The organism is Methylobacterium sp. AC315, from assembly GCF_979253755.1.
Map to the genome: position 1 here is coordinate 1 of NZ_CEEDEA010000030.1, position 40,920 is coordinate 40,920.

Sequence of the window (40,920 nt, forward strand, 5' to 3'; positions counted from 1 at the left end):
CCGGCGGAGTGAAGGGTCGGGACATGACCGTGGGCGCCATCGGCCGCCGCGCAGTCCCTCCCCCCTCGGCGGGGGAGGGTGGGCCGGCCGTCAGGCCGGGTCGGGAGAGGGGAGCGCAGTATCCGCAGAAGTCGCGCCGGGAGTCCCATACTCGACCGTCGCGCTGCCCCTCTCCCCCCCTGCTGCGCAGGGTACCCTCCCCCGCAGAGGGGGGAGGGAGGGCGCGTGTTCGTGCCTGTTTGGCTTTTGCGCTGCTTGTTACGTTCGCCGTCCCGGCCCATGCGGTCCAGCCCGACGAGGTGCTGAAGGATCCGGTGCTGGAGCATCGCGCCCGGGAGATCTCGTCCGAGCTGCGCTGCCTGGTCTGCCAGAACCAGTCGATCGACGATTCCGACGCGCCGCTCGCCAAGGATCTGCGCGTGATCGTGCGCGAGCGCCTGCAGAAGGGCGACAGCGATCCGGCGGTGCTGCGCTACGTCGTGGACCGCTACGGCGAGTTCGTGCTGCTGCGGCCGGTCTTTGCCCTGCACACCCTGCTGCTGTGGCTGACCCCGATCCTGGCGGTCCTGCTCGGCGCTTTCGGGATTTGGCGCCTCGCCCGCCGGCGGCCGGCCGCGCCGGTCCGGACCCTGTCGGCAGCCGAGCAGGCGGAGGTCGCCGCGCTGCTTCGTCGGGAGTAGTCTTCGGCGCGTTGCGATTCGCCCGGATCGAGTCGGCAAGATTCGCTGCTCCGGCACGAGTCTCTGCTCCGGCACGAGTTTTGGATCCGGCAATGCAGATCGCATGATCGGCGACTCGCCCGGGGTGAAGACGATGACCGCCACCACGCTCACCATCTCCAGTCGCAACTACTCCTCCTGGTCCCTGCGGGGCTGGCTGATCTGCCGGATGGCGGGTCTCGCGTTCGACACGGAAGTCCTGTCGGGCACGGACGTCACCAGCCGTGCGGAACTGCTGCACCTGTCCCCATCCTTCCTGGTGCCGCGCCTGCGGCATGGCGACGTGGTGGTCTGGGACATCCTCGCGATCGCCGAATACCTGAGCGAGACCTTTCCCGACGCCGGCCTTCTCCCGCGCGAGGTGGCCGAGCGTGCCCATTGTCGCTCCATCTCCGGGGAGATGCACTCGGGCTTCGTCAACCTGCGCTCGGCCCTGCCGATGAACCTGCGGGCGTTCCATCCGGGCTTTCGGGTGTTCAACGGCGCCAAGGCCGATATCGAGCGCATCGTCACGATCTTCGACGATTGCCTGGACCGGTACGAAGGACCGTTCCTCTTCGGTGACCGGCCGGGCCTCGCCGATGCGCTTTACGCCCCGGTCTGCACCCGCTTCCGTACCTACGACGTCGCGCTGCCGCCCCGGGCCGCAGCCTACCGGGACGCCATTCTGCACTGGCCGTTGATGATCGAATGGGCCGAGGCCGCCGCCGACGAGCCGGATGAGATCGAAGAGCTCGACATGGAGTTCTGACCGTCCAGACCGCGCGGCAGATGAAATTTCTTGCAGGGCACAAGATGATGTTGCGTCGCACGCGGGTTGGTTCGACGGTTTCTAGGCGGTAGAAACCGATGCGTTGAGAAAGGCTTACCGTATGGATGGGCCGCCGGCCCGCGACGGGTGACAGTCTGACAGGGATCCTTTGTCAGGCGACCGGACTGCGCGATTGATGGTGTTCGGCATTTCTGTTCCACTTCGCTTTAGAAAAGGAACAGACTGGGCTGGAAACCATGGCGCGTCACGAGCCCTGGAGCGCGGAACGCGCCACCGGGATCATTGCAGAGCATACCCATCTCGAAGGCGCGACGCTGCCGATCCTGCACGCGTTGCAGGCGACCTTCGGCTACGTCGATGGCGGCGCCGTGCCGCTCATCGCCGACGCGCTGAACCTGTCGCGTGCCGAAGTGCATGGCTGCATCACGTTCTACCACGACTTCCGCGCCCATCCGGCCGGCCGCCACGAGGTGAAGCTGTGTCGGGCCGAGGCCTGTCAGGCCATGGGCTCGGACAAGATCCACCGCGAGATCCTCGGCCGCCTCGGCTGTGACTGGCACGAGACCACCGCCGACGGCAGCGCCACGGTGGAGCCGGTCTACTGCCTCGGCCTCTGCGCCAACGGTCCCGCGGCCCTGATCGACGGCGAGCCGGTGGCTCACCTGACTGCCGACGGCCTCGACGAGGCGCTGGCCGAAACCAAGCGGGAGACCCGCCAGTGAGCGTCACCCTTTACGTCCCCCGGGACGCCGTGGCTCTGGGCCTCGGAGCCAACAAGGTCGCCCGGGCCCTGTTCGCGGGCGCCGAGCGCCGCGGCCTCGACGTGACCATCGTGCGCACCGGCTCGCGCGGCCTGTTCTGGCTGGAGCCGATGGTGGAAGTCGCCACGCCGGAAGGCCGGGTCGCCTACGGTCCCGTCAAGGTCTCGGATGTCGACGCCCTGCTGGATGCCGGGCTCGCCACCGGCGGCGAGCATGCCCTGCGCCTCGGCGACCCCGAAAAGATCCCGTTCCTCGCCCGTCAGCAGCGCCTGACCTTCCACCGCTGCGGCGTTGTCGATCCGGTCTCGGTGGCCGATTACCGGGCCCATGGCGGCTATCGCGGGCTCGAGGCGGCGCTGAAGCTCGACGCCGAGGGCATCGTCGCGGCGGTGCGCGATTCCGGCCTGCGCGGCCGCGGTGGCGCCGGCTTCCCGGCCGGCATCAAGTGGAACACCGTGATGCTCGCCAAGGGCGAGCAGAAATACGTCGTCTGCAACGCCGACGAGGGCGATTCCGGTACCTTCGCCGACCGGATGATGATGGAGGGCGACCCCTTCAACCTCATCGAGGGCATGACCATCGCGGCGATCGCGACGGGTGCGACCCGCGGCTACATCTACTTGCGCTCCGAATACCCGCAGGCCTTCGCCACCCTGAAGGAAGCCATCGTCAACGGCATCGAGGCCGGCGTGCTTGGTGCCGATATCCTGGGTTCGGGCAAGGCCTTCCACCTGGAGGTCCGGCTGGGCGCGGGTGCTTATATCTGCGGCGAGGAGACCTCGCTGCTGGAGAGCCTGGAGGGCAAGCGCGGCATCGTGCGGGCCAAGCCCCCGATCCCGGCGCTCAAGGGCTTCCTCGGCAAGCCGACGCTGGTCAACAACGTCATGACCTTCACGGCCGTGCCGTGGATCCTCGAGAACGGCGCCGGGGCCTACGCCGATTACGGCATGGGCCGCTCGCTCGGCACGCTGCCGATCCAGCTCGCCGGCAACATCAAGCACGGTGGCCTGATCGAGCTCGCCTTCGGGGTGACCCTGCGCGAGGTGATCGAGGATTACGGCGGCGGCACCCGCTCCGGCCGGCCGGTCCGGGCCGTACAGGTCGGCGGGCCGCTCGGGGCCTACTTCCCCGACCGCCTGCTCGACACGCCCCTCGACTACGAGGCGATGGCCGCCGCGAAGGGCCTCGTCGGCCATGGCGGCATCGTGGTGTTCGACGACACCGTCGACATGGCCTCCCAAGCCCGCTTCGCCTTCGAGTTCTGCGCCACCGAATCCTGCGGCAAGTGCACTCCCTGCCGGATCGGCGCGACCCGTGGCGTCGAGACCATGGACAAGGTCATCGCCGGCATCCGGCCGGAGACGAACCTGAAGCTGATCGAGGACCTCTGTGAGGTCATGACCGACGGGTCGCTCTGCGCCATGGGCGGGCTCACGCCGATGCCCGTGATGAGCGCGATCACCCACTTCCCTGAAGATTTCAGGCGCGCCGGCGATCTGCCGGTCGCGGCCGAGTGAAGGAGACGTCGATGGGCCTGATCAAGGAGATCGACTACGGCACGCCGATCCGCGTGGCGGAGCAGACCGTCACCCTGACGATCGACGGCATGGACGTGACGGTGCCGGCCGGCACCTCGGTGATGGCGGCGGCGATGCATGCCGGCACGCAGATCCCGAAGCTGTGCGCCACCGACAGCCTGGAGCCGTTCGGCTCCTGCCGGCTCTGCCTCGTCGAGATCGAGGGGCGGCGCGGGACGCCGGCCTCCTGCACCACGCCGGCCGAGAACGGCATGGTCGTGCGCACGCAGACCGACAAGCTGGCCAAGCTCCGCAAGGGCGTGATGGAGCTCTACATCTCCGATCACCCGCTGACCTGCCTGACCTGCGCGGCCAACGGCGATTGCGAGTTGCAGGACATGGCCGGCGTCGTCGGCCTGCGCGACGTCCGCTACGGCTACGAGGGCGACAACCACGTCGTGCCGAGTGCCGAGAAGTACCTGCCCAAGGACGAGTCGAACCCGTACTTCACGTACGATCCGTCGAAGTGCATCGTCTGCAACCGGTGCGTCCGCGCCTGCGAGGAGGTGCAGGGCACCTTCGCGCTGACCATCGCGGGCCGCGGCTTCGACAGCCGCGTGGCGGCGGGCCCGACCAACTTCATGGAATCGGAGTGCGTCTCCTGCGGCGCCTGCGTGCAGGCCTGTCCCACGGCCACGTTGCAGGAAAAATCGATCCACGAGTTCGGCCAGCCCGAGCACGCGGAGGTGACGACCTGTGCGTATTGCGGCGTCGGCTGCTCGTTCAAGGCCGAGATGCAGGGCACCCGCGTCGTCCGCATGGTGCCGTACAAGGCCGGCAAGGCCAACGAGGGCCATAGCTGCGTCAAGGGTCGCTTCGCCTACGGCTACGCCACCCACAAGGACCGCATCACCAAGCCGATGATCCGCGCGAAGATCACGGATCCGTGGCGCGAGGTCTCCTGGGACGAGGCCATCTCGCACGCGGCCAGCGAATTCAAGCGGATCCAGTCGACATACGGCAAGGATTCGGTCGGCGGCATCACCTCGTCGCGCTGCACCAACGAGGAGGCCTACCTCGTCCAGAAGCTCGTGCGCGCCGCCTTCGGCAACAACAACGTCGATACCTGCGCCCGCGTCTGCCACTCGCCCACCGGCTACGGGCTGATGTCGACGCTCGGCACCTCGGCCGGCACCCAGGACTTCAAGTCGGTCGAGCAGTCCGACGTGATCCTGGTGATCGGTGCCAACCCGACCGACGGGCATCCGGTCTTCGGCTCGCGCATGAAGAAGCGCCTGCGGGAGGGCGCCAAGCTGATCGTGGCCGATCCGCGCAAGATCGACTTGGTGAAGTCGCCCCACATCAAGGCCGACTATCACCTGCCCCTGAAGCCGGGCTCCAACGTCGCCTTCATCAATTCGCTGGCGCACGTCATCGTCACCGAGGGGCTGATCGACGAAGCGTATGTCCGCGAGCGCTGCGACCTCGCCGAGTTCGAGTCCTGGGCCCGGTTCATCGCCGAGGAGCGGCATTCGCCCGAGAACCAGCAATCGTTCACCGGCCTCGACCCGGCTGAGGTGCGTGCGGCGGCCCGGCTCTACGCCACGGGCGGCGCGGCCGGCATCTATTACGGCCTCGGCGTCACCGAGCACAGCCAGGGCTCGACCATGGTGATGGGCATGGCCAACATCGCCATGGCCACCGGCAACATCGGCAAGCTCGGTGCCGGCGTGAACCCGCTGCGCGGCCAGAACAACGTCCAGGGCTCCTGCGACATGGGCTCGTTCCCGCACGAGTTCACCGGCTACCGCCACGTCTCGGACGACGCCACCCGTGAGAGCTTCGAGGCGCTCTGGGGCGCCAAGCTCGACGGTGCGCCGGGCCTGCGCATCACCAACATGCTCGACGAGGCCGTCGATGGCAGCTTCAAGGGCCTCTACATCCAGGGCGAGGACATCGCGCAGTCGGATCCCGACACGCACCATGTCACGTCCGGCCTCAAGGCGATGGAATGCATCGTCATCCAGGACCTGTTCCTGAACGAGACCGCGAAATACGCCCACGTCTTTCTGCCGGGCGCCTCGTTCCTCGAGAAGGACGGCACCTTCACCAACGCCGAGCGGCGCATCTCCCGCGTCCGCAAGGTGATGCCTCCGATGGGCGGCTTCGGTGACTGGGAGGGCACGGTGCTGCTCTCCAACGCGCTGGGCTACAAGATGGAGTATAGCCACCCGTCCGAGATCATGGACGAGATCGCCGGCCTGACCCCGAGCTTCACCGGCGTGTCCTACGCCAAGCTCGACGAGCTGGGCTCGGTGCAGTGGCCCTGCAACGAGAAGGCGCCGCTCGGCACGCCGATGATGCACGTGGACCGCTTCGTCCGCGGCAAGGGCCGGTTCATGATCACCGAGTTCGTGGCCACCGAGGAGCGGACGGGGGCGAAGTTCCCGCTGATCCTGACCACGGGCCGGATCCTGTCCCAGTACAATGTCGGCGCGCAGACCCGGCGCACCGAGAACTCGCGCTGGCACGAGGAGGACGTGCTGGAAATCCACCCGTTCGACGCGGAACTGCGCGGCATCGTCGACGGCGACCTGGTCTCCCTGGAGAGCCGGTCCGGCGACATCGCCCTGAAGGCCAAGGTCTCGGAGCGGATGCAGCCTGGCGTGGTCTACACCACGTTCCACCACGCCAAGACCGGCGCCAACGTGATCACCACCGACTACTCGGATTGGGCGACCAACTGTCCCGAGTACAAGGTCACGGCGGTGCAGATCCGGCGGACCAACCGGCCCTCGGATTGGCAGGCGAAGTTCTACGAGGAGGATTTCTCGTTGACCCGGATCGCCCAGCGCCTCGACGCGGCGGAGTGACTCGATGAGCGCACAGACCCAGGAGGACAAGCTCCTCCGGATGGCGAACCAGATCGCCACCTTCTTCCGGTCCTACCCGGAGGACGAGGCGGTGGCCGGGGTGCACAAGCACATCACGGCCTTCTGGACGCCCAAGATGGTTTCGAAGCTCGAGGCCGCCCTGCCGGGGATGGGCGACCGGGCCGACAGCCTGGTGCAGCAGGCCCTGCGCGGGGCCGAGCCCCAGGCCGAGAGCCCGGTGCGCTCCGCCACCCGCGACCCGCAGAAGCTCGGCGAGGGTGCCAGCGACGCCGGCTGATCGGCCTTCGTCGCGTTCGATCGGTCCATCGCGGCGCCGGTCGAACGCGGCCGCCCTGAGCAGGGCGGCGACGGCCCGAGGAGTGCCTGGAGGTTTACGCGCCGACCCTCCGAATGAATGCAGGATGCGCCGATTTCGGTATCCGCGTATACGTCGCCCCTGAATTGTAGGCTAAACCGGTACCGATGACGGGTCGAACCCCGTCCGCGCGCTGGCACCCGCCAAGCTCAACGACTAAGCTTCCTCGGCAGCACGGCTCACGCAACGAAGTCGTGCCTGGAGGAAGCCTCTATGCGTTCAGACCTGGCGGGCGCAGTCGCGCCCGGGAGCGATCACGGCTGGTTGTCCCGTGAGCGCATCGTCGCCAAACCGGGCTTCAACCGCTGGCTGGTTCCGCCGGCGGCCCTGGCGATCCATCTCTGCATCGGCATGGCCTACGGGCTGTCGGTGTTCTGGCTGCCGTTGAGCCGGGCCCTCTCGGTCGGCCAGCCCGCCCCCGCCGCCTGCCCCGACATGGGCGTGATGACGGCGCTGTTCACCACCACGTGCGACTGGCGCGTCAGCGACCTGGTCACGGTCTTCTCCATCGGCATCGTCATGCTCGGCCTGTCGGCCGCCCTGTTCGGCGGCTGGCTGGAGCGGGCGGGCCCGCGCAAGGCCGGCATCGTGGCCGCCCTGTGCTGGGGCGGCGGCTTCCTGATCGGCGCGCTGGGCGTCTACCTCCACCAGCTCTGGCTGGTCTGGCTCGGCATGGGCCTGATCGGCGGCATCGGGCTGGGCCTCGGCTACATCTCCCCGGTCTCGACCCTGATCAAGTGGTTTCCGGACCGGCGCGGCATGGCCACCGGCATGGCCATCATGGGCTTCGGCGGCGGCGCGATGATCGGCTCTCCCCTGGCCGACGGCCTGATCAAGACCTTCCGCAGCCCCGATTCCGTCGGCGTCTGGCAGACGCTCGCCCTGATGGGGCTGGGCTATTGCGTGTTCATGCTGGGCGGAGCCTTCGGCTACCGGGTCCCGCCGGCCGGCTGGCAGCCGGACGGGTGGACGCCGCCTGCCGCCAAGAACGCGATGATCGCCTCGGGCCACGTCCACCTGCGGGACGCGCACAAGACCTTTCAGTTCTGGATGATCTGGCTGGTGCTCTGCCTCAACGTCTCGGCCGGGATCGGCGTGCTGGCGCTCGCCTCGCCGATGCTCCAAGAGATCTTCGGCGGCTCCCTGATCGGGCTGCCCGGCACCGGCTTCGCTGCGCTCGACGCCGGCCAGAAGGCCCAGATCGCCGCGATCGCGGCCGGCTTCGTCGGATTGCTGTCGCTGTTCAACATCCTGGGCCGGTTCTTCTGGGCCTCGATGTCGGACCGGATCGGCCGCAAGCTCACCTACGCGATCTTCTTCGCCCTGGGCGGCGTGCTCTACGCCGCCGCTCCCTGGGCCGCCGGGATCGGCTCGCAAGCTCTGTTCGTCGCGTTCTTCTGCGTGATCCTGTCCATGTATGGCGGCGGCTTCGCGACGATCCCGGCTTACCTCGCCGACGTGTTCGGCACGCAGTTCGTCGGCGCGATCCACGGCCGCCTGCTCACCGCGTGGTCGACCGCCGGCATCGTCGGTCCGTTCGTGGTCACCAAGATCCGGGAGGCGCAGGCCGCCGCCGGTGTCCAGGGCGCGGACCTCTATGGGCGGACCATGTACGTGCTGGCCGCGTTCCTGGCCGCCGGGTTCGTCTGCAACCTGTTGATCCGGCCGCTCGCCGGGCGGTGGTTCATGTCCGATTCCGATCGCGCCGCCCTCGACGTCCGCGGCGCCGCCGCTGCCGTCCGGTCGTCGGGCTCGTTCGGCATCGGCCGGGGCGGGTTCAGCGCCGCGGCGGCACTGGCCTGGGCGGTCGTGGGCATCCCGATCCTCTGGGGGATCGGCATCACCCTGTCGAAGGCGTTCATCCTGTTCCGCTGAGCGTGCGCCCGCCGCCGGTTGTGGCCGGACGGGCGGGCCACTAGGTTTCGGCATCCCAACCTGCGGGGTGCGCGCCGCTCGGAATGCCTCCGTGATCGACAAGCTCGACTTCCTGCTCGCGCTCGCCCGCGAGCAGCATTTCGGCCATGCGGCCGAGACCTGCGGGGTGACGCAGCAGACCCTCTCGGCCGGCGTGAAGCAGCTGGAGAACCGCTTCGGCGTGCAGCTGGTACTGCGCGGTTCGCGCTTCCAGGGCTTCACCCCGGAGGGCGAGCGGGTGCTCGAATGGGCACGCCGCATCGTGGCCGACGCGCGGGCGATGCACGAGGAGGTCACGGGCCTGCGCCGCGGCCTGACCGGGCACCTGCGCATCGCCGCGATCCCCACGGCCCTGCCGATGATCGTGAGCCTGACCACCCCCTACGGCGAGCGCCACCCGGGCGTCCGGCTCACGGTCGAATCCGCTGCCTCCGCCGACATCTTCTCGCTGATCGAGAACCTGGAGGCCGATGCCGGGCTGACCTACCTCGACAACGAGCCGCTCGGCCGGGTCGTGTCGGTGCCGCTCTACCGGGAGCGCTACCGTCTGGTCACGGCCGACGGCGGCCCGTTCGACGGCCGCGCCAGCGTCACCTGGGCGGAGACCGGCCGCCTGCCGCTCTGCCTGCTGACCCCGAACATGCAGAACCGCCGGATCATCGATCAGCAGATCCGGGACGCCGGCGCCGATCCGGCCGCGACGCTGGAATCGAACTCGATGATCGTGCTGATGACCCACGTGCGCACCCTGCGCTGGGCCTCGATCATGCCGGAGATCCTGGTCGATGCCCTCGGGCCCATGGCGGGCGTGCGGGCGATCCCGATCACCGCCCCGGACCTGGAGCACACGATCGGCCTCGTCGCCCCGCGCCGCGAGCCCTCGACCCCGATGGTGACGGCCCTGGTCGCCATCGCCCGGACCCTGGCGCGGACGCTCGATCCGGAGCTGTACGGCTTTTCCAGCGCCGTGACGGATGCGTGAGAGGGTGCGCGTTCAGGCCGGCGCGAACAGGCCTCGCACCAACCCGCGGACGGCCCGATAGGGAATCAGCGGCAGCTTGAGGACGAGGCGGGCCGTGAGCACCGCCAGGACCGTCAGGATCGTCAGCAGAACTCTGAACACTGTGCGCGCTCCCTTGGCCGGTCCGGCCAGTGCGGAGGGAGACGGATCCCGGCGCCGGGTCAGGCAGCGCCCGGAACGCGGCGAGACTATGGTCGGGCGTCGCCCCGGCCCCGTCCGCGGCGCCGGGCAGGATCGTTCGTCACCCTGTCCCGGCAGGGCACGAAAAAAGCCGCCCCGTCTCCGGAGCGGCCTCGAGGTCGCGGCTGGACCGGGATGGGTCCCGCGAGCTTACTTGATCTTGGTTTCCTTGAAGTCGACGTGCTTGCGCGCGACCGGATCGTACTTGCGCATCGTCAGCTTCTCGGTCTGCGTGCGGGAGTTCTTCTTGGTGACGTAGAAATAGCCCGTGTCGGCGGTGGAGACGAGCTTGATCTTGACGGTGACGGCCTTAGCCATGGCGCGGCGCTCCTGCAGGGTGCGGCATTCCGCGTGAGCGAAACGCAAATGGCCGGGAAGGCCCGGCCGAATACGGGCCGGTCAATGCCCGATCGGACCCCGCAGGTCAAGACCGCGCGGCGGATCGCTCCATCATGGCAAGGCTCGACGAGAAGACCAGGAACAGTGCCAGCAGCGCCCACGCGAAGCCGTGCGGCGGCACGAGGTCGAGCCCCCCGCCGATCAGCGGCGGCCCGAGCATCAGGCCGACATTGTACAGCACCACGAAGGCCGCGTTGGCGCCCGCGAGGTCGGAGGCCGGGACCCGGTCGCCCAGCGTGGTCAGGCCGACCGTGTAGAGCGTCCCGGCGATGCCGCCCCAGGCGAACAGGACCAGGCCGAGCGCCAGCGGCGACCCGGAGGCCAGCGGGATCAGGGCCGAGCCCGCCGCCCCGGCCAGGCCCGCGCCGAGGAGCACCGCGCCCCGGTCGACGCGGTCGGCAAGCCAGCCGAACGGGATCTGGAACAGCACGTTGCCGAGCGCGATCAGGCTGACGAGGCCGGCCGCGCCCTGTGCGTCGTAGCCCAGGCGCAGGCCGTAGAGCGGCAGGATCGCGAAGATCCCGGTCTCCACCGCCCCGTACGCGAGGGCGGCGAGCAGCGCCCCGGGGGCGAAGCGCAGATAGGCGAGGAGGCTGCGGCCGGAACCGTGCTCGATGGTCGGCGAAAGGCCCCGGGCGAGGACGATCGGCAGGCCGCCGGCCAGCATCAGGGCGGCACCGGTCAGGTAGGGGGGCAAGCCCTCGGTTCCGACGAGGGCCAGGAGCGCCGGCCCGACCGCGAAGCCCGCTGCCAGCACGGTGGCGTAGATGCCCATCACCAGGCCCCGGCGCTCCGGCGGGGCGGCGGCGTTGATCCAGTACTCGGACAGCACGAACAGTGCGCCGAGCGTCGCCGAGAACACGAAGCGCAGCGGGAACCACAGGGCGATGCCCGGCACCATCGGAAAGGCGGCGAGGCTCACCGCCCCCACGACCAGGGCGAGACACAGGAGCGGCGCGACGCCGATCCGCGCGGCCAGTCGCGGGACGAACGGGACCGTGCAGATGCTGGCGATGCCGGCGACCGCGGTGTTGAGCCCGATCAGCGTGCTCGACGCGCCGCGCCGCTCCAGCTCGATCGACAGGAGCGGGATCGACAGGCTGAGGCCGATGCCGACCACGGTGACGCAGGCGATGGCGGCGGTGATCGCCGCCACGGTGTCCGGTCCGATCCCGCGTCCCGCGACGATCCGGTCCGGCCTGTCCGAAACATTCACAACGCGACTCGTTCCCGGCGCCCGTAGCGCTCGTAGTGGAAGGGGATCATCCGGTGCGGCGCGAAATCGGCCGCGATCTGCGCCTCCAGATCGTCCAGGATGGCGCGGGTGATGAACGGCAGGTCGAGCTTGCGCGCCGCGTCCAGGCGGACCCAGGCGAGCTCGGTGAACTCGGCCTCGGGGCTCACCCGGCCGGCCTCCTCGGCCACGACCATGCGGCGATCGACGGCGAAGAACCGCGTGTCGAACCGGCGGACGCGCTTGGGCGGGGTGATCGCCCGGGCCACGAGGTGCAGCGCCTCCAGGTCCGGCAGGATCCCGTGCCGGGCGAAGGCCTCCCAGCCCGCGGGGGCGGTCTCGGGGGCGCCGTGCTCGTTCGTGCCGAGCAGCAGGCCGGTCTCCTCGTAGGTCTCCCGGATGGCGGCCAGCGCCAGCGCCCGGCCGAGATGGTGCGGCGGCCGGGAGACCTGACGGGTCAGCGCGGCCTCGGCGTAGTCGGGCAGTGCGCCGGCCACCGGCATGTGGCGGTCGCCGAGTTCGATACGGCCCCCGGGGAACACGAACTGCCCGGGCATGAAGGCGAGGCGCGGGTTGCGGCGGCCCATCAGGACCTTCGGGCCGCCCTTCCCGCGCCGGTCCAGCACGATCAGGGTGGCGGCGTCCCGCGGGCGCAGGCGCGCCGGGGACGGCGTCCGCTCAGGGCTGGTCGCGATCTCGGATTCCTGCTGCGGCTCCGGCTGCGGCAAGGCGTGTCTCCTTCAACCCCGAAACGGGGCGGCCCCGCGGTAACGTGGCGAAGCCGTGCATGCCAAGGGCGTATTGCAACCCGACGACGGCACCCTTGACCGGCTGGAGCAACGCGAGGGCGAACAGGAGCGTGAAGACCGGCCAGACGCCCATCTCGACCCACAACGGGACATCGTAGGCGGTCTCGGTCTCCAGGATCAGGTAGCCGACGATGTGGGCGACGATGAAGATCACCACGTAGGGCGGCAGATCGTCTGCGCGGTGATGGTGCAGTTCCAGCCCGCAGGCGTCGCATTCCGGGCGCACCTTCAGGAAGCGTCCGAAGATCCGGCCCTGCCCACAATGGGGACAGCGGCCGATGAAGCCCCGCGCCATCGCGGGGATCAGGCGGGTGCGCACGGGAATCGCGTCGGTGGCCATGACCAAAGCCTACACCGGCCGGGTCACCGGCGCGAGCCGCGATGGCGCGTGCCGGAGTTGCGGATGCCGGGCGGGCGGCCGGAGGGGGCGGCCTTGAACGGCCGCCCGCCGGGCTTCCGGCCGGCGCCGTCCTTGCTGGACCCGGAGCGGGTCTGGCCCGCGCTCAGCAGCTCGAAGCGGAGCGCCCCCGCCACCGGCGCGGCCTCGACCAGGCGGACCTCGACGCGGTCGCCGAGCCGGAAAGTCTCGCCGCTGCGCTCACCCACGAGGGCGTGACGGGCCTCCTCGTGGCGGAAATAGTCGGCGCCGAGCTGCGAGATCGGCACGAACCCGTCCGCGCCGGTCTCGTCGAGCTTGATGAACAGGCCCGACCGCGTGACGCCCGCGATCTGTCCCGCGAAGGTCGCCCCGATCCGGTCGACGAGATGGTGCGCGATCAGCCGGTCGATGGTCTCGCGCTCCGCCGCCATGGCGCGGCGTTCGGCCGCCGAGATCTGCTCGCCGATCTGCGCGAGCTCGCCCACCGACACCTCCGCGGGCAGGCCGTCGGCGCCGAGCCGGCAGGCGGCGATCAGCGCTCGGTGGACGATCAGGTCGGCGTAGCGGCGGATCGGCGAGGTGAAATGCGCGTAGCGGCGCAGGTTCAGCCCGAAATGGCCCAGGTTCTCAGAGGCGTAGACGGCCTGGGCCTGGGAGCGCAGCACCACCTCGTTGATGAAGGTCGCGTGCTCGCTGCCGGCCACCGATCCGAGGATGCGGTTGAACAAGGCGGGGCGCAGCGCCCCCTCCTTGGGCAGCTTGATCCCGACCGAGGCCAGGACCTCGCCGAGCGCCTGCATCTTCTCCTGCGCCGGCTCGTCGTGCACCCGGTAGATCAGCGTCTGCTTGGCCGCCTCCAAGGTCTCGGCGGCGGCGACGTTGGCCTGGATCATGAACTCCTCGATCAGCCGGTGCGCATCGAGGCGCTCCGGCACGATCACCCGGTCGACCGCGCCCTCGGGCGAGAGCAGCACCTTGCGCTCGGGCAGGTCGAGCGCGAGCGGCCCGCGGCTGTCCCGGGCCTCGCGCAGGGCCGCGTAGGCCGCCCAGAGCGGGCGCAGCACCGTCTCCAACAGCGGCTCCGTTGCGGCATCCGCCTGCCCGTCGATGGCGGCTTGCGCCTGCGCGTAGGCGAGCTTGGCCCGGGAGCGCATCATCACCCGGTGGAACGTGTGGCGGCGCTTCACCCCGTCCGCGGCGATCACCATCCGGACCGCGATGGCCGGGCGGTCCTCGCCCTCGCGCAGGGAGCAGAGATCGTTGGAGATCCGCTCCGGCAGCATCGGCACGACGCGGTCGGGGAAATAGACCGAGTTGCCCCGCTCCAGCGCCTCGCGGTCGAGGCTCGAGCCGGGGCGGACATAGGCCGCGACATCCGCGATCGCCACCGTGACGAGGAAGCCGCCCGGATTGGCCGGGTCGTGATCAGGCTCCGCCATCACGGCGTCGTCGTGGTCCTTGGCGTCCGGCGGATCAATGGTCAGCAGCGGGCGGTCGCGCCAATCCTCGCGACCTTTGAGCGGGGCGGGGGCCGCTGCATCGGCCTCGGCCAGGGTCGCGTCCGAGAATACGTGCGGGATGTTGTGCAGGTGGATCGCGATCAGACTCACGGCCTTCTCGGAGCCGAGCGAGCCGAGCCGTTCCCGGACCCGGCCCCGCGGCAGGCCGAAGCGCGTCTCCCGCTCCAGCGATACGCTGACGAGGTCGCCGTCCCGGGCCTGACCCTCCTCGCCGGGCGGGATCAGGATCTCGCGGCCCTGCGAGCGCTTCTCGACCGGCACGATCCGGCCGCCCTGCGCCCCGGCGCGGTAGACGCCGATGATCTCGGCCTTGTTCTTTCCGATGACCTTGATGACCCGGCCGGTATAGCCGCCCTCGGCGTCGCGCTCGACCCGGACGAGGGCGCGGTCGCCGATCCCGGCGGCCGGGCGGTTGCCCTTGCGCGGTCCGCGGCTTTGCGTGAGCACGATGGATGGCGGCTTGCCGGTGCCGGTCCACTCGACCGGAACCGCCAGGAAGTCGCCGTGCCGGTCGCGCGAGCGGATGTCGCTCAGAACCACCGGCGGCAGGCGACCGGCAGCTGCGAGGCCGCCGCGCCCGCGATCGAGGCCGCCATCCTCCTCGATCTCCTTGAGGATGCGCTTCAGGTCGATCTTGGCGGCGCCCTTGATGCCGAACGCCTTGGCGATCTCCCGCTTGCCGACGGGTTCGGTCGCCTCCGCCACGAAGGCGAGGATCTGCTCGCGGGTGGGGAAGGGCGGGGGAGCGGCGGGTTCTGCCGCCTCTGCGCTGATGCGTGGTGCCAAAAGGTGGTGCCGGACGGTTCTCGAAAAAGGCGTGCGCCCGCGATCGGGCGCCGGACCGCTGATTCGGTCGCGTCACCGCAAGATGGGGTTCCGGCCGGTCCGCGGCAACGGTGGCCGTCGCGTCCTCAACAGGCGCGATCAGCCCGTGGAGGCCGATTTGCGGATGCGGTCGACCGCGAGATCGACGTCGAAGCCCGGTCCCAGGATCTCGTCGAGGCCGAACGGGCAGGCGCGCGGCAGGGTCAGGTTCACCTGGCCTTCTCCGGGCGCCAGCTCCGGCGTCTCCGCCTGCTGGATCGCCAGCGTCCAGGCCCCGTCCATGCGCAGGCTCCCGGCCTGCGGCGGGTCGGCGCCCAGGGCGGCGAGCTTGGTCCGGCCGGCCTCGCGGCAGGCGAGGCTCGTGGCGTCGTCGGAGATGAGGGCCGCCTTGATCAGCTCGGCCAGGGCATCCCTGACCCGTTCGACGCTCGCGTTCATGGGCATCCGCTCCGCACCGTCGCCACCGTGGCAAGCGGGGTGCCAGACCGGTTCGCGGCGACGTGACATAATCGCCGATCTTCCCTCGCGAGGGGCCGGGTGTAGAACGCGTTCATGATCCCGGTCCTGACCCGCCACACCGAGGCCGTGCCACTCTATGAGGCGGTGGTCGCCGAACTGCGCCTGCGCGGCTTTGCGGGCGACCTGAGCGTATCGGCCGCGGACCGCGCGGTCTTTTCCACCGACAACTCGATCTATCAGGTCGAGCCGGGGGCCGTGGCCTTCCCGCGCTCGCGCGACGACCTCGTGCGCATCGCCAAGCTTCTGGACGACCCGCGCTTCACCGAGATCGTGATCCGCCCCCGCGGCGGGGCCACCGGCACCAACGGCCAGTCGCTCGGCCACGGCCTCGTGGTCGACACCTCGCGGCACATGAACCGCATCCTGGAGATCGACGTCGCGCGCCGCATCGTCCGGGTCGAGCCCGGGGTGGTGAAGGACCAGCTCAACCGGGCGCTGGCCGAGCACGGCCTGTTCTTCGCGCCCGAACTCTCGACCTCGAACCGCGCGACCATCGGGGGCATGATCTCCACCGATGCCTGCGGTCAGGGCTCCTGCCTCTACGGCAAGACCCGCGACCACGTCCTCGCGCTGACCTGCGTGCTCGCCGACGGCACGGTCTGGACGGCCGAGCCGCTGGACGCGGCCGGCCTCGAAGCCGCCCAGGCCCGCAACGACCGGGTCGGCGAGATCCACCGCACCGTCGATACGGTCGTCACCGAGAATGCAGCGCTGATCGCCGAGCGCTTCCCCAAGCTCAACCGCTGCCTCACCGGCTACGACCTCGCCCATCTGCGCGATGCGGACGGCCGGTTCGACCTCAAGAGCGTGATCTGCGGCTCGGAGGGCACCCTGGCGCTGATCGCCGAGGCGCGGCTCAACGTTCTGCCGATCCCCAAGGCGTCGGTGCTGGTGGCGCTCTCCTACGTGGATTTCGACGCCGCCCTGCGGGACGCCCAGGCGCTGCTGCCGTTCGGCGCGGCCTCGGTGGAGACCATCGATTCCACCGTCCTGGGCCTCGCCCGCAAGGACCCGATCTGGGCCGAGGTTCGCGCCTTCTTCCCGGACGATCCCGCCGGCCGGCCGGTCCACGGCATCAACCTGGTGGAATTCGTCGGCGACGACGCGGACGGCGTGGATGCCGCCCTGGCGCGGCTCACCACGGTGCTGGAGGCCGAGCGCGGGACCGACACCAAGCGCCTCGGCTTCACCATCGCCCGCGGCGACGCGATCGAAAAACTCTGGACCATGCGCAAGAAGGCGGTGGGCCTGCTCGGGGCCGCCAAGGGTGATGCGCGCCCGATCCCGTTCGTCGAGGATACCGCGGTGCCGCCGGAGCGGCTCGCCGACTTCATCGCCGAGTTCCGGGCGCTGCTCGACGCCAAGGGGCTGCGCTACGGCATGTTCGGCCATGTCGATGCCGGCGTCCTTCACGTCCGTCCGGCCATCGACCTGAAGGATCCGAACCAGAACGCCCTGATCCGCGAGGTGACCGAGGGCGTGGTCGCGCTCACCGCAAAGTATGGCGGGCTGCTCTGGGGCGAGCACGGCAAGGGATTCCGCTCCGAGTTCGTGCCCGCGACCTTCGGGCCGCTGATGCCGGCGCTCGAAGCGGTCAAGCGCGCCTTCGACCCGGGCGACCGGATGAATCCGGGCAAGATCGCCACGGCCCGGGGCGGCGCGCTCACCCGGATCGACGGCGTGCCCCGCCGGGGCGAGCAGGACCGGACGATCCCGCCGCCGGTCCGGCAGGATTTCGACGAGGCCCTGCACTGCAACGGCAACGGCGCCTGCTTCACCTTCGATCCGGACGACGCGATGTGCCCGTCCTGGAAGGCGACCCGGGAGCGCCGGCACTCGCCCAAGGGCCGCGCCTCGCTGATGCGCGAGTGGCTGCGCCTGGCGTCACAGGCGGGCATGGACCCCGCCGCGGAGCTGAAGCGCCAGCGCCCCGGCTGGTGGGCCGATGTTTTCGCGACCATGCGCAGCGGTTTCCGGCGCCGCTTTGAGGCCGATGACTTCTCCCACGCCGTGAAGGAGGCGATGGACGGCTGCCTCGCCTGCAAGTCCTGCACGGGATCGTGCCCGATCAAGGTGGACGTCCCGACCTTCCGGGCGAAGTTCCTGGCACTCTACCATGCCCGCTACGCCAGGCCCCTGAAAGACCACCTCGTGGCCGCGCTGGAGCCGCTCCTGCCGCTGGCTGCCCGGATGCCGCGCCTGAGCAACGCGGCCCTGGCCAACCCGCTCGCCCGGATGCTGCTGGCCAAGGCCGGCCTGGTCGGGATCCCGGCCTTGTCGCCCATCGACCTGACGGCGCGGCTCGCCGAACTCGGCGTCGCCACCGCGACCCCGGAGGCGCTGGCCCGTCTCCCCTCGGCGGAGCGCGCGCGCGCAGTGCTTCTGGTGCAGGATGCGTTCACCAGTCATTTCGAGGCGGCCTTGGTCGTCGATGCCTGCGCGCTCCTGGTCGCGCTCGGCTTCAAGCCGTGGCTCGTGCCCTACCGGCCGAACGGTAAGCCGCTGCACGTGCACGGCTTCCTGGCCCGGTTCGCCGCGGTGGCGCGGTCCAATGCCGCGATGCTGCGGGCGCTCGCCCGCTCGGGCGTGCCGCTCGTCGGCCTCGATCCGTCGATGACGTTGACCTACCGGTCCGAATACGCCCAGGCGCTCGGCGGCGACGACCTGCCCAAGGTCCAGATCCTGCAGGAATGGCTTGCCACGCAGCTCGACCGGATCGCGCCCCGGCCGGGCAACGCGACCCTGCAGCTGCTGCCCCACTGCACCGAGCGCACCAACGCCCCCGGCGCGGTCCGCGACTGGCAGGCGGTGTTCACCCATTTCGGGCTGCGGCTCGACGTGCTGCCCGCGGGCTGCTGCGGCATGGCCGGGACCTACGGCCACGAGGCGCGCAACCGCGCCACCTCGGAGGCGATCTACGGCTTGAGCTGGGCGCGCCACGTGGCCGAGGCCCCCGGCGGCACCCTTCTGGCGGACGGCTATTCCTGCCGGTCGCAGGCCAGGCTGATCGACGGCGTGCGGCTCCGCCACCCGGTCCAGGCCCTCCTCGACCATGTGCGGACGGGGGCCGCCACCGCGCCGTTCCATCCCGAGCACGCCGCGGCGGCGGCGCGATGAAGGTCGCAATCCTCGGGGCCGGCGCGGTCGGCTGCTATTACGGGTTCCTGCTCGCGCGGGCCGGCCACGCGGTCACGCTGATCGGCCGCCCGGCCCTGGTCGAGGCGGTCGCGGCAAACGGGCTGGTGCTGGAGAGCGCGGCCGGGCGTGCCGCCGTGGCGGTTCCTGCGACGACGGCGAGCGATGGCGTCGCCGGGGCGGATCTGGTGCTCGTCTGCGTCAAGTCGGGCGACACGGAAGCGGCCGGGGCGACCATCGCGCCCCATCTCGGCCCCTCGGCGACGATCCTCAGCCTCCAGAACGGCGTCGACAACGCCGAGCGCCTGGGCGTCGTGCTCGGGCGGCCGGTGGTGCCGGTGGCGGTCTACGTCGCCACCGCGATGGTCGGGCCGGGGCAGGTGCGGCACAACGGTCGGGGCGACCTCGTGCTCGGCGCCTCGGCAGCCAGCGAAACCATCGCCGCCGGCCTCATCGCCGCCGGGATCCCGACCACCGTCTCGGAACGCGCCCTGGACGCGCTCTGGGGCAAGCTGATCCTGAACTGCGCCTACAACGCCCTGTCGGCCCTGACCCAGTTGCCCTACGGCCGCCTGGTGCAGGGTGAGGGCGTCGTCGCGGCGATGACCGATGTGGTGCAGGAATGCGTCGCGGTGGCGAACGCCGCGGGCGTGTCGGTACCCGACGACATCCTCGACACGGTGCTCGCCTTCAGCACCAGCATGGCCGACCAGCGCTCCTCCACGGCCCAGGACCTCGCCCGGGGCCGGCCGAGCGAGATCGACCACCTCAACGGTTATGTCGTTCGGAAGGGGGCTGCGCTCGGCATCCCGACGCCGGCGAACCGGATGCTCCACACGCTGGTCAAGCTGGCGGAAGCGCAAAGGTAAGATTTGGCGGATCGTGCTGCCCACGTTCCGCTTGCCTCAGATCTTGGCGGTCGCCGCACTCTCCGCCCGCATGAGACGGTCGGTTCCTTGCAACTCGCCAAACAGAGTGAGGGCTACTGTTCGAGCGGACAGCTACAGCTATTGTCAGGCGAAATCGACACGGCAATACTCATTCAAGCGCGGTGGAAAACCATTGACGCTTCGAGGGGGGATCGCATGAAAGTCGTGAGCCTGTTGTGCGGTTCAGCCGTCGGCGCGGCCGTGCTCTCGCTGGCGCTCACGGCGCAAGCTGCCGAATATCCGACGCCCAAAGAGGGCGACGCGACGATCAAGGACTTCACATTTCACACCGGCGAAGTCCTGCCGGAGATGCGCCTGCACTACACGACCGTTGGCGATCCGAACGGCGAACCCGTCGTCGTCGTGCATGGGACCACCGGTTCGGCATCCAGCATGCTGACGCCTGGCTTCGCGGGAGAGCTATTCGGGCCCGGCCAACCACTGGACGCGGCAAAGTACTATATCATCATCCCGGACGTGCTCGGCCATGGAAAGTCATCCAAGCCTTCCGATGGTCTGAAGACGAAGTTTCCACGGTATAACTATGACGATATGGTCGAGGCTCAGTACCGGCTTCTCAAAGAACACCTCGGACTCAACCACGTCCGCCTGATCATCGGCAACTCGATGGGGGGGATGCACGCCTGGATCTGGGGCGTGAAGCACCCGGCGTACATGGACGCTCTCGTTCCCATGGCGTCACAGCCGAGCGAAATGGCGAGCCGCAACTGGATGATGCGCCGGCTTCTAGTAGAGACCATCCGGCGCGACCCGGCCTATGCCAACGGGGAGTACTTGGTCCAGCCGCCCTCGGTGCGGGTTGCAAACGTGTTCTTCGCCCTCGGCACCAGTGGCGGCACGTTGGCTCTACAAAGACACGCACCGACGGGTGACTTGGCCGACAAACTCGTGGACGCACGCTTGGCGGCACCGTTCGCCGCCGATGCAAACGATTATGTCTATCAGTGGGAATCGTCTCGCGCCTACAATTGCTCTCCTGGCCTGGAGAAGATCGAAGCCGCGGTGCTGGCGATCAATGCCGCCGACGACGAGCGCAACCCGCCCGAGACGGGGATCATGGAGCGCGAGATAAAGCGCGTGAAGAACGCGCGCCTCTACGTGATCCCGGCCAGCGACGAGACCATGGGCCACGGCACCACGGGTTACGCCAAGTTCTACAAGCGGCAACTTCAGGATTTCCTGCAGGCCGCGCCGAAGAAGGCCATGTAGGCCCTCCGCAGGCAGGATCCGACTGGGACCTACGATGCTTTCGGTGTGACGCCGGCCCGGGCTGTGGCGACCTCGAAAGGTCGAAGCCAAGCGATTCCAGGCCGCGGAAGGCGTACAACACGTCCGGTCCCGCCCCTGCCGGATCACGCACTGGCCGCAGCATTCGCCTTGCGCGTCGCCGCCGCCTTCTTGGCCGAGGCCGAGCGTTGCTCAGGTGTCCGGCTTGCGGAGGCCTTGCCGCCCGTGTCGCCGCCCGTGTGGGCCGCTGGATGGCCGGTGTCCTTGCCGCGGCCGGAGCCGCCCGGCTTCTTGCCGCCGCCGTCGTCCTTGTTGACCGTGGCCCAGGCGCGGGATTCCGCTTCCTGCTCCGGCACGCCGCGCGCCTCGTAGGAGTCGGCGATGTGATCGGCCTTGCGCTTCTGCTTGTCGGTGTATTTCGCCTTGTCGCCCTGCGCCATCGCGCGTCTCCTCAAGCTCAGCCTACGCCGGTGGGACCGTCGAGGATGGCCCGCACGCGGCGGACCAGCTCCGTGCGCCGGTAAGGCTTGTTGAGAAGGTCAAACTCGGAACCGCCGATATCGGTTCGCTCCAGGCTCGCCTCCGCATAGCCCGTGGCCAGCAGGACCTTGAGCTTGGGCTGGCGGCGGCGCGCCTCGCGGGCGAGCAGCACGCCGTTCATGCCGCCCGGCATGATCAGGTCGGTGAACAGCAGATCGATCCGCTCGCTGGATTCCAGGATCTCCAGGGCCTCGCGGGCATTGCTGGCCATCAGCGTCGTGTAGCCGAAGTCCCGCAGGATGGTGCGGGCGAGCTCGGCCACATCCTCGCGGTCGTCCACGATCAGGATCGTCTCGGTACCCTGCCGGTCCACCGCCCGGTGCGAGACCTTGGACGGGGCGTGCGCGTCGCCGTCGGTCGCCGGGAAGGACAGGCGCACCGTCGTGCCGGCGCCGACCACGGACTCGATCTGGGCGGCGCCGCCGGACTGCTTGGCGAAGCCGTAGACCATCGACAGGCCGAGCCCGGTGCCCTTGCCCTCCTCCTTGGTGGTGAAGAACGGATCCATCACCCGGGCCAGAACCGCGGGCGGGATGCCGGTGCCGTTATCCCGGATCGCGATGCTGACGTAGCGGCCCGCGCGCAGCGGCCCGATCTCGCCGCTGGCCGTGACCGCGTTGTTCTCCGTGGTGATCCGGACGGTGCCGCCATCCGGCATGGCGTCCCGGGCGTTGATCAGCACGTTGAGGATCGCGACCTCGGCCTGCGTCGGGTCCACGCGGCAGTTCCAGAGGTCCCGGTCGAGATCCAGCTCGATCGTCACCGCCTCGCCCACCGAGCGGGCGACCATCTCGCGCATCCCCTCGATCAGCGTGTTGAGGTTGACGGCGCGCCCGTCCAGCCGCTGCTTGCGGGCGAAGGCCAGGAGCTGCTGCGTCAGGGTGGTCGCACGTTCGGCCGCCTGCCGGATGTTGTCGGTGGCGCGCCCGAGCCGGGCGCGGTCCGCATCGGGCTTCTCGAGCCCGGAGGCCAGGATGTCGACGTAGCCGACGATGACTTGCAGCAGGTTGTTGAAGTCGTGCGCGATGCCGCCGGTAAGCTGGCCCAACGCCTCCATCTTCTGCGCCTGGCCCAACGCCTCCTCGGCGTCGCGCCGGCGCGAGACATCGAGCTGCGAGCCGAAGAAATACACGAGCTCCCCGGCCGAATTGTACACCGGCGAGACGAACAGGGCGTTCCAGAAGCTCGAGCCGTTCTTGCGGTAGTTCAGGATCTCGGTGGCGAATTCACGGCTCTCGGCGATCGCCGAGCGGATCTGATCGACGGTCTCGCGGTCGGTCTCCGGGCCCTGCAGGAACCGGCAATTGCGCCCAACCAGTTCCTCGGGCGTGTAGCCGGTCATCGCCAGGAAGGCGCGGTTGGCGAAGATGATCGGATTGTCCGGCTGGCGCGGATCGGTGACGATCATCGGCATCCGGGTGGTTTCCACCGCGGCGAAGAAGATGTCGCTCTTGGGGTCGGCGACATCGCTCGCCGCGCCGTCACTGACGACTGCGCTCGGTCCGATCGGAGGTTTTTCAGGGGAATCGGACATGGCGCGCAGTCTTATTCGTTCCAATCGTGGACAGATGGTGATGCCGGCCCGGTGCCGGCAGCGGGCTGCGACTTTAGGAAGGCACGCGGCGTTGTCGACCGTCACGCCACGACGGCGTTGTCGCGCTTGGCGTGGGTCAGGCCGCCACCGGCCGGGCCGGGCCGGGGAGGGCCCGGGGGGGTGCGGACGCGACCTGTGCGGGCGCCGGCTCACGGCAGGCACTCGTGACCGCCGAGAGCGCCTCGTTCAACGAGGTGACCAGGAAGTCCGCCGAGGTCGCCCGGCGCAGGCGATCCAGTGTCGCCGGATCGCGCTCGCGCCAGAAACCCACCAGGATACGCACGCCCGGCACCGCGGCACGGGCCTGCCGCACCGTGAACCGGATCTGCGACAGGCTGACCGGCTCCAGATAGGAGAAGCAGATCAGCGCGAGGCCGCCCGGGTTGTCGGGGCGTTCCCCAGCGCGGATCGCGGCCATCGACAGGGTCTGCGAGGCGAGCCCGTGCCGGGCCAGGATCTGGCTGAGCATGAGGGTGGCCGCCTCGTCGAACGGGCCACGGCTCGACACGCAGAGGACCGGCGTCTCGCTGCGCCAGGCCGGCGCGAGATCCTCGCGGGCCAGCACGATGCCGGCGATCTGACGGTCCGGCCCTGCGGCGGCCAGCGCGGCCGCGGTCTCGGTGTCGGACGCGCGCGGCGCGCCCCGCCAGGTGCGCCGTGCCACCGGGGCGGTGCCGAGCCGCGCCACGACGGTTCGGATCGCGGCACCGACCGCATCCTGTCGGGTGCGGTCCAGGGTGCCGCGTGAGAGGTCCTCCTGCGCGAGCAGCAGCCCGGCCAGCGCGACCTCGTCATAGTAGGTGACCAGCGCACGCTCCTTGAGGAACTGCCAGCCCTGGTCGATCGCCTCGGCCGGGTCGTTCGCCAGCATGCGCTGGTAGAAGATCTCCGGCGGCGCGAGCGCCGGCCGGTCGCCGAGCAGCACATCGAGATACCAGAGGCGCTCCACGTGCCGGCCGAGCACCACCAGGCAGACGGTGAGCGGGGTGGCCAGCACCAGACCGATCGGTCCCCACAGGAAGGTCCAGATCGTCGCCGCCAGGATCACGGCGATCGGCGACAGGCCGGTGGAGTGGCCGTAGAGCAGCGGCTCGATCACGTGGCCGGCAATCGGCTCCACCACCAGGAACAGGGCCGCGGTGGCGATCACCATGCTCCAGCCGGGATCGACGGCGGCGGCGAGGATCAGCGGCAGCAGGGCGCTGATCGCGGCGCCGATATACGGCACGAACCGCAGGATCGCCGCGAGCACGCCGAACAGCGTCGGGCTCGGCACGCCGATCAGCCACAGGCCGACGCCGATCACCACCCCGAAGGCGATGTTGAGGGCGAGCTGAGCCAGGAAGAACCGGCTGAGCCGGCTGGTCGCGTCGTCGATCGCCGCCGTCACCCGGCGCAGGTCTCCGGAGCCGCCCGCCAGCCGGATCGCCCGGTTCCGAAGGTCCTCGCGCTGGAGCAGGATGAAGATCGTGAAGATCAGGATCAGCCCGGTGGTGGCCAGCGGGTGCAGGATCGGGCCCGCGAAGGTCTGGAACGTCTCGACGACGCTCGCCCGGGCGGGGCTGATCTCCACGGTGAGCGGGTGCGTGCGCGTCCCCGGCTCGCCCTTGACCTCGATGGCGCCGGGCGGCTGGAGCGTGGCGCTCAGGTCCTGGACCATGTCGACCATGCGCGACAGCGTCCCGGCCCCGTCGGTCGCGCCGCGCAGGTCCTTGATCTTGTCGCGCATCACCAGCGTGTAGCGCGGCAGGTCCGACGCCAGCTGCGAGGCCTCGCTGGCGATCAGGCTGCCGATCCCGAACAGGCCGCCGAACACGATCACCACCACCAGGAGCACCGCCGCCGCCCGCGGCACGCGGATCCGGCGGAGGATGCGGACCGCCGGCACCAGGACGAAGCTCAGGAGGATCGCCAGCGTCACTGGCACCAGGATCTCGCGCCCGAGATACAGGGCCGCCATGATCGCCACGACGAGGAGGGTGGAGGCCAGCGCGACGATGACCGGCAAGCCCTGCTTGAGGCGCTGGGCGGTGACGGGATCCTCGCTCACAAAGACGCTCCACTCTTATCGAATTCAGGGACGATGCCGCCCCGCGACGGCGGAGCGGTTCGGGTCAGGGAGCCTGCCGTGGCGGGCGGCCTTCAGCCGGCTTGTGCGGTCTCGCCCAGCGCGGCGCTGATCTGGCTGAGCAGCTTGGAGAAATCCACGGGCTTGGGATGGTAGTCGTCGCACCCCGCCTGGATGGCCTTGTCCCGGTCCCCGGACATCGCGTGCGCGGTGAGCGCGATGATCGGGATCGCCCGCGTGTCGGATCCGGATTTCAGGGCGCGCGCCGCCGACCAGCCGTCGAGGACCGGCAGGTTCATGTCGAGCAGGATCACGTCGGGCTGGCCCGACCGGGCCTGCTGCACGCCGGCCTCGCCGTCATGCGCCAGGATCACCTCGTAGCCGCGGCGCTTGAGGCGGCGGGACAGGAAGTCCCAGATCTCTTCATGGTCCTCGACCAACAGTATCTTCGCCATCAGAACTCGAATCCCCGGGTCGCGTCGCGCCGGCTGGCACCCCAACGCGCGGCAACGCACAAACGCCCAACGTCCCTGCCGCGATTCCGGTCCCTCCGGAAGTGGGCACCCGCGCAGAGGGCGCAACTCGGATCCGGATGTCTCATTGGGGCCACCCGTCCCGGGCTCGGGGCGATCCCGCAACCGCCACCGTCGCGGCGCTGCACGATTGACCCGGACCTCAGGCAGGACGAAGCGTATCGCCGCGCAAATCACGGATCCTGGGAGGGTGCGGCATGGCCGACACGCCGGACATCGAGTTCTACCACGCCCCCAATACCCGCTCGACCGGCGTGCGCGTGCTGCTGGAGGAACTCGGCGCCCCGCATCGCCTGCACGTGCTCAACATGCGGGCCGGCGAACATCTCGGGGATGCCTATCGCGCCATCAACCCGATGGCCAAGGTGCCGGCGATCCGCACCCGCGACGCGCTCGTGACCGAGCAGGCGGCGGTTTACCTGTATCTGGCCGACCTGTTTCCCGAGGCCGGCCTCGCCCCGTCACTCACCGACCCCACCCGGGGGACGTATCTGCGCTGGATGGTGTTCTACGGCTCGTGCTTCGAGCCCGCGGTGATCGACCGCCATCTCAAGCGCGAGCCCGGGCCGCGCGCCATGTCGGCCTATGCCGACTACGACAGCGTGATCGCCCGCGTCGCCGAAGCGCTGAAGCCGGGGCCGTACCTGCTCGGCGACCGCTTCAGCGCCGCCGATATCCTTTGGGGCAGCGCACTCGGCTGGACGATGGGCTTCGGGCTGGTCGCGCCCGATCCGGTGCTGTCGGCCTATGTCGACCGGATCCGGGCCCGCCCGGCCTTCCGGAACGTGGCCGCCGCGGATGCGCGGCTCGCACAGGAGCACGAGGCGGCCGCGGCGGCCACGTCCTGAGCCACGATCAGGCATCCTCGCTCGCGTCCCAGATGCCGGTGCGCGTGAGTTGCGGTGCCGGCTCGGGGGCGCTCCACCGGAGGGGAACCGCCGCCCGGCGCCGCCAGCCGGCCGTCATCGTGAACGCCCAGGATCGCTGCGCGCCCAGGAGACCCGCGGCGTCGGTGCCGGTCCAGTCGATCGCGGTGCGGCCCTGGAGGACCAGAAGGTCGCCACTGGTGAAGTCGAGGAACAGCAGCGCCGCACGCGGCTCGCCGACCAGGTTGCCCAGCGTGTTGAAGTAGCGGTTTCCGGAGAAGTCCGGGACCGTCAGCACGTCGCCGCGGCGCCGGACGAAGCCCGGCCGCCCGCCCCGATGCGAGATGTCGGCGCCGCCGTCCCGGAGCCCGTCCCGCGCCCGGGTCGCCACGAACAGCGTGTCCGCGGCGTCGATCAGCGCGCCGGCTTCCGCGTCCAGGGCCGACAGGATCTCGGTCGGCCCCGGCTGGCGCGGCACCGGCTCGACGTCCCGCCGCTGGATGTATTGCGGGCAATTGCCGAAGCTCTGGTCGATCGCCACGGTCAGGCCGTCCCGGTCGCGGCGCACGATGCGGCCGTTGGCACGGTTGCGCCGCCGGGTCGCCAGATCGATGCCCAGGATGCCGGCTTCCGCGCCCGGTATCAGGAACCGGGCCGCAGGGTCGGCCGGGTCGAGCGCTGCCGAGATGGCGAGATGGGTCGCGTCCGGGCTGTGCACGAAGCCGGGCGCACCCGTCAGCAGGGTCGCCACCGGCGCGCCGCTCGCATCTGCGGTCGCGACCAGGAGATAGGGCAGCCCCGCGAAGAAGCCGCGGTGCTGGTCCGGCATGAACGACCGGATCGCCGGGGTCTCGCCGAGGACGTGGCCGGCCCGCGCCTGGGCGATCGCCTCATCCGCATGGAAAGTCGCCATGGCATGCCTCACGCTTGTTCCGGGATGGGAGAGGCCGGCATCGGGACGAAGCCCGGCAGGGCCTCGATCCGGGCGATCCAGGCTCGTACGGCCGGATAGGGCGCGAGCGAGACGCCGCCTTCGGGGGCATGGGCGACGTAGGAGTAGCAGGCGATGTCGGCCAGCGTCGCCCGGTCGGCGGTGAGGTGCCGGCGATCGGCCAGGTGCCCGTCCATGAAGCCGAGGATCCGCGCGGCGGTCGCGTGCACGGTCGCGCGGTCGGCCAGGGCACCGAACACCACCATCAGCCGGGCCAGGGCCGGCCCGGTGCGTACCTCCCCGGACGCGATCGAGAGCCAGCGCTGGACCTCGGCCGCGCCGAGCGGATCGGCCGGCATCCAGCCGCCATCCGGCGCGTAGCGCGCGGCCAGGTAGACCAGGATCGCGTTGCTGTCCGGGATCGCGGCCGCGCCGTCGGTCAGGACCGGGATCTGGCCGAGCGGGTTGAGGCGCCGGAAATCGGCCGCTGCGCGCTGCTCGGCGCTCGCCACCGCGACGAACCGATAGGGCAGCCCCAGCAGCGACAGGAACAGTTCCGCGCGGTGCGAATGGCCCGAGAGTCGCAGGCCGTAGAGGGTCAGGTCGGGTTCGGACATCGTCGGGGTCTCCAGCAACGACCCGACTATCGCTCTTGCATGCGCCGCCGAAAATCCGGAGTGTTCGACACTCAGAATTTCAGGATCTGAAACAATCGATGGACCGGCTGGACGAACTCGCCCTCTTCGTCGCGATCATCGATGCCGGTAGCCTCGCCGGGGCAGCCCGGCGGTCGCGCCGTTCGGCGGCTGCCGCGACCCGGGCGCTCTCGAGCCTGGAGGCCCGGGCCGGCGCCCGTCTGGTGGAGCGCACCACCCGCCGCCTCGCACCGACTCCGGCGGGCCTCGATCTGGCCGAACGGGCACGCGGCCTGCTGGCGGGTTACGAGGCCGCCGTCTCGGGGGCGGCCGGCGATGCGGTGCGCGGTCTCGTGCGGGTCACGGCGCCGGTGCTGTTCGGGCGCAAGCACGTGGCGCCGGTCGTGTCGGGCTTCCTGGACGTCTACCCGGAGGCGCAGGTCGAACTGGTTCTGGCCGACCGCAACCTCGACCTCGTGGAAGAGGGGATCGATGTCGCCCTCCGGATCGGGCAGCTTGCGGAATCGCGCCTCGTCGCGCGCCGGCTCGGGCAGGTGCGCCAGGTCGTCGTCGCCAGCCCGGCCTATCTCGCCGTCCGGGGCACGCCCCGGACGCCCGCCGACCTGAGCGCGCACGACACCATCGTGGGCCTGATCCACGCGGGCGTTCGCGAATGGCGCTTCGGTGCCAACCGGGTGCGCCTCGCCCCGCGGCTCATCGTCAACGAGGTTGAGGCGGCGCTGATCGCGGCCCGGGGCGGACGCGGTATCGCGCGGGTGTTGTCCTACCAGGCCGCCGAAGAGATCGCGGACGGTCGGCTCGTGCGCCTGCTCGCGGCCCATGAGCCGGCACCGGTGCCGGTGCAACTCGTGACCCTCAGCCAGGGCCTCCGGCCCGCCCGGGTGAACGCCTTCCTCGACTACGCTGCGGAGTCCCTGAGGACATTGCCGGTCCTCCAATGCCTGAAAACGGGGACATGATCGAACTTCCGTCACCGGATTTGGTCGTAGACTGGTTTCCAGGTCGCCGCTGGCTATAGCCACGGCCGGACTCTTGCTGAGGGTTGTCCGGAAGCCCGATCCGCGTGCAGTCGGGCTCCCGCCGCCGGGTCAGCCGGGCCGGCGCCCCGTTGCGCGACCAGGGAACCGGCCAGCCCATGCGTCTGCTCACTCCGCTCCTCGCCGTGCTGCTCGCGGTCCTCCCCCCGGCGGCCCAGGCCGAACCGCTGACCGGCACCCTCAAGAAGATCAAGGACAACAACCGGCTGGTGCTCGGCGTGCGCGATAGCTCGCCGCCGTTCAGCTACCTGGACCAGAACCAGAAAGTGGTCGGCTTCGCGGTCGATATCTGCCGCAAGATCGCCGACGCCGTGAAGCGCGAGTTGAAGATGCCGGGGCTCGAGGTCGCGATGGAGTTCGTGAACTCATCCTCCCGCATTCCGCTGATGACCAACAACACCACCGATCTCGAATGCGGCACCACCACCAACAATTCCGAGCGCAAGAAGCAGGTCGACTTCACCAACACCCACTTCCTCACCGCGACCCGGTTCATCGCCCGGAAGGACCAGAAGATCGGGAGCCTGGAGGATCTGCGCGGCAAGGTGGTCTCGTCGGTGGCCGGCTCGACCAACATCCTGATGCTGATCAAGGCGAACAACGAACGTAAGCTCGGCATCACGGTGATCGCCGCCAAGGATGTGCCGGAGGCCTTCCTGATGCTCGAGACCGGGCGGGCGGCGGCCTTCGTGATGGACGACGTGCAGCTCAGCGTCGTGGGAGCCCAGTCGAAGGATCCGTCCGCCTACGCGATCAGCCAGGAGACCCTGTCCAACCCGGAACCCTACGGCATCATGCTCCGCCGGGACGATCCGGCCTTCAAGGCGGTGGTCGACCGGGCGACCGCGGATCTCTACCGCAGCCCCGAGATCATGACGATCTACGAGACGTGGTTCCTCAAGCCGGTGCCGCCGCGGGGCCTGAACTACAACGTGCCGTTGTCGTCGGCTCTGCGCTGGGCGTTTGAGCATCCGAGCGACAATTCGGATCCGGCCTTCTACGCGCACTGATCCGGGTGGGTTTCGCTCCGGCCGCGGAGATGCGATGCCGCGTTCAGATCCGCCTTCCCCGCGAAGCCCCCCAATGCTCGACCGCCAAGAGCCGGCCCTCACGCCGTCCGCGACCCGCGCGCCGGAGCCTGCAGCCGCCTCGATCCCGCGCCTGATCGTCGTCCTGGCCTGCGCGGGCTTCGGCAGCACCTTCGCGCTGCGCTCGGTCGAGCCCCTGGTCGGCGTGCTGGCGCGGGATCTCGGCAGCGACACCCACACGGTGGCGCTGCTCTCCACCGCCTTCGCGCTGCCCTACGCCTTCATCCAGCCGGTGCTCGGCCCGGTGGGCGATGCGTTGGGCAAGGAGCGGGTGATGAGCGTCTGCCTGGCGGTGCTCGCCGGCGCCCTCGTCCTGTGCAGCCTCGCCCCCGATATCGGCAGCCTGTTCGGCCTGCGGATGCTGGCGGGGGCAGCCGCCGGCGGCTGCATCCCGTTGTCGCTCGCGCTGCTCGGGGACCGGGTTCCCATGGACCGGCGCCAGGTGGCGATCGGGCGCTTCCTCGTGGCGGCGATCCTCGGGCAGCTCACCGGCTCGACCTTCGCGGGCCTGATCGAGGCGGTGATCGGCTGGCGCGGCGTGTTCGCCATCACGGCTCTGGTCGCCGCCGTCGCGTGCGCCGCGACGGTGTTCGGCTTCGACCGCACCGGCAGCCTCCCGGCCCGCCGCCCCGCCTTCCGGCAGGCGGTGCGGCGCTACCGCACCATCCTGGCCAATCCGCGGGCCCGGATCCTGTTCTCGGCGGTGTTCGTCGAGGCGATCGCGATCTTCGGGGTGTTCCCCCATCTCGCCCCGCTGATCGAGGCCCGCGGCGAGGGCGGCCCGCGCGAGGCCGGCCTGGTGCTCGCGGGCTTCGCCATCGGCGGCCTGCTCTATTCGGCCCTGGTCGGTCTGCTGGTGCGGCTGCTCGGCATGCCCCGGATGCTGATCGGCGGCGGCCTAATCTGCAGCGCCTCGCTCACCGTGGTTGGGCTGGCCGGAAGCTGGCAGGTGGACTGTGCCGCCCTGACCGCAATGGGCCTCGGCTTCTACATGCTGCACAACACCTTCCAGACGCAGGTGACCGAGGTGGCGCCCACGGCCCGCGCCTCCGCGGTGGCCCTGCACGCGTTCTCGTTCTTCTGCGGGCAGGCGCTCGGCGTCGCGGTGCTGGGTCAGGCCCTGATGCAGCTCGGGCAGTTCGGGGCGCTCGCGGCCTGCGCGGTCACGATCCTGGGGCTTGGGATCGCCACGGCCGTGGCCCTGCAGCGGCCTGGCCCCAAGATCGCCTTCTCGGATTGACCGGTCCGGTCAGGGGCGGGCCATCGCCAGCGCCTTGAGATCGAAGCCGGGATCGGCCGCCTGCTCCGGGGTGAGCGGCGTCCCCGCCGCCAGCAGGCGCCGGGCGATCATGTGGTCGGCCGCCCGGTCGACGGATTCGACCGCGCTCAGCGAACCGTCCCGGAAGCGGAACACCGAGAACGCCGCACCGGAGCCCCGCACCACGCTGGAATCGCCGGGCCCGGACAGGCCGGCGATCTGCAGCTTGTGCGGACCCTGGTCGCTCCAGAACCACGGCAGCGCCCCGTAGGCGGCCGGCTTGCCGTTGAGCCGCGCGGCGAGGCAGCGGCCCTGGTCGATCGCGTTCTGCACCGACTCGATCCGCACCGTGCCGTCGGGGCTGAGCCCGCGCGCGAACGGGCTCGGGAAGCGGGCGCAGTCGCCGATCGCCGAGATCGCGGGATCGGGCGTCGCCAGGAACGCGTCGACCCGCACGCCGTCCTCGGCCGGGAGGCCGGCCTCCGCCGCCAGCTCCCGGTTCGGCAGCACGCCGATGCCGATCAGGACGACGTCGGCGGGAAGCTCCCGCCCGTCCGCCAGCACGATGCCGGTGGCGCGGCCCTCTCGCCCGGTGATCGCGGTCACGCCGGCCCCGAACGCGAAGCGCACGCCCCACGCCTCGTGCGCGGTGCGGAAAAACTGCCCGATCTCCGGCGAGACCGCCCGGGCCATCGGCCGGTCGGCCGCCTCGACCACGGTCACCGACAGGCCCCGGGCGGCGGCCACGGCGGCGAATTCCAGGCCGATGAAGCCGGCGCCGATCACGACGATCGACCGGGCGGAATCGAGCGATGCCCGGAGCGCGTCGGCGTCGTCGAGGCCGCGCAGCTGGCGGACGTTCGGGAAGTCGGCCCCCGGCACCGGCAGCGGCCGGTTGCGGGCGCCGGTGGCCAGCACGAGGTGGTCGTAGGCGAGGCTCTGGCCGTCCGAGAGCTGAAGGCGCCGTCCGGCCCGGTCGATCGCGACGGCGCGGAGGCCGGGGCGGTGGGCGATGGCATGCTCGGCGAAGAAGCCGGGCTGGCGCAGGAACAGGCCCTCGGCGTCGGTCTTGCCGGCGAGGTACGCCTTCGACAGGGGCGGGCGCTGGTAGGGCAGGGCGGTCTCGTCGCCCACGAGGGTGATCGGATCCCGGAATCCGCCCTCGCGCAGGGAGGCGGCCAGCTGGAACCCGGCTTGGCCTGAGCCGGCGACGACGATGCCGGCCGCGCTCACGCCTTGGCCCCGGTCACTTCGGGCAGCGTCACGCCCGGCAGCATGCGCGCACCGTCGCTCATCAGGTACGACCAGACCGCGGAGGCCGCCGGGCCCAGCACCTTGTCGGCCCGGCGCACCGCGTACCAGTCCCGACGGATCGGCAGGCCCTTGACGTCGAGGAGCGCGAGCCGGCCGCTCTCGACCTCGGCCGCCACGGAATGGACCGACAGGAGCGCGATCCCGAGCCCCGCCATCACGGATTGCTTGATGGTCTCGTTGGAGCCGGTGTCGATGTCGAGCAAGGCGCGCTTGACCAGGATGCCGCTCATGAACTCTTCGAAGACCGTGCGCGTGCCGGAGCCCTCTTCGCGGAAGAAGAACGGCTGGTCGGCCAGGTCTTCGCGCGACAGCCCGGTCCGGCCGGCCAACGGGTGGCTGGGAGGCGCCACCAGCACCAGCGGGTGTGGACCGAACGTCGCCGCCTCGATCGGGAAGTCCCGGGGCGGGCGGCCCATCACGGCGAAGTCGATCTCGTAGCCGCGCAGGGCCTCGACGGTCTGGCCCCGGTTGCGGACCGAGAGGCTGATCTCGACCCCGGGATGCTGCTTGACGAAGCCCGCGATCACCTGGGGGGCGAAATATTTGGCCGTCGAGACGACACCCAGCGCGACGCGCCCGCCCTCCGCGCCGCGCAGGGTCCGCAGGCGGTCGGTGCAGGTCTCCAGCACGGTGTTGATGCTGTCGATCGCCCAGAGCATCTCGCGCCCGGCATCGGTGGGCTTGAGCCCCCCCGGCGTCCGGTCGAACAGCAGCAGCCCGGCCTCCTCCTCCAGCTGGCGGATGCGCGCGTAGAGGGCGGCCGAGGTGACGTTCAGCTCCTGGGCCGCCCGGGTCATGGTTCCCAGGCGGGCCACCGCCGCCACCGCCTGGAGCTGCTTGAGAGAGAGGTTGCGCATGGCGGAGGTCTCGTTTTTTTTGTCCTATGACACAAGATCCCCCAGAAATCTTGAGCGTGGCGTCCTCGGTTCTTGTCGATCGGGGCGCGCCGCCCGCTATCATGGTGGTAGAGGGGTCGCTACAGACCGGCGCGGAACGCGCGATCCCGGCGGGCGGGATTTCAGCAGGAGAGACAGGCCGATGGCAATTTCAGCAGCGATCGGGACGCCTCTCGAAACCTGCCTGGCGCAGGCGGTCGAGGCCAACCCGGCCTTGAAGGATGCCGCCGCGGTGATCCGTGCGATCGCGGGCTCGGCGGTGGAGATCAGCGCGCTGATCGGGCGCGGCGCACTTGGCGGCGACCTCGCGGCGGCGGGCGAGCACAACAGCGACGGCGACGTGCAGAAGGCGCTCGACGTGATCGCGCACGAAAGCGTGACCGCCGCCCTGCAGGGCGCTCCTGTTGCCGAAGTCGCCTCCGAGGAGGCCGAGGAGGTGATGCGGTTGAACCCGGACGCGCCGCTGGCCGTGGCGATCGACCCGCTCGACGGCTCGTCCAACATCGGCGTCAACATGGCGGTGGGGATGATCTTCGGCATCCGCCCGTCGATCAAGGACCCGGCTAACCCGCTGGCCTCGTTCACCACCCCGGGCACCGCCCAGATCGCTGCCGGCTTCGTGACCTACGGCCCGGCCACCGCGCTGATCCTGACGCTCGGCGACGGCACCCAATCCTACGTGCTCGACCGGGAAGAGGGCGCGTTCCGCCTGACCAGCCCGGCCATGTCGGTTCCGGCCTCGGCCAAGGAATTCGCCATCAACGCATCCAACGTCCGGCACTGGGACGCCCCCGTGAAGGCCTATATCGAGGATTGCCAGCGTGGCACCGAGGGACCGCGCGACAAGGACTACAACATGCGCTGGCTCGCCTCCCTGGTGGCCGACATCCAGCGCGTGCTGACCCGCGGCGGCGTGTTCCTGTATCCGGGCGACGCCCGCAAGAACTACGCCCGCGGCCGCCTGCGGCTGCTCTACGAGGTCGCCCCGGTGGCGATGCTGGTCGAGCAGGCCGGGGGCGCCGCCTCGGACGGCCAGACCCGCATCCTCGACCTGGTGGCCACCGGGATCCACGAGCGCGCGCCCCTGGTCTGCGGCTCCACCGAAGAGGTCGCGTGCGTGGCCGCCTATTATGCGGGCGGCAAGCCCGATGCCGGCCGCTCGCCGCTCTTCGGCCAGCGCGGATTGATGCGGTCGTAATCGCAACGCGAAGTACAAGAGCATGTCGGCGCGGCACCCCATCATCTCGGTGACCGGCTCCTCAGGAGCCGGCACGACCTCGGTGCGCAACACCTTCGAGCAGATCTTCCGCCGGGAGGACGTGCGCGCCGTGTTCATCGAGGGCGACGGGTTCCACGCCTACGACCGGGACACGATGCGGGCCATGATGGCGCGCGAGCCGACGCTGTCGCATTTCGCGCCCCGGGCGAACCTGCTGCCGGAGCTGGAGTCGGTGTTCCGCAGCTACGCCGAGAACGGTACCGGCCAGACCCGGCACTACGCCCACGACCAGCACGACGCCCGGGCCTACGGCATCCCGGAGGGCAGCTTCTCGGATTGGGAGGCGTTCCCGCCGGATTCCGACCTGCTGTTCTACGAGGGCCTGCACGGCTGCGTGGCCGACCCGGACGTCGACATCGCCCGCTACGCCGACCTGAAGATCGGCGTGGTGCCGGTGATCAACCTCGAATGGATCCAGAAGCTGCACCGGGACCGCTCGTTCCGCGGCTATTCCACGGATGCCGTCACCGACGTGATCCTGCGGCGGATGCCCGACTACGTGCAGACCATCTGCCCGCAATTCTCGTTCACGGACATCAACTTCCAGCGGGTCCCGACCGTCGACACCTCGAACCCGTTCATCGCCCGCTGGATCCCCACCGCCGACGAGTCGCTGGTGGTGATCCGGTTCAAGGACCCGAAGGGGATCGACTTCTCGTATCTCGTGTCGATGATCCACGACAGCTTCATGAGCCGGGCCAATTCCATCGTGATCCCGGGCGGCAAGCTCGACCTCGCCATGCAGCTGATCCTGACGCCGATGATCATGCAGCTCGTGGAACGCCGCCGCCGCCTGGCGTGATTCCATAGGGATCGGACGAAGCCTTTGAACCAAGCAAGACCATCGATCCCATACGGCCCCTCATCCTGAGGTGCTGCGCAGCAGCCGCGAAGGTGCCCTCCAGCCGGCCACGGGATTTCTTGAGGGCTCCTTCGAGGCCTCCGCTCTGCTCCGGTACCTCAGGATGAGGGACAGTGTGGGATCGGCCCGTGGGCCGAAGATTGTCTGAGCCAAACCGCAGTCGAAAGATCCATGATGCTGCCTCCCGTCATCGCCCCGTCGATCCTCTCGGCCGACTTCGCCCGCCTCGCCGAGGAGACCCGTGCCGTGGACGCGGCCGGGGCCGACTGGATCCATCTCGACGTGATGGACGGCCATTTCGTGCCCAACATCACCTTCGGCCCTCCAGTGGTGAAGGCACTGCGCCCGCACACGCAAAAGTTCTTCGACGTGCACCTGATGATCGCGCCGGCCGACCCGTATCTCGCGGCCTTCGCCGACGCCGGCGCCGACGGGATCACGGTCCATGCCGAGGCCGGGCCGCATATCCACCGCTCGCTCCAGACCATCCGCGATCTCGGCAAGCGCGCCGGCGTGGCGATCAACCCCGGCACCCCCGCCGCGCTGGTCGAGCCGGTGCTCGACATCGTGGATCTCGTGCTGGTGATGACGGTCAATCCGGGCTTCGGCGGCCAGACGTTCCTGCGGAGCAGCATGGAGAGCGTGGCGCGGGTGCGGGCCATGGTGGCCGGCCGCGACATCCGCATCCAGGTCGACGGCGGCATCGACGCCGAGACCGTGAAGGCGGCAAGCCGAGCCGGCGCCGACACGTTCGTGGCCGGCAATGCGGTCTTCAGCGGAGGTCCAGACGCCTACGCGGAGCGCATCGCGGCGATCCGGGCCGGCGCGGAGGGCGCCTCCGGTCGCGACCTCTCGTGCTGAGGGCGCTGATCTTCGACGTCGACGGCACGCTCGCCGAGACCGAGGACCTGCACCGGCAGGCGTTCAACCGCGCCTTCGGGGACCTGGATCTGCCCTGGCGCTGGGACCCGGCGCTCTACGCCGACCTGCTCACCGTGATGGGCGGCAAGGAACGGCTCACCCACTACATCGACACGCACCACCCGGGCGAGGCGGCTTCGCTGCACGCCCGGGCGCCTGAGATCCACGCCCGCAAGACGATCGCGTATGGCGGCCTCGTCACCGGGGACGGCCTGCCCCTGCGCCCGGGGATCGCCCGGCTGGTCGGCGAGGCCCGGAACGCCGGTCTGCGCCTGGCTATCGCCACCACCACCAGCCGGCCCAACGTCGATCGGCTGCTGGCGGCGAACTTCGGGCTGGACGACACGCCCTTCGACGTGATCGCGGCCGGCGACGAGGCCGCGCGCAAGAAGCCCGCCCCGGACGTGTTCCAACTGGCTCTGGACCGCCTCGGCGTCCCGGCCGTGCAGGCCGTGGCGTTCGAGGATTCCGCCCCCGGCATCGCCTCGGCCCGCGCCGCCGGCCTGCCGGTCCTGGCGACCCGCAGCCGCTACACCGACAGCCACAGCCTCGACGGCGCCTTCTCGGCGGTCTCCGATCTCGGCGAGCCCGGCCGCCCGCACCGGCACATCGCCGGGCTCGAATGGCCGGGCGACGTGGTGACGTTGGGCGCTTTGCAGGATTGGCACGCGGGCGTGCGCTGAGGCGGCTGCGTCCCAAGCCGGCTGACGCGATCGATAAATTACCTCCGGGGCCCGGCGCATCGCCGAGGAACAGCGCCGGGCGGCGATGCACCAGATGGCCGACGCGTTCGAGCGGGCGACCAGCGGGATCGTCGGCACGGTCTCGGCGTCGGCCGGCGCCTTGCAGGCCACGGCGCAGACCCTGGCGACGACGGCGGCCAAGACGGCGGAACGGTCTACCACGGTCGCGGCCGCCTCCGAGCAGGCGGCATCCAATGTCGGCACCGTGGCGGCCGCCGCCGAGGAGCTGGGCGCCTCGGTGCAGGAGATCGGACGGCGGGTCGCCGGCTCGGCGGATCTGGCACGGACCGCGGTGGGCGAAGCGGACCAGACCGCCGCGCTCGTGACCGCCCTGACCGCGAGCGTGGCCAAGATCGGCGAAGTGGTCGGGCTGATCTCGGGCATCACGGCACAGACCAACCTGCTGGCGCTCAACGCCACCATCGGGGCGGCCCGCGCCGGCGAGGCGGGGCGCGGCTTCGCGGTGGTGGCCTCGGAGGGCAAGGCGCTGGCCGACCAGACCGCAAAGGCCACCGGTGAGATCGGCCAGCAGATCGGTGAGGTCCAGGGTGTTACGGGCGAGGCCGCCACGGCGATCGGGCAGATCGGCGGCCGCATCCGGGAATTCAGCACCGTGTCCGCCTCGATCGCGGCGGCGGTGGAGCAGCAGGATGCGGCGACCCGGGAGATCCGTCCGCAATGTCGGTCCGGCGGCCTCCGGCACCGGGGTGGTAACCCGCACCATCACGGGGTGTGGCCGGGGCGGCGGAGACGACCGGCGCGGCGGCGGCCGAGGTTCTGACCTCGGCCTTCGAGCTGTCGCACCAGTCGGAGCGGCTGACCGCCGCGGTCGGGCGGTTCCTGACCACGGTCCGGGCGGCGTGAGGCGGGATCGCTCGACGCTCGCGATCCGTAATTCAACGCGCTCGCCGATGCCGACTAGGGATCCACTCCGGCGGCGAGCGCTCTAGCGCCGCCGCCCCTCAGGCCGTCCCTTGGCCTCGGTCGCGAACAGCATCGAACCGGCCACCGCGCCGAGCAGCGTGGCGATCCCGAGCTTGAGCCAGCGGCGGTCGTCGGTCGGGGGCGTCGTCGCTGTCCTGCTGTGTTCGGTCCGGCGCGGCATCGGGTTTCCAGCTGACATGTCCCGCGCCAACGCCCGGCGCGGGCGATCTTTCCGCGGTCGCGACGATCGGGTGGCGCGTTGCTTCGTCGGAAGCCGGCGGCCTATAACGCGGCGACCTCACAGCCGCGACGGCGGGGTCCCGGACGCCCGCCCTCGCCAACGAACAAAGTCTCACGCAACATGGCAGGCCATTCGCAGTTCAAGAACATCATGCACCGGAAGGGCCGGGTGGACGCGGTCCGCTCGAAGGTGTTCGGCAAGCTCGCCCGCGAGATCACCGTGGCGGCCAAGCTCGGCACGCCGGACCCGGCCATGAACCCGCGCCTGCGCGCGGCGATCATCGCGGCCCGCGCCGAGAACATGCCGAAGGACAACATCGAGCGCGCCGTCAAGAAGGCGGCCGGAGCGGATGGCGAGAACTACGAGGACATCCGCTACGAAGGCTACGGCCCCGGCGGCGCCGCGCTGATCGTGGAGGCGCAGACCGACAACCGCAACCGCACCGCCTCCGACGTGCGCTCGGCCTTCACCAAGTCCGGCGGCAGCCTCGCCGAGACCGGCGCCGTGGCGTTCATGTTCGACCGGGTCGGCGTGATCGGCTTCCCGGCGAGCGTTGCCGATGCCGACACGATGCTGGAGGCGGCCATCGAGGCGGGGGCCGACGACGTCAGCTCCAGTGAGGACGGCCACGAGGTCGTCTGCGCGCAGGAATCCTACGGCGAGGTCGCCAAGGCCCTGGAGGCCCGGTTCGGCGAGCCCAGCCGCACCGGCCTGGTCTGGAAGGCGCAGAACACGATCGACGTCGATGACGAGACCGGCGAGAAGCTGATCCGCCTGGTCGAGGTGATCGAGGACCAGGACGACGTGCAGCACGTCTACGTCAACTTCGCATTGTCCGATGCGCTGATGGCCAAGCTCGAGGGCTGAGCGCCGGCCGCCGCGCGGCTCGGCACGGCGCCGTTCAGGCCTGGGCTGCCAGCTCGGCGCCGAACCGCTCCTGCACGTAGGCGTCCAGGGAGAAGCTGTCGTCCGGCAGCTGGGCCATGAACCGCTCGGCCACCTCGGTCAGGACGAGGTCCGGCTTCGTCCGCGCGATGTAGGACCAGTCGAGCGACGTGCTCCAGACGAAGTGCACCTCGCGGAACGTCTCGGCCAGCAGGATGGTCAGCATGTAGGGCATGACGTGCGAGAACGAGTCGCCGAACAGCGCCAGCCGGCGCGGATCGGCCGCCGTCTCGTTGCGGTAGATCACGTTGGCGCCGCCGTGCAGCGTGTGCAGCAGCCCGGCCTTCTCCCGCGCCGCGACGATCGGGCTGGCAAAGGTCCGCACGGAATCTCGCTGGATCCGGTAGGCCCGGGACGGCGCCCGGCGCGGCGGGTCGAAGGCACTGCCCAGGTCGCCGTCATGATCGACCGGGGTGAACGGCCGGTCCCGCAGATCCGCCCGTGGCTCCGTCCCGAAGGCCCGGCAGATCTCGGCGTAGGCCAGGTAGCATCCGTCGAAGCTCCAGTGGGTATCGGTCCGGCAATAGAGGTCTGCGGTGTCCCGGGCGGCCCGCATCGGCGCGACCAGGTCGATGCAGGTCTGCCGCCAGCGCTTCCGGCGCCGCCAATCCGCGTAGAGGCCCCGCGGCCCCCGCCGCCAGGCGGGACCCATGTCCGGCTCCGTGTGGATCAGCCGATAGGCCGGCGAGGCCGCGGGCGCGATGGTGATCCCGTCCAGCTGGTTGTCGTAGATCACCAGTTTGTCCGGCGCGACCACGTGGCGATACCGGATGCCGAACGCCCGCAGCCGCCGCTCCCGGTTGGACACGAGGCTCCGCCACGCCCAGATCAGGTCGGCCATCGCCTCCGGCCGCTCCAACTGCCCCAGGATGTCGTTCGTCCCGGTCTTCAGGAACAGCCACGTGTCCCGCCCGACATGGATGTGATCGGTGTTGCTCGACGCCATGACGCACTCAGGAGAGGGATCGGGAATTCGGCAGCAAGGGGCGGGATGCAGGCCCGGCCGCGGGACGGCAGGGTGACGGGTGTTCGATATACCCGTCCGGCAGGTGCCGTCATGTCCGTTCCCCGCCTGCCTCTCCCCCGCCTGCCCC

At 70.2% G+C, this 40,920-nt stretch carries 37 protein-coding genes and 1 pseudogene; 21 read left to right on the forward strand and 17 right to left on the reverse strand.

Annotation, left to right across the window (positions count from 1 at the left end):
• The first annotated feature begins 239 nt into the window (after positions 1-239).
• The 8 genes from AC0IY0_RS26245 (at position 240) to AC0IY0_RS26280 (ending at position 9,914) form a co-directional block, all read left to right on the forward strand.
• A complete protein-coding gene (locus AC0IY0_RS26245) occupies positions 240-680 on the forward strand; it encodes a cytochrome c-type biogenesis protein (RefSeq protein WP_471766153.1) in 441 nt (146 codons plus the stop codon).
• Between the two features lie 133 nt (positions 681-813).
• Positions 814-1,470: a glutathione S-transferase family protein gene (locus tag AC0IY0_RS26250; protein ID WP_419830883.1), complete on the forward strand. Its 657-nt coding sequence runs from the start codon at positions 814-816 to the stop codon at positions 1,468-1,470.
• Between the two features lie 257 nt (positions 1,471-1,727).
• Complete coding sequence (locus tag AC0IY0_RS26255) at positions 1,728-2,213, forward strand: formate dehydrogenase subunit gamma (RefSeq protein WP_147908021.1); 486 nt, start codon at positions 1,728-1,730, stop codon at positions 2,211-2,213.
• Positions 2,210-3,769, forward strand: a complete 1,560-nt coding sequence (locus tag AC0IY0_RS26260; protein WP_471766154.1) for a formate dehydrogenase beta subunit — start codon at positions 2,210-2,212, stop codon at positions 3,767-3,769. The genes AC0IY0_RS26255 and AC0IY0_RS26260 overlap by 4 nt, the downstream gene beginning before the upstream one ends.
• A gap of 11 nt (positions 3,770-3,780) precedes the next feature.
• Positions 3,781-6,642, forward strand: a complete 2,862-nt coding sequence (fdhF, locus tag AC0IY0_RS26265) for a formate dehydrogenase subunit alpha (protein WP_419830881.1) — start codon at positions 3,781-3,783, stop codon at positions 6,640-6,642.
• Between the two features lie 4 nt (positions 6,643-6,646).
• Positions 6,647-6,940 carry a formate dehydrogenase subunit delta gene (locus tag AC0IY0_RS26270; protein ID WP_419830880.1) on the forward strand — a complete coding sequence of 98 codons (294 nt, stop codon included), beginning with the start codon at positions 6,647-6,649 and terminating at the stop codon, positions 6,938-6,940.
• A 291-nt stretch (positions 6,941-7,231) separates the two neighbouring features.
• On the forward strand, positions 7,232-8,893 hold the full coding sequence (locus tag AC0IY0_RS26275; RefSeq protein ID WP_471766155.1) for an OFA family MFS transporter: 1,662 nt from the start codon (positions 7,232-7,234) through the stop codon (positions 8,891-8,893).
• Between the two features lie 91 nt (positions 8,894-8,984).
• Complete coding sequence (locus AC0IY0_RS26280; RefSeq protein WP_147908016.1) at positions 8,985-9,914, forward strand: LysR family transcriptional regulator; 930 nt, start codon at positions 8,985-8,987, stop codon at positions 9,912-9,914.
• A gap of 12 nt (positions 9,915-9,926) precedes the next feature.
• Here the strand turns inward: AC0IY0_RS26280 and AC0IY0_RS26285 are convergent, their stop codons facing one another.
• The 7 genes from AC0IY0_RS26285 to AC0IY0_RS26315 form a co-directional block, all read right to left on the reverse strand.
• A complete protein-coding gene (locus AC0IY0_RS26285) occupies positions 9,927-10,055 on the reverse strand; it encodes a hypothetical protein (protein WP_281408660.1) in 129 nt (42 codons plus the stop codon).
• 228 nt (positions 10,056-10,283) lie between these two features.
• Entirely contained in the window at positions 10,284-10,451 is a 168-nt protein-coding gene (gene rpmG, locus AC0IY0_RS26290; RefSeq protein WP_020092568.1) for a 50S ribosomal protein L33, read from the reverse strand.
• 106 nt (positions 10,452-10,557) lie between these two features.
• Positions 10,558-11,688, reverse strand: a complete 1,131-nt coding sequence (locus AC0IY0_RS26295) for an MFS transporter (protein ID WP_471766156.1) — start codon at positions 11,686-11,688, stop codon at positions 10,558-10,560.
• Between the two features lie 56 nt (positions 11,689-11,744).
• Complete coding sequence (locus AC0IY0_RS26300) at positions 11,745-12,494, reverse strand: NUDIX hydrolase (RefSeq protein ID WP_187193422.1); 750 nt, start codon at positions 12,492-12,494, stop codon at positions 11,745-11,747.
• The gene (locus tag AC0IY0_RS26305) at positions 12,445-12,915 is read right to left on the reverse strand and encodes a DUF983 domain-containing protein (protein ID WP_147908015.1); all 471 of its coding nucleotides are present in this window, start codon (positions 12,913-12,915) and stop codon (positions 12,445-12,447) included. Before AC0IY0_RS26305 ends, AC0IY0_RS26300 begins: the two co-directional genes overlap by 50 nt.
• 23 nt (positions 12,916-12,938) lie before the next feature.
• Complete coding sequence (rnr, locus tag AC0IY0_RS26310; RefSeq protein ID WP_471766157.1) at positions 12,939-15,260, reverse strand: ribonuclease R; 2,322 nt, start codon at positions 15,258-15,260, stop codon at positions 12,939-12,941.
• Positions 15,261-15,398: 138 nt separating this feature from the next.
• Positions 15,399-15,737, reverse strand: a complete 339-nt coding sequence (locus AC0IY0_RS26315; RefSeq protein WP_147908013.1) for a hypothetical protein — start codon at positions 15,735-15,737, stop codon at positions 15,399-15,401.
• Positions 15,738-15,851: 114 nt separating this feature from the next.
• Here AC0IY0_RS26315 and ydiJ point away from each other — a divergent pair, with 114 nt between their 5' ends.
• The 3 genes from ydiJ (at position 15,852) to AC0IY0_RS26330 (ending at position 21,112) form a co-directional block, all read left to right on the forward strand.
• Positions 15,852-18,935, forward strand: coding sequence for a D-2-hydroxyglutarate dehydrogenase YdiJ (gene ydiJ / locus AC0IY0_RS26320; RefSeq protein ID WP_471766158.1), 3,084 nt, complete (start codon positions 15,852-15,854; stop codon positions 18,933-18,935).
• The gene (locus AC0IY0_RS26325; protein WP_471766159.1) at positions 18,932-19,822 is read left to right on the forward strand and encodes a ketopantoate reductase family protein; all 891 of its coding nucleotides are present in this window, start codon (positions 18,932-18,934) and stop codon (positions 19,820-19,822) included. Before ydiJ ends, AC0IY0_RS26325 begins: the two co-directional genes overlap by 4 nt.
• A gap of 216 nt (positions 19,823-20,038) precedes the next feature.
• Positions 20,039-21,112, forward strand: coding sequence for an alpha/beta fold hydrolase (locus tag AC0IY0_RS26330; protein ID WP_471766160.1), 1,074 nt, complete (start codon positions 20,039-20,041; stop codon positions 21,110-21,112).
• A 143-nt stretch (positions 21,113-21,255) separates the two neighbouring features.
• Here the strand turns inward: AC0IY0_RS26330 and AC0IY0_RS26335 are convergent, their stop codons facing one another.
• The 4 genes from AC0IY0_RS26335 to AC0IY0_RS26350 all read right to left on the reverse strand — a co-directional run bounded on the left by AC0IY0_RS26335 (position 21,256) and on the right by AC0IY0_RS26350 (position 25,787).
• Positions 21,256-21,570 carry a plasmid stabilization protein gene (locus AC0IY0_RS26335; RefSeq protein WP_147908010.1) on the reverse strand — a complete coding sequence of 105 codons (315 nt, stop codon included), beginning with the start codon at positions 21,568-21,570 and terminating at the stop codon, positions 21,256-21,258.
• Between the two features lie 17 nt (positions 21,571-21,587).
• Positions 21,588-23,204, reverse strand: a complete 1,617-nt coding sequence (locus AC0IY0_RS26340; RefSeq protein WP_471766161.1) for a hybrid sensor histidine kinase/response regulator — start codon at positions 23,202-23,204, stop codon at positions 21,588-21,590.
• A 136-nt stretch (positions 23,205-23,340) separates the two neighbouring features.
• On the reverse strand, positions 23,341-25,314 hold the full coding sequence (locus tag AC0IY0_RS26345; protein WP_471766162.1) for an AI-2E family transporter: 1,974 nt from the start codon (positions 25,312-25,314) through the stop codon (positions 23,341-23,343).
• A 92-nt stretch (positions 25,315-25,406) separates the two neighbouring features.
• Entirely contained in the window at positions 25,407-25,787 is a 381-nt protein-coding gene (locus AC0IY0_RS26350) for a response regulator (RefSeq protein WP_058192055.1), read from the reverse strand.
• Between the two features lie 275 nt (positions 25,788-26,062).
• Here AC0IY0_RS26350 and AC0IY0_RS26355 point away from each other — a divergent pair, with 275 nt between their 5' ends.
• A complete protein-coding gene (locus tag AC0IY0_RS26355; RefSeq protein ID WP_147940703.1) occupies positions 26,063-26,713 on the forward strand; it encodes a glutathione S-transferase family protein in 651 nt (216 codons plus the stop codon).
• A gap of 7 nt (positions 26,714-26,720) precedes the next feature.
• Here the strand turns inward: AC0IY0_RS26355 and AC0IY0_RS26360 are convergent, their stop codons facing one another.
• The gene (locus AC0IY0_RS26360) at positions 26,721-27,644 is read right to left on the reverse strand and encodes a pyridoxamine 5'-phosphate oxidase family protein (RefSeq protein ID WP_147940702.1); all 924 of its coding nucleotides are present in this window, start codon (positions 27,642-27,644) and stop codon (positions 26,721-26,723) included.
• Positions 27,645-27,652: 8 nt separating this feature from the next.
• A complete protein-coding gene (locus AC0IY0_RS26365) occupies positions 27,653-28,279 on the reverse strand; it encodes a glutathione S-transferase family protein (protein WP_471766163.1) in 627 nt (208 codons plus the stop codon).
• 98 nt (positions 28,280-28,377) lie between these two features.
• On the opposite strand from AC0IY0_RS26365, the gene AC0IY0_RS26370 reads away from it, so the two are divergent.
• The 3 genes from AC0IY0_RS26370 to AC0IY0_RS26380 all read left to right on the forward strand — a co-directional run bounded on the left by AC0IY0_RS26370 (position 28,378) and on the right by AC0IY0_RS26380 (position 31,683).
• Positions 28,378-29,277, forward strand: coding sequence for a LysR family transcriptional regulator (locus AC0IY0_RS26370; RefSeq protein WP_147908004.1), 900 nt, complete (start codon positions 28,378-28,380; stop codon positions 29,275-29,277).
• A 176-nt stretch (positions 29,278-29,453) separates the two neighbouring features.
• Positions 29,454-30,365, forward strand: coding sequence for an amino acid ABC transporter substrate-binding protein (locus AC0IY0_RS26375; RefSeq protein WP_147908003.1), 912 nt, complete (start codon positions 29,454-29,456; stop codon positions 30,363-30,365).
• 73 nt (positions 30,366-30,438) lie between these two features.
• Positions 30,439-31,683: an MFS transporter gene (locus AC0IY0_RS26380; RefSeq protein ID WP_246692028.1), complete on the forward strand. Its 1,245-nt coding sequence runs from the start codon at positions 30,439-30,441 to the stop codon at positions 31,681-31,683.
• Positions 31,684-31,692: 9 nt separating this feature from the next.
• Here AC0IY0_RS26380 and AC0IY0_RS26385 read toward each other — a convergent pair whose 3' ends face one another.
• On the reverse strand, positions 31,693-32,934 hold the full coding sequence (locus AC0IY0_RS26385; protein WP_471766164.1) for an NAD(P)/FAD-dependent oxidoreductase: 1,242 nt from the start codon (positions 32,932-32,934) through the stop codon (positions 31,693-31,695).
• Positions 32,931-33,872 carry a LysR family transcriptional regulator gene (locus AC0IY0_RS26390; protein WP_147908001.1) on the reverse strand — a complete coding sequence of 314 codons (942 nt, stop codon included), beginning with the start codon at positions 33,870-33,872 and terminating at the stop codon, positions 32,931-32,933. Before AC0IY0_RS26390 ends, AC0IY0_RS26385 begins: the two co-directional genes overlap by 4 nt.
• Positions 33,873-34,053: 181 nt before the next feature.
• On the opposite strand from AC0IY0_RS26390, the gene AC0IY0_RS26395 reads away from it, so the two are divergent.
• The 5 genes and pseudogenes from AC0IY0_RS26395 to AC0IY0_RS26415 all read left to right on the forward strand — a co-directional run.
• Entirely contained in the window at positions 34,054-35,109 is a 1,056-nt protein-coding gene (locus tag AC0IY0_RS26395) for a class 1 fructose-bisphosphatase (RefSeq protein ID WP_147908000.1), read from the forward strand.
• Positions 35,110-35,131: 22 nt separating this feature from the next.
• A complete protein-coding gene (locus AC0IY0_RS26400; RefSeq protein ID WP_471766165.1) occupies positions 35,132-35,992 on the forward strand; it encodes a phosphoribulokinase in 861 nt (286 codons plus the stop codon).
• Between the two features lie 234 nt (positions 35,993-36,226).
• Complete coding sequence (gene rpe / locus AC0IY0_RS26405; RefSeq protein ID WP_147908042.1) at positions 36,227-36,913, forward strand: ribulose-phosphate 3-epimerase; 687 nt, start codon at positions 36,227-36,229, stop codon at positions 36,911-36,913.
• A complete protein-coding gene (locus AC0IY0_RS26410) occupies positions 36,907-37,656 on the forward strand; it encodes an HAD-IA family hydrolase (protein WP_471766166.1) in 750 nt (249 codons plus the stop codon). The genes rpe and AC0IY0_RS26410 overlap by 7 nt, the downstream gene beginning before the upstream one ends.
• 40 nt (positions 37,657-37,696) lie before the next feature.
• A pseudogene (locus tag AC0IY0_RS26415) lies at positions 37,697-38,580 on the forward strand (methyl-accepting chemotaxis protein); the annotation flags it as partial.
• An 82-nt stretch (positions 38,581-38,662) separates the two neighbouring features.
• On the opposite strand, the gene AC0IY0_RS26420 reads toward AC0IY0_RS26415, so the two are convergent.
• The gene (locus AC0IY0_RS26420; RefSeq protein ID WP_419830868.1) at positions 38,663-38,839 is read right to left on the reverse strand and encodes a hypothetical protein; all 177 of its coding nucleotides are present in this window, start codon (positions 38,837-38,839) and stop codon (positions 38,663-38,665) included.
• 162 nt (positions 38,840-39,001) lie between these two features.
• On the opposite strand from AC0IY0_RS26420, the gene AC0IY0_RS26425 reads away from it, so the two are divergent.
• Positions 39,002-39,748: a YebC/PmpR family DNA-binding transcriptional regulator gene (locus AC0IY0_RS26425; protein WP_147907998.1), complete on the forward strand. Its 747-nt coding sequence runs from the start codon at positions 39,002-39,004 to the stop codon at positions 39,746-39,748.
• Positions 39,749-39,782: 34 nt separating this feature from the next.
• Here the strand turns inward: AC0IY0_RS26425 and AC0IY0_RS26430 are convergent, their stop codons facing one another.
• The gene (locus tag AC0IY0_RS26430; RefSeq protein ID WP_419830867.1) at positions 39,783-40,772 is read right to left on the reverse strand and encodes an alginate O-acetyltransferase AlgX-related protein; all 990 of its coding nucleotides are present in this window, start codon (positions 40,770-40,772) and stop codon (positions 39,783-39,785) included.
• Positions 40,773-40,920 lie beyond the last annotated feature (148 nt).

Excerpts from the sequence above, each read along its gene's own strand:
- AC0IY0_RS26425 (WP_147907998.1), top strand. The coding sequence starts at position 39,002 with ATGGCAGGCCATTCGCAGTTCAAGAACATCATGCACCGGAAGGGCCGG.
- AC0IY0_RS26335 (WP_147908010.1), bottom strand. The coding sequence starts at position 21,570 with ATGGCGCAGGGCGACAAGGCGAAATACACCGACAAGCAGAAGCGCAAG.
- AC0IY0_RS26325 (WP_471766159.1), top strand. The coding sequence starts at position 18,932 with ATGAAGGTCGCAATCCTCGGGGCCGGCGCGGTCGGCTGCTATTACGGG.
- AC0IY0_RS26355 (WP_147940703.1), top strand. The coding sequence starts at position 26,063 with ATGGCCGACACGCCGGACATCGAGTTCTACCACGCCCCCAATACCCGC.
- AC0IY0_RS26360 (WP_147940702.1), bottom strand. The coding sequence starts at position 27,644 with ATGGCGACTTTCCATGCGGATGAGGCGATCGCCCAGGCGCGGGCCGGC.
- AC0IY0_RS26250 (WP_419830883.1), top strand. The coding sequence starts at position 814 with ATGACCGCCACCACGCTCACCATCTCCAGTCGCAACTACTCCTCCTGG.
- AC0IY0_RS26375 (WP_147908003.1), top strand. The coding sequence starts at position 29,454 with ATGCGTCTGCTCACTCCGCTCCTCGCCGTGCTGCTCGCGGTCCTCCCC.
- rpe (WP_147908042.1), top strand. The coding sequence starts at position 36,227 with ATGCTGCCTCCCGTCATCGCCCCGTCGATCCTCTCGGCCGACTTCGCC.
- AC0IY0_RS26390 (WP_147908001.1), bottom strand. The coding sequence starts at position 33,872 with ATGCGCAACCTCTCTCTCAAGCAGCTCCAGGCGGTGGCGGCGGTGGCC.
- AC0IY0_RS26370 (WP_147908004.1), top strand. The coding sequence starts at position 28,378 with ATGGACCGGCTGGACGAACTCGCCCTCTTCGTCGCGATCATCGATGCC.
- AC0IY0_RS26380 (WP_246692028.1), top strand. The coding sequence starts at position 30,439 with ATGCTCGACCGCCAAGAGCCGGCCCTCACGCCGTCCGCGACCCGCGCG.
- AC0IY0_RS26350 (WP_058192055.1), bottom strand. The coding sequence starts at position 25,787 with ATGGCGAAGATACTGTTGGTCGAGGACCATGAAGAGATCTGGGACTTC.
- AC0IY0_RS26365 (WP_471766163.1), bottom strand. The coding sequence starts at position 28,279 with ATGTCCGAACCCGACCTGACCCTCTACGGCCTGCGACTCTCGGGCCAT.
- rpmG (WP_020092568.1), bottom strand. The coding sequence starts at position 10,451 with ATGGCTAAGGCCGTCACCGTCAAGATCAAGCTCGTCTCCACCGCCGAC.
- AC0IY0_RS26305 (WP_147908015.1), bottom strand. The coding sequence starts at position 12,915 with ATGGCCACCGACGCGATTCCCGTGCGCACCCGCCTGATCCCCGCGATG.
- AC0IY0_RS26330 (WP_471766160.1), top strand. The coding sequence starts at position 20,039 with ATGAAAGTCGTGAGCCTGTTGTGCGGTTCAGCCGTCGGCGCGGCCGTG.
- AC0IY0_RS26255 (WP_147908021.1), top strand. The coding sequence starts at position 1,728 with ATGGCGCGTCACGAGCCCTGGAGCGCGGAACGCGCCACCGGGATCATT.
- AC0IY0_RS26315 (WP_147908013.1), bottom strand. The coding sequence starts at position 15,737 with ATGAACGCGAGCGTCGAACGGGTCAGGGATGCCCTGGCCGAGCTGATC.
- fdhF (WP_419830881.1), top strand. The coding sequence starts at position 3,781 with ATGGGCCTGATCAAGGAGATCGACTACGGCACGCCGATCCGCGTGGCG.
- AC0IY0_RS26400 (WP_471766165.1), top strand. The coding sequence starts at position 35,132 with ATGTCGGCGCGGCACCCCATCATCTCGGTGACCGGCTCCTCAGGAGCC.
- AC0IY0_RS26430 (WP_419830867.1), bottom strand. The coding sequence starts at position 40,772 with ATGGCGTCGAGCAACACCGATCACATCCATGTCGGGCGGGACACGTGG.
- AC0IY0_RS26395 (WP_147908000.1), top strand. The coding sequence starts at position 34,054 with ATGGCAATTTCAGCAGCGATCGGGACGCCTCTCGAAACCTGCCTGGCG.
- ydiJ (WP_471766158.1), top strand. The coding sequence starts at position 15,852 with ATGATCCCGGTCCTGACCCGCCACACCGAGGCCGTGCCACTCTATGAG.
- AC0IY0_RS26340 (WP_471766161.1), bottom strand. The coding sequence starts at position 23,204 with ATGTCCGATTCCCCTGAAAAACCTCCGATCGGACCGAGCGCAGTCGTC.
- AC0IY0_RS26420 (WP_419830868.1), bottom strand. The coding sequence starts at position 38,839 with ATGTCAGCTGGAAACCCGATGCCGCGCCGGACCGAACACAGCAGGACA.
- AC0IY0_RS26275 (WP_471766155.1), top strand. The coding sequence starts at position 7,232 with ATGCGTTCAGACCTGGCGGGCGCAGTCGCGCCCGGGAGCGATCACGGC.
- AC0IY0_RS26270 (WP_419830880.1), top strand. The coding sequence starts at position 6,647 with ATGAGCGCACAGACCCAGGAGGACAAGCTCCTCCGGATGGCGAACCAG.